This is a genomic window from Collinsella sp. LCP19S3_B6 (genome assembly GCF_052121815.1).
Taxonomy (GTDB): Bacteria; Actinomycetota; Coriobacteriia; order Coriobacteriales; family Coriobacteriaceae; genus Collinsella.
Window position 1 is genome coordinate 1 of record NZ_JBQKDN010000002.1, and the last position, 54,951, is coordinate 54,951.

The following is a 54,951-nucleotide window of genomic DNA, read 5'->3' on the forward strand; positions in this document are numbered from 1 at the left end:
GGGCTTTTTCGTACCCATTGCAGAGGCTCGAACCCGAGAGGGAGCGAGCGTTAAGCAAACGCGGAGCGTTTGTAGCGAGCTGGCGAGGTCGCCGGCAGGCGGCCGAAGCCGGTGCGGATCCGCGAAGCGGATACGCGGATGCCCCGTTGTCCGCTCCAAGCACAACAGCCCGACTACCACGGTAGCCGGGCTTTTTCGTACCCATTGCAGAGGCTCGAACCCGAGAGGGAGCGAGCGTTAAGCAAACGCGGAGCGTTTGTAGCGAGCTGGCGAGGTCGCCGGCAGGCGGCCGAAGCCGATGCGGATCCGCGAAGCGGATACGCGGATGCCCCGTTGTCCGCTCCAGCTATCTTACGCGGTTCTAACGAACCGCGTTTTTTTGTTGACGCTGCGCGAGCCCCGGGCACCCCATCTTGCCCCTCAATCGTCGGTCGCGTACATAAAGTACGCTTCCCTCCTCTTTCGCGGCAACCTGGGGCACCCGGAGCCCGCTCGCTGTCGTGACCGGGGGAGTGGGTTTTCCGTTCTTTTCACTAATCGGTCGATTCGTCCCGGGAGGCCCGAAGCCGAGAGGGAGCGAGCGTCTTGGGGCGTGGCTGTGGCGTTGTTTGCCGCGAATAACAGCTTTGGGCGTATCATCGCGGGCATTACCCAGCAGATGGACTATCTTGAGCGGCTGGGCATCGAGGCCATCTGGTTGAGCCCGTTTTACCCATCGCCTCTTGTCGATGGTGGCTATGATGTGGCGGATAACTGCGATGTCGACCCACGTCTCGGCTCGCTTGACGACTTCGATGACATGGTCGCTGCGGCTCACGCGCGCGGCATCAAGGTCATCGTCGACATCGTGCCCAATCATTCATCCAACCAGCACCCCTGGTTCAAAGCCGCTCTTGCCGCCCGCCCCGGATCGCCCGAGCGCGCCCGTTATATCTTCCGCGATGGTCGCGGCGAACATGGCGAGCTGCCTCCCACCAATTGGAATGCCAACTTTGGAGGCCCCGCCTGGACGCGTGTTGCGGACGGTCAGTGGTATCTGCATATGTTTACGCCCGAGCAGCCGGACTTTGACTGGTCATGCCCCGAGGTTCATGCGTTCTTTTGCGACGTCCTGACGTTTTGGAGCGATCAGGGCAACGGTCTCGCCAAGGACCTCGACCGCGATGACCTCGACCGGTGGCATCTCGCCGAGGGCGATGACATGGTTGACGACGGCACCCATCCGCTATGGGACCGCAACGAGGTCCACGAGATCTATCGCGAGTGGCGACGCGCTATGCCCTGCCGCAAATCAAGGCGACGCGCTACCACCAGATTTCGCTCGACTGGCTCTTACGCGACGGGTCGTCTTATGACGAGGACCGTGAACTCGGCGAGCGCCGCGCGCGGGCGGCCCTTTTGCTTGAGCTGGCGCTTCCGGGCTCGGCATACGTGTATCAGGGTGAGGAGCTCGGCCTTTTTGAGGTGGCTGATGTCTTCGTGAGGTTCGCGAGAGCGTCGCAAAACTTTTCAAAAAAAGTTCTTGCATAGGATGCGGGTATCACGTAAGATTAATCCCCGTAAGCGGACATGGCTCAGTTGGTAGAGCACAACCTTGCCAAGGTTGGGGTCGCGGGTTCGAGCCCCGTTGTCCGCTCCATTTGGGCGTTTAGCTCAGGGGGAGAGCGCTTCCCTGACACGGAAGAGGTCACAAGTTCAAATCTTGTAACGCCCACCAAATGTTCGCAGTCCAGAGGCTTTGCTTCTGGACTGTTTTGTTATAAACACACATAATATGCCGACAAATTATCGACCTCGGTCGCTTTTTCACGTTGCATTTGCTGCCCAGCATAATTTGTCGTTATTGGCCTCTTGGTCTCGTGGGAGATGATTATTTTGATCATAACCGTGCACGTCGCCCGCGTTTCCATGGTTGACCCCCGCGCAATCTTTTATGGTGATCGGTTTTGGCGAGATTGCCTTCCAGGGAGGATTCGGAACGATTGAAGGCCGTACGTTCTTCGCGCGCTGGGCGGGCCTTGTCACAAAGGGGTGGGCTTTTGTGGTTATCGCCGGCGTGCTGCTCGATCCCTTTACAGCGGCTCTCGGCCGCATGATAGCTCGCGAAGAGAACTAATAGCCCCTCGCCTATCGAATGCCGGCGGACGGGGTGCCGGGGCTGTAGTCTTCCGAGCGTTTGCAGCCCCGTCGCTCCGTCCGCCGGCATTCGACCGCAACATGTTGGTCAAGCATAATCTTTTGGATTCTTTTCGCGTGAGCGGCTTGGTTTTGATAGGATTTGTCGGCGGCTTGACGAGGGGGTTTTATAACTGCCTTGCAGGTAGCCGCGTTGGTAACGTTTTACCGACTTGCCAAGAAACCCTCATAATTAATGTGTCTGTAAAATGACCAATTGCTTTGACCTGCTGAAACACTATATGTTGTGTTTGACCTAAAAAAAGAATACAGGATATAGAGGCGTCTTTGTCGTATGATAGATGGCGGACAGAGAACGAAGACCTTGTTCGTCCCATTTGGACACGCCTTTGAGCCGCTTGATCGGCCGCGAGGATTGTCCGCATGAGGACCTATGGTTTATCGAGAACACAGATTGCGCGACGGCGCCGCAAGACAGGGACAAGCCCTGCCAGGCATCGTTTGGCTCTGAAGCGCAATGGGATTACGACGCGAAAGAGGCAAGAGGATGAAGATCATCAAGCGCAGCGGTACCGAGGTTGCCTTTGACATCGATAAGATCGTCAATGCGATTCGCGCCGCCAACTTGGAGGTCGAGGAGGGCTCTCGTCTTACCGACCGCCAGGTGATCTATGCGGCGCAAAACGTCGCCGAGGCATGTGAGAAGGCCGGCCATACCGTATCGGTCGAGGAGATCCAGGATCTGGTCGAGGACGAGATCATGCGTCTCGACTGCTACGAGGTCGCTCGCCGCTACATCATCTATCGTTATGTTCAGAGCCTGAAGCGCCAAAAGAACACGACCGACGACAAGATCCTGTCGCTGATCGAGTGCAATAACGAAGAGGTTAAGCAGGAGAACTCCAATAAGAATCCGACCGTCAATTCCGTTCAGCGCGACTATATGGCCGGCGAGATTTCCAAGGACCTGACCCAACGCGTGCTGCTGCCCCAGGAGATCGTGGATGCCCATAATGAGGGTCTGATCCATTTCCACGATTCGGATTACTTTGCCCAGCACATGCACAACTGCGATCTGGTGAACCTGGAGGACATGCTCCAGAACGGCACCGTTATCTCGGGCACGCTGATCGAGAAGCCGCACAGCTTTTCGACCGCCTGCAACATCGCGACGCAGATTATCGCCCAGGTTGCTTCCTCCCAGTACGGCGGTCAGTCTATTTCGCTGACCCATCTCGCCCCGTTCGTTGAGGTGAGCCGTCAAAAGATTCGCGGCGAGGTTGCTCGCGAGCTTGAGGAGCTCGGTGTTTCGGCATCTGCCGAGAAGGTTCGCGAGGTCGTTGAGGAACGCCTGCGCGATGAGATTCGTCGCGGCGTCCAGACGATTCAGTATCAGGTCGTGACCCTTATGACCACGAATGGCCAGGCGCCGTTCGTGACGGTCTTTATGTATCTCAATGAGGCCCGTACGCCCCAGGAGAAGCACGACCTTGCCATGATTGTGGAGGAGACGCTTCGTCAACGCTATGAGGGCGTTAAGAACGAAGCCGGCGTGTGGATCACCCCGGCGTTCCCCAAGCTCATCTACGTGCTCGAGGACGATAACATCCGCGAGGATTCGCCGTACTTCTATCTGACCAAGCTCGCCGCCAAGTGCACCGCCAAGCGCATGGTGCCCGACTACATCTCCGAGAAGAAGATGCGCGAGCTCAAGCTGTCTAAGGGCGAGACCGCCGGCAACGGTGATTGCTATACCTGCATGGGTTGCCGCAGTTTCCTGACGCCCGACCGTTCGGGCAACGGCTTTAACAATGTCGCCAACGCTCTGAACTATGATCCGACCAAGCCTAAGTACTATGGTCGCTTTAACCAGGGTGTTGTGACCATCAACCTGCCCGATGTTGCGCTGAGCTCGCATCAGGACATGGACAAGTTCTGGAAGATCTTCGATGAGCGCCTTGAGCTGTGCCACCGCGCCCTGCTGTGCCGTCATGAGCGCCTGATGGGCACGCTTTCGGATGCTGCGCCGATTCTTTGGCAGTACGGTGCCTTGGCGCGCCTTAAGAAGGGCGAGACGATCGACAAGCTGCTCGTGGGCGGCTATTCCACCATTAGCCTGGGTTACGCCGGTCTGTATGAGTGCGTCAAGTACATGACGGGCCACAGCCATACCGAGAAGGAGGGCACGCCGTTTGCCATGGCCGTCATGCAGCACATGAACGACAAGTGCGCCGAGTGGAAGGCCGAAAGCGATATCGACTTCTCGCTGTACGGCACCCCGCTTGAGTCGACGACCTACAAGTTCGCCAAGTGCCTGCAGCGCCGTTTCGGCATTATCCCGGGCGTGACGGATAAGGGCTACATTACTAACAGCTATCACGTCCACGTGTCCGAGGAGATCGATGCCTTCGACAAGCTTAAGTTTGAGGGCATGTTCCAGCAGCTTTCGCCGGGCGGTGCCATCTCCTACGTTGAGGTTCCCAACATGCAGGACAACCTCAAGGCGGTCATTCGCGTAATGCAGTACATCTACGACAACATCATGTACGCCGAGCTCAACACCAAGAGCGATTACTGCCAGGTGTGCGGCTATGACGGCGAGATTCGCATTGTCGAGGACGATGGCAAACTGGTGTGGGAGTGCCCCAATTGCGGCAATCGTGACCAGGAGAAGATGAATGTCGCCCGTCGCACGTGCGGCTACATCGGTACCCAGTTCTGGAACCAGGGTCGAACCGAGGAGATCCGCGACCGCGTGCTGCATCTCTAATAACCATCCCAGGCTGCCCCGTAGCGAGGCCCCGGACCTTTACTCGCTATTTCGGACAGTCCTGGCTCACGACGGAGGCGCCACTGGCGCCTCCTGTTCGTGCGGAACTCATATCGAGCAAAGGTCCGGGGCCTCGCTACGGGGCAGCCAAGTTGATGTAGCTGAGATGCAGTATGCGGTCTGCTCACTCCTCGAAGTTCTTAGCGGAAATAATTCGAGCTGCAGCTGCGATTTACTTGCGATGCCGGTTGAGCCGCAACCCAGTTTTTATTGGGCCTCGAACCCCATACTCGATGTTCGCTTCGTTCATCGAGTGTCGCTCGCGAGGGATCTGGAGCATATCGTCCCGCCCGTAGTTTCGCAGGCCGAAGGCCGAGAATGTTTGAGGACGGGATGATATGCTCCAGACCCCCAGGAAGGTTACCTATGAACTACGCGAACATTAAGTATTTCGACATTGCTGATGGAGAAGGCGTTCGTACCTCTCTGTTTGTGAGTGGGTGCCGTCGTGGGTGCAAGAATTGTTTTAACTCCGTCGCGTGGGACTTTGCCGCGGGTGAACCGTTCGATCGTGCCGTCGAGGACAAAATCATCGAGAGTCTTGATCATCCCTTTATTGATGGCCTGACGATTCTGGGCGGGGAGCCTATGGAACCCGAGAACCAGGCGGGGCTCGTTGATTTTATCGAACGCGTGCGTGCGACCTATCCTGTGGAGTCTGGGAAGACCATTTGGTGCTTTACCGGTGATGTGCTCGAGGAACTAATGCCGGGCGGCCGCCACCATACCGACGTGACGGACCGTATCCTTGCTTGCCTCGACATGCTGGTAGACGGTCCGTTCGTTCAAGATCTGTACGATATCTCGTTGCGCTTTAGGGGCTCGAGTAATCAGCGCGTGATCGACATGAACGCCTCGCGCGCTCGTGCTGCGCGCGAGGGCGTTGCGCTTTGCGACGCTGTGGAGCTTTGGCGGGACGATCCGGTCTATTCGACCCATACTATGTAGCTGGAAGAGGTTGCGTGCCAGCGTGGTACCATAGCGCGAACGCGAAATCGAAAAAAGTGAGGCCCAGATGGTCGATCAGGAAAAAGTCGAGACTGCTATTAAGCTGCTGCTTGAAGGTATAGGCGAGGACCCAACTCGTGAGGGCCTGCTGGAGACCCCGGCACGCGTCGCCCGTATGTATGGCGAGATTGCCGGCGGTATGGGCCGGAGTGCCGAGGAGCACCTGTCCAAAACCTTTGCCGTCGCTTCGAACGATTTGGTTATCGAGCGCGATATTACGTTTTACTCGCTGTGCGAGCACCATCTGCTGCCTTTTTATGGCAAGGCTGCGATCGGCTATATCCCTAACGGTCGCGTGGCGGGTCTGTCTAAGCTTGCTCGCACGGTTGAGGTCTATGCCCGTCGTCTGCAGCTGCAGGAGCAGCTGTGCGCGCAGGTTGCCGATGCCCTCATGGAATATCTTGCTCCCCAAGGGGCGATCGTGCTGATGGAAGCCGAGCATATGTGCATGACCATGCGCGGCGTGCAAAAGCCCGGTACCAAGACCGTAACGCTTGCTCGTCGCGGTGTCTTTGAGACCGATCCCGCGCTCGAGGAGCGATTCTTTAGGATGCTGGACCGCTAACCATGAGAGTCGTCAACGACTTTACATCGAAGACCGATGAGGGGACGCCGCGTCGCGGTTTTATGGCTTCGGGCCTGACTCCCTTTGGCGCCATGCCTCGCATTGATTACATTTGTGCCAACGGGCTGTTCCGGCGGCACCTGGGCAACATTGCACAGTTGGAATCGGGGCGCATCTTTTGCCGCCACGGTATTGACCATCTGCTGGATGTCGCGCGCATTATGTGGATTAAGAATCTTGAGGAACAGCTCGAATTTGACCGCGAGGTCATCTACGCCACGGCACTTCTTCACGATATCGGCAAAGATGAACAGTATGAATCGGGTATATCCCATGATGTTGCAAGCGAGCGCGTCGCTGATGCGATTCTTGGCGGCATGCCCGATGACGTGGCATTTGATCCGGCCGATGCCGCGGCCATTAAGACGGCCATTTTAGGCCATAGAAAGCTGCGCGTGAACAGCCAACCGCTTGAGCGTCTGCTCTATGCAGCCGACAAAGCGTCGCGCGCCTGCTTTGCATGCCCCGCGCGCAATGCCTGCAACTGGAGCGATGATAAAAAGAACCTGTCGATTCGCGTGTAGTTGGTTTGCGCGGTCGGGGTTCTAAACGAAGGAGACGATCGCGATGAGTAACAAGAAACTGCCCGAGAATGCAACCAAGACTGAAGGCGCCGAGCTCGCCCGCCGTGGAAGGGGCGAAATATCCACCGCAACGGCGGTGCCCCACGTGAGCTATGACGATCTGCGCCATGCCGATCGCATCACCGTTGAAGGTCTTGAGGTCTTTGCCAACCACGGCGTGTATCCCGAGGAGAACGCCCTGGGCCAGAAGTTCATCGTGTCCTTGGTGCTCTATGCCGACCTGCGTGCAGCAGGGGAGCACGATAACCTGGATGCCTCGATTGATTACGGCTCGGTGTGCCACGATGTCGATGGCTATCTGCGCGAGCATACGTTTAAGCTCATCGAGGCCGCAGCCGAGGGCGTGGCCCAGATGCTGCTACGTCGTTACCCCCTGTTGCTTGGCGTTCGTGTTAAGCTCGATAAGCCTTGGGCGCCCGTCGGTCTTCCCCTGGCAAGCTGCGGTGTCGAGATCGAGCGCGTGCGCTAACCGGTTCTAATACGTCTCTATGGGTGGCTGCTTGAGCCGCTGCGACAGAGCTCTATTGTTGGGGCAGTACGTGTCGAGCAGGGCGTGAAACCGCTGATTGTGGCTTGGCTCGAGCAAGTGGACGAGCTCGTGGGCGACAACCATGTCAAGGCACTCGACGGGGTAGGCGGCAAGCTCGCGTGCGATGCGAATGGCACCGGTTTTGGGCGTACACGAGCCCCAGCGCGTTTTCATGCTGCGCACGGAAACGCGGGAAGCGGCGACACCCATTGCGATTTCGTATGTGCGCACCATATCGCGCAGCGCCGTGGTGACCTCGGATGTATAGAGCTGGTCGATGCGGGCTTGGAGCTCATCGGGCGTTAGGCCGTCGAGGATTGCGTGCCGCTTGGCCTGTGGGTGTTCGTCTGGCTCGTCGGTACCCATAAAACTTGCGAAGGTGGCCTGTTTGGGTCGCGGTGCGGGTGATGCAAAGTTGTGATCGAGCGCATCTTGTACCGTGATGGGCTTGCCCCAAAGCGCAATGATGGACGAGGGGCTGAGCGGCTCTCGCTCCGTCGCCTGACGTTGCTCGCGCTGGGCAAGTCGGCTGATAATCCAGGCGCTGTTGCGCTTCACAAATGCTTCGATACGCTCGCGGGTGGCACCGAGCGGTGCGCTTGCGTGGACCTCACCGCTCGATGTGACGCGTAGGTTGAAGTTCTTGACGCGCTTTTTGGTAACGACGACGGGGATGGGCATCCCATCCGGTCGGGATACGGAAATCGTAAACTGCTGCGTCAAAAGCGGTCCTTCAGATTGGGGACGGGCCGGCATGTCGACCGTTCGGCATGCCGGCCCGCTCAAGGGATGTGAAATTAATAACGCTCAAAGAAGGCAAGCGCGTTGTCGCTGCAGAGCTTTTGCATCACGGTCTTGCCAAAATGCTTGGAGAGCATGTTCTGGAACTCGGGCATCTTGCTGGCATCGGAGAGGAAGGCGGGCACCGTGGCGCCGTCCCAGTCGCCGCCGAGCGCGATGACGTCCTCGCCGCCCAGGTCGAGCCAGTGCTCGATATGTGCCGCTAGCTGATCGAAGGTGACGTCTGCGGCGGTCTTGTCGGTTGCGTCGTTGGAAAGGAACTCGCTGCAGTAGTTGAGGCCGACGATGCCACCCATGTCGCGAATGGTGCGGAACTGGTCGTCGGTAAGGTTGCGTTTGGCGCCGCAAACCGCACGGGAGTTGGAGTGGCTGGCGACGAAGGGACGCGTGGCGCGGGCGGCGACCTCGTCAAAGCACTCATCGTTGAGATGGGAGACGTCAAGCACCATGCCGGCGTGCTCCATCTGCGTAAGTGCCTCGATGCCGGCGGCGGTGAGGCCGGCGTGGGTATCGTGTCCGCTCGCGAGCGGCCCCTGCGCATTCCAGCTGAGTGACGACATGAGTACGCCCAAGCTCTTGAGCACCTCGATCAGTGCGGGGTCCTCGGCAAAGAACGTGGCGTTTTCGATGGTGTGGATGCAAGCGACCTTGCCGTCCTTGAGCGCGGGACGAATGTCTGCGGCGCTGCGCACGTTGACCATGCGATCGTGGTTGAGCATGGCCTGGCCGCTCATATGCGCCATGATCTGCGCCTGGAAGCGCGCGGCGTGGGCGGAGGGAATCTCGTCGGGGACAAACGTGGCGAAGCACTGTGCCCACGGTGTGTTGCCGATCTTTGCGAGCGAGATGGCGCAGGCGTTGCCCTCGATGAGGTCGAAATCTTGCGGATGCGTCTCGTCGCCGGGGAAATAACCGTCGGTGCCGGCGGTAAAGCGCAGGTCGAGATCGAGCGTGGCCCAGCCGATGCGGTCGGCGGTGTCGCAGTGCAAGTCAAATACGGGATATGCCATGGTTCCTCCGGTTGCAGCGTTTCTTTGCAAACTGTCTTCGAATTGTATGACTAGGGTATAGTTAGCGCCATACGTTCATGGCGGCCCGCGTTGTGTGCCGCCCTTATCACGGAGGTTTCCATGTCCAACCAGGGCAAGAAGGTCAAGACTCATTATCGCGGCACGCTCGACGACGGCACGCAGTTTGATAGCTCCTACGATCGCGGCGAGCCGCTGGAGTTCACCTGCGGTGCCGGTCAGATGATCAAGGGCTTCGATGCCGCCGTTGTCGACATGCAGGTGGGCGAGAAGAAGACCGTGCACATTCCTGCTGCCGATGCCTACGGCGAGCACAATCCCGAGATGGTTATCACCTTCCCGGCCGAGCAGGTTCCCAACATCGAGCAGATCGAGAAGGGCATGAAGCTCTTCCTGTCCACGCCGAGCGGCATGCCTGTCCCTGCCGTTGTCATCGATGTGACGCCCGAGGCCGTGACGCTCGATGCTAACCACGAGCTGGCCGGCAAGGATCTCAACTTTGATATCGAGCTCGTCGAGGTCGAGGATTAGAGTATGCCTGAACGCTTGGTTTCGACGACATGCTTGGGAAATCTCAACGATCCGTCCTATGAACTCCTGCTTCGTCGGGAGCTGGGTGGCATCTTTGAAGTTGACGAGCTGCTGCTCGATTGGGACCAGGCTGATGTATGCGCGTTTGCGGGCGTGACGGAGCTGGGGCGCACGGTCGATGTTCGGCTAGATGCTGCCGACGGCAGTCGTCTTGCCGACGGCGACGTGCTCGCCATCGACCGTTCGGGCATGGTGCCCGTGGCGGTTGTCGTGCGCCTGCGCAGCGCCGAGGTCTATTTGGTCGAAGTCGACCGCATGGATCCGATTGCGCTCGCGCATGCGTGCTGGGAGATCGGCAACATGCATGCGCCGCTTTTCCGAGGCGATTCGGACGAGCATACCGTACGCATGTATACGCCGGTGCAGCCTGTTTTGGGCCGCATGCTCCGGGGCGTCGAGGGCGTTATGCTCTCGGTGGTTAGCCGTGAACTCGATACGGACCGGCGTTTTGCGTCGAGCGCGGCGTATGCCGTTGTGAGCATGGCTCCCGACTTTACGATCGTAAAAAAGGCGCGCGGTTAACGTGCGTATGAGCAAGACGGACTTTGAGAGGCAGCTATTCAAAGTCCGTCTTGCTGTTGATGAGGTGCTGTGGGGGAAAGCATATGGGTCTTGAGGGAATCAAGCTGATTGCATGCGATTTGGACGGCACGTTGCTGCATCCGGGGGAGTGCGAGCCGCGTTCCGAGGCCTTTGAGCTCATCGATGAGCTGCATCGTCGTGGCATCGTGTTTATGCCGGCGAGCGGCCGTCAATATGCGAGCTTGCGCTATCTGTTTGCCCCGGTGGCCGATGAGCTCGCCTATGTATGCGAAAACGGAGCCCTCGTGATGAGCGAGGGGCGTGCCGTTGTCAAGCGTTCCATGGAGCGTAACCTTGCTATGGATATCGCGAATGCCGTGGTTGCGTATCCCCATGCCGACGTGACCCTTTCCTGCGAGGGGCACCTCTACACCATGAGCGGCAACGATGCATTCGTCGACCATTTGCGCTACGAGGTCCATTGCGATGTGGCGGTGGTCGACCGTCCCGAGGACATCGACGAGGACGTCATTAAGATCGCGTTTCAAACGCCCGAGACAGAGCAGCCGGCGGCGCTGGAGTATTTCGTCCGTCGCTTTGGCGACCGGGTCGATGTGATGACGTCGGGAACCGAATGGACCGACTTTATCGGCTTTGATTCGGGCAAGGGGTCCGCGCTTGCCGATTATGGTCGTGCGCTGGGGATCTCACCTAACGAAATGATGGCGTTTGGCGATAATGAAAACGACCGCGACATGCTCAACGTGGTGGGCCATCCCTATCTGATGGAGAGCTGCAATCCCAGTATGCGCGGTATCAACGACCGCGTCCGTTACGTGCGCACGGTCGAAGAAGAGCTGCGTCGCCTACTTGCTGAGTAGACATTTTGGACATGCCTGGAAATCTTCCTTTTGCCGCAATCGGTGAAAAGTTGATTTTAAGGCATGCCCCAAAATCTACCTACAGTTGGGGCAGAGGCCCTCGAAGATGGTGTAGTGCGAGCTGACGCTCCATCCGATTTGTTCGGATGCCCTGGCGTCGAGCTGGGTATTGAAGGGGAGCGGCACATCGATGACGCGGCCACACGAGGTGCAGATGATATGCGCATGCGGTTCGATGGCACGATCGAAGCGGCTGCCGCCCGGCGTTTTAATCGAGAGAATCTCCCCGGCATCGGCCAAGAGATTGAGGTTGCGGTAGACCGTACCGCGGCTGATTTTGTCATCCTGCGCGCGCACAGCGTTGTAGATCTCATCGGCGGTGGGATGGTTGTAGCTTTGGCGCACGGCATCAAGAACTAGCTTTCGCTGCCTAGTATTCCTTCTTTGCACCGCCATGCGCCTCGCCTCTTTTCTATTAACGGACGTAGGTAAATGATACCGTATTTAGCACACAATACTAATAATGAGGAGTGAAACCGTCTTCATTGGCAAGTGGGGCTCGGACCTGGGCGTCTACGAGGCGAAAACGCGTTCCCATGCGCTCGTAGGAGGCATGAAGCGCCTCGAGATGAGATAGGATGTTTGCTGGAGCTCCCTGTATCTCCATCTCGACTGAGCCGTCTTCCATGTTACGCACCCAGCCGGTGAGTGCGCGTGCCTGCGCGAGGTTGGTGTTGGTAAAGCGAAAACCAACGCCTTGGACCTGTCCCTCCCAGCGCAGGAAATAGCGCAGGGGAGTGTCTTGAGTGGCCTCGTCGCTTGCGAGCACAGTAAGCCTGCGGCGCAGCTCGAGCTCGACACCAGAGGGCTTTTGGGGCTCGCGGCTGCCGCCGGCGACGCCCGAGAAAAGCTTGTCGAAAATACCCATCGCTAGGCCTGCTTGACAGAATCGGCGGGGAAGGTAATGCCGGCCTGTTGGCGCACGGCATCCATGATGCGCAGCGAGACAAGCGTGACATCGCGATAGTGGCCAAGCTCGTGACGTCCCGCCGGGGTCTCCCAAATCTCTTCCTTGACGTTATCGATGCCGCCGATGGCGGTGATAAAGTCTGCGAGTTCGTATTCCATGGTGTTGCTCGATTTGGGCAGGTCGAGCACGCGGCCGTTGTCGCTCTGTTCGCGCGGCGCCTCGGTCGCCGAGCCGCGTACGACATCGCCGCGATAGTCGATGCGGACGTTGCGGGGCGTGGACAGATGGTCAATCTGGATAGTGCCACGCTCGCCTTCGATCTGCGAGGGCAGTAGGTCATTCGTAATTTTGGAGTGCGCGAGCTCGACGGAGATACGGCCACCGCCGTAGCTGGCGAGGATGGAACCGCAGCCATCGATGGGGCCATGGGTGAGCTCTTGCGTGGTGGGGTCGAGCAGAGTAGCCATGCTCGTAAGGCCGGAGGGCATGCCGAAGATCTCGACCATGGGCTCGACGGTGTAGACGCCAATATCCATGAGGGAGCCCGAGGCCATGTGGCAGTCGAAGATGTTGGTGGCGCGTCCCGCGAGAACCTCGTTGTAGCGTGAAGAATACTTGCCAAAGCGCAGTGAGGCGCGACGAATGGGCGCAATCTCGCCCAGGGCGTCCTCGATGGCGTGGAAAGCGGGGTCATGGAGCGGGCGCATGGCCTCGAGGGCCACGACACCTGCTGTCTCGGCGGCGCGGAAGACTTCCAGTGCCTGCGCCTCGGTGGCGCAGAAGGGCTTCTCGACGATGACGTGCTTGCCGCTGGCGATGCAGGCAAGGGCCTGCTCGTAGTGAAGTGCGTTTGGGCTGCCGATATAGACGGCGTCGACGTCGGCGGCTGCTGCAAGCTCATCAAGTGAAGTAAAGTTTCGCTCGCCGCCGTGCTCGGCAGTAAAGGCGGCGCCGCGCTCGGCGTTGCGCGAGAGCGTGCCTACGAATACAGCCTGGTCGTTGGCATTGACGACCTGGATAAAGTCGTCGGTGATCATGGATGTGCCGATGGTCGCGATGCGCAGCATACGTCCCCCTTGCGTTGTTTTGGTCTACAGGATGAGTGTAGCGCGTGGGGATATAAAGCTGCGCGAAAACGCTATTACAGGTCGCTCTCGTTAAAGCCGGTGTCGATATCGAGGTTGACTCCATCGGCCGCGGTGGTGGCGAGCTCGTCGCAGCGCTCGTTGAGCTCGTGGCCGGCATGCCCCTTAACCCAGATGAACTCCACCTTATGCTTGCTCTTTGCGGCAAGCAGGCGCTCCCACAGGTCGCGGTTCTTAACGGGCTGCTTGTTGGCAGTTTTCCACCCGCGCTTTTTCCAACCGTCGATCCAGTGCCTGTTAAAGGCGTTGACGACGTACTGCGAGTCGGAGTGGACCTCGACCTCGCAGGGACGGTTGAGTGCCTCGAGCGCCACGATGACCGCCATGAGCTCCATGCGGTTGTTGGTGGTCTTGGCGTAGCCACGCGAAAGCTCGGAGGTGAAGGTCTTGCCGGCGGGGTTGGTGTATTTGAGCACGGCGCCGTAGCCACCGCGTCCCGGATTGGATCGAGCCGAGCCGTCGGTATAGATGATGACCTTCACAGACTTCCTTTCGTCGAGTTCCTCTCTTGCGGCTGTCTATTGTAGCGCCCGGTCCATCCTGTTTTATGCGAGGCGCGCCGCTCCACAAGGATGGTGGAGACGTTGTCGCCAAGAAAGATGGGCGACCTGAATTGTCAAGAGCTAGAGGGCTTTTAAATCTGCCATTTCTATCCCGTCCCCAAATGGTTGGTTTTCGTGGATGATGCGATCGAGTTCGTCGAGGTATTGCCGCAGCAGGGGAGAGGGCTTGCGCTCATCGTGCATGATGTAGCCCACGCGCATCGTTGGAGCGTCTGCCAACGGGATCGATGCCATGCCCCATTGCATTTCATTGGAGAGGACACCGGTCGACAACGTGTAACCGTTCGACGTGATGAGCAGATTGGTGAGCGTGCCACGGTCGGAAACGCGGATGTTGCGGTCGCAGGGGATATAGCTAAACGGCTCCTCGGCGTAATAGAAGGAGTTCGAGGTCCCCTGCTCAAAGCTGTAGCGCGTATAGGGCGTAAGGTCGGCAAGCGATAGCTGGGGGCGGCGTGCGAGCGGATGGCGCTCGCTAACGAAGACGTGGACCGTTGCATCGAAGAGGGGATGGAAGCTTGCGCGGGCGTCGGCGAAGGCCTTCTGCAGGACGCGGGCGTTAAAGTCATCCAGATACAGAATGCCGATATCGCTGCGAAATGCGCGGACGTCGTCGATGATCTGTGACGTGGTGGTCTCGCGCATGATGAACTCAAACTTACTGTCGCGGCAGCGCTCGACGACGTTGACAAAGGCCTCGACCGAAAAAGCGTAGTGCTGAGCCGAGACGGCAAGGCGTGCCTGGGGTGTGCCGCCGTCCTCGTAGCGGGCCTCGAGCATATCGGCCTGCTCTACGACCTGGCGCGCATAGCCTAAAAGCTCGGTGCCGTCGTTGGTGAGTGTGACGCCGCGGCTGGAGCGCGTAAAGATTTCCAGACGGAGCTCCTGCTCTAGGCTTTTGACGGCGTTGGAGATATTGGATTGCGCGGTATAGAGGCGCTGAGCTGCGGCGTTAATTGAGCCGGATTCTGCCACGGCGATAAGAAAACGAAGCTGCTGGAGGGTCATCGGCACCCGTCCTTTCGATAGCTATCTAAAAAACCGATAACAGGTTAGCGCTTTTAAGTGATTGACCGCGCGAAACAATGCTCGTACTATTCAAAACACACAAAGGCGGTAGGTAATTAAGCCGACCACGAGAACGGGATGTCAAAAGGAGGACCGCATATGAACTGCTTACTAAGACGAATGCCGGGCTCCTGCTTGCGCCCGTCGGCGTGATCAGGAGACGGCGACTTACTTCTCTTACTCTTATTACTTTTGTTCGATCAAGGAGATCATCATGAGCCAGTTTATCAACAACCCCGAGCACACCTTTGGTTTCGACACCCTGCAGCTGCACGTTGGCCAGGAGAGCGCCGACCCCGCATCCGATTCCCGCGCCGTGCCTATCTACCAGACCACGAGCTATGTGTTCCGCAACTCCCAGCACGCCGCTGACCGCTTTGGCCTTGCCGACGCCGGTAATATCTACGGTCGTCTGACCAACTCCACCCAGGGCGTCTTTGAGGACCGCATTGCCGCGCTCGAGGGCGGCGTTGCCGGTCTTGCCGTCGCCTCTGGCGCCGCCGCCATCACCTATACCCTGCAGGCCCTCGCTCAGGCCGGCGACCATGTGGTGGCCCAAAAGACCATCTACGGTGGTTCCTACAACCTGCTGGAGCACACGCTCTCCCAGTTTGGTGTCGAGACCACCTTCGTCGATGCCCACAACCTGGACGAGGTCGAGGGCGCCATCAGGGACAACACCACGGTCATTTACCTCGAGACGCTCGGTAACCCCAACTCCGATATCCCCAACATCGACGCTATCTCCGAGGTCGCTAAGAAGCATGGTCTTCCGGTTGTTGTCGATAACACCTTCGGCACCCCGTATCTGTTCCGTCCGCTGGAGCACGGCGCCAACATCGTCGTTCACTCTGCAACTAAGTTTATTGGCGGCCACGGCACCTCGTTGGGCGGCGTGATTATCGATGGCGGCAACTTTGACTGGAAGGCGAGCGGCAAGTATGCGCAGATCGCCGAGCCCAATCCCTCCTACCATGGCGTCTCGTTTACCGAGGCCGCCGGCCCCGCTGCCTTCGCGACCTATGTCCGTGCTATCTTGCTGCGTGACGAGGGCGCCTGCATTAGCCCGTTTAACGCCTGGGTCCTGCTCCAGGGCACCGAGACCCTGTCGCTGCGCGTTGACCGCCATGTCGAGAACACCAAGAAGGTCGTTGAGTTCCTGATCGGTGACGGCCATGTTGCCAAGGTGAACCACCCGAGCCTGCCCGAGCACCCCGACCATGAGCTGTACCAGAAGTATTTCCCCCGTGGCGGCGCCTCGATCTTCACCTTCGAGATCAAGGGCGGCCAGGAGGCTGCTTGGAAGTTCATCGACCACCTGCAGGTGTTCTCGCTGCTCGCCAACGTAGCCGACGTCAAGTCGCTCGTCGTGCACCCGGCTACCACCACGCACTCCCAGCTCTCTGCCGAGGAGCTTGCCGAGCAGAACATTACGCCCTCTACAATCCGTCTTTCCATTGGTACCGAGAACGCCGAGGACATCATTTGGGATCTGAAGCAGGCCTTTGCCGCGCTGGACGAGTAGGGCGACTTGTGCAAGGGCCCCTTGCGACTCGATAGGTATAACTGCATAAAATGCCTGTTCAAGGCGCCTGCGCGAACAATGGTTGCGCAGGCGCCTTTTTTGCATAGGAAGGGCGCTATTACAGGGTTTTTGGCATGCTTTATGCATGCGAATTGTGGAAAACTCCTGTTGAGAGGATGTGAGTTTTACGCAAATGACGTGCACCTTTTGAGAAAAACCGCAGGTCGCGATTTACTCGGGGTACTATGCAGCGCGATCGAATCACACGCAGCTTAAACGCAGCAAAAACTCACTACGGAGGTTTCCAGCTACATGAGGATCGATTCACGAAAACCGAAGGCCGCCGCCCTTTCTGCCACGCTTGCCGTGGCGCTTTTAGTGGGTGCCGGCGTAACCGATGCCCACGCGGCAACACTGTCCGACGCGGTCGGATCAACGCCGTCCGAGGCGACCCTGATGCAGCCCGTCGACTATCGTAGCGACGGCTTTGGCTCCATGCAGGAGTGGAACGCCTCGATGGGGGCCAAGCGCGATTCCCTAGAGGTCCGCGCGCAGATCATCATGAACATGTACGGTGACTATGCCACCGATGACGAGCGCGCTGTACTGCAGGGTTGTATCGACGGTGCGGGCAGTCTTTTGACGATGGAGGAGGTCGACGCGAAGTCGGCCGAGCTCGACGAGCTTCGCTCCACGCTCGAGGATGCTAAGCGCGAGGCGCTCGAGGCTGCGGCCGTCGAGGCAGAAGCTGCCGAGGCCGTTCAGGCTTCGTATTACAACGCCGGCTCCGGCTCGTCTTACGCGTCTGCTGCGTATTACGCGAACGGCTCGGGCCTGACGCGCTCGAGCGGCGTCAATAACTACAACGGTCGTCGCGAGACCTATTACAGCAGCAACGTGTTGTATCACCACCGCACGGGTGAGTGGACGCTGGATTCCGAGGGCTTTTGGCGTGATTCCGACGGCTACTACGTGGTGGCTGCGAGCGATAAGTCCCAGGGCTCGACCTTTACGGGCTCTAAGGGCGAGTGCAAGGTCTACGATTCAGGTTGCGCAGCCGGAACTACCGATTACTACACCGGTTGGTAATCTGTCGGCATCGATTGCACATGATGGACGGGCGTCTTTACTGAGCTTTCGGGCAATGTAAAGTCGCCCGTTTTTATATGCATTTGGGTTAACAGAGCCCTTACCGTGGCACTACGTTGGGCATATGGGCGCGGGGCACACTAAGTCATGAGAAACAAGGTCTTTCTCGTGGAGGAAGTGATCCCATGAACGCTCGAGATGTCGCTATTGCCGTCGTTGCCCTTTTGATCGGATGTCTTGGTCCGACGGCGGCGTTAGTTGCCGGCTTGCAGTCCACTACGGGTGCTGCTCCTGTGGTTGTGAGCGCCTTGATTGCAGCGGCGCTGTTGGGAAGCGCCGGCGTGGTGCTTTGCCGCGATGACGAGGACGAGGTCCCGGAGTCGCAAAACGAGCCTCAGTTTTAGCCTCGGCCTAAATGCGACAGGCCTTCGCGAGCGATGGGATCCTCGCGAAGGCCTGTCTGCTTACATTGCGCGCGTCGCCGTGCGGGCGAGGCTACCAGCTGCTTTCTATTTCGCGAATCCTCTGGTAGAGCCAATCGTTTTGCGGCACTTGGATATCGTGTTTGGCGGCCAGGCGGCAGATGGTGCCCGCGAACTCCTCGACTTCGGTTTTACGTTGTGCGATGCGGTCCTGCGCCATCGAGGGCATGCCGGCGGGGTCGATTCCCTCGATGAGGTGCACCATCTGCGTCAGGTCTGCCTCGGTAAGCTCAACGCCCTCGGCGTTGGCGACCGCAAGTGTCTCGCGCATGGCGGAAACAAAGCAGCGACGCTGCTCGGAGTCCTGTTCCGTGGCGCTCCCGTACGTGCCGCCGTAGGCCATGCAGGTCTGGTTGATGCCATCGTTGAGCATGAGTTTGGCCCACATGCGGTGCGCAATGTCGCTCTCGACGGTATGGGCGATGCCGCAGCGCGTGTAGAGCTCATCGATGGCGGTGACGGTTGCGGGCTCGGTGCCTGCTGCCGCGCCAAAGCGAATCTCGCCCGCATTGGTAAAGGTGAGCGCGCCGTTAAGGAATACGGCGTCCATGCCCTGGCAGATGCCCAGGACGGTGTGCTTCCAGCCAAAGCGCTCGGCTATTTTTTGCTCGCTCGTAATGCCGTTGCACAGCGAGGCGATGAGCGTGTTGGGTCCCACGACGCGCTCCATAGTCTTGAGTGCTTGGTTGAGCCCCGTCGTCTTGACCGTGAGAATGACCAGATCGGCGGGCGTTGCCTCGCTGGCGCGGACGGACTTGAGCGTGCAGGGTTTTCCGTTGACGGTGAGCGCATCGCCCACGTGGCGCTCGAAACGCGCGTCATCCATGACGTATTCGACGGCGTCATTGCCGAGGGCCTTGGCAATCATACTGCCGTAGAGCAGGCCGACGCCGCCCTTGCCGATAAAGGCGACCTTGTTGATCTGCATGTGAATCATCTCCTCACAAAAAGGCGCCCGCGTGCGGGGCGCCTGATGGATTGTATGCCGCTGGGGCATGTGGCGTACACCGGAGGCTGAATTTAGAAGAACAAATGCATGGGAACTTATGCCGCGGGGCAGATGGCAAAAACGCGCGCGGGATAACCAACGCCATCGCGCACCTTGGGGAAGGTGCAGAAGATGACGACGCCTGTGGCGGGAAGCTCGTCCAGATGGTCCATGACCTCGATCTGGTAACGGTCGACCGAGAGGATGTATTGTTCGCCGGGATAGGGGTAGGCATCCTCGCGTGTGGTCACGCTCGCCTCCTTTCATCGGGCTTTTTGCTGATGTTAAAGCGGTGCCGTGACAGCTCGATTTCTGCTGCGTTACGATACGTTCTCGATTGCGATTCCACGATGTTTCGGCCGCGTGACCATTGTGTTTCGCCTTGCCGGGGCGCTGATGGCGAAGGGAGGGGCCGTGCAATACCGCGTTGACCCCAAAAGTGGTAACCGAATATCCGCTCTCGGTCTGGGCTGCATGAGATTTCCCGGTGCGCCGGGACGCCCCGATGCGAAGACAGCCGATGCTATCATTTCCCGCGCCGTGGAGCAGGGGATAAATTACCTGGATACGGCTTATCTTTATCCCGGCAACGAGGCTTGCGTAGGCGCTTCGCTTGAGCGCTTGGGCCTGCGCGACCAGGTTTTGCTCGCGACCAAGCTGCCGCACGCCTCGTGCAAGTGCGCGGAGGATTTCGACCGTTTCTTTGATGAGCAGCTGCGCCGCCTGCGGACTGACCATATCGACTACTACCTCATGCACAACATCACCTCGCCCGCCCAGTGGGAACGTGTGGTGGCGTTGGGCATCGAGGACTGGATCGCGCGTCAAAAGGCGGCGGGGCGCATTCGCCAGATTGGTTTTTCGTATCACGGCAGCGCGGCGGATTTCCTGACGATGCTTGACGCATATGACTGGGATTTTTGCCAGATACAGTACAACTATGCCGGTGAGCGTTACCAAGCGGGAACGGCGGGGCTCATGGCCGCCGCCGAGCGAGGCCTCGCGGTGTTTGTGATGGAGCCGCTACTGGGCGGGCGTCTAGCAGGCAAGCTGCCCCCGCGGGCCCGCGCTGTGCTCGATGACGCCTGTGACCCGCATTTGCGCACCCCTGCCGCCTGGGGGCTTTCGTGGGTGTGGAATCATCCTCAGGTGACGATGCTGCTTTCGGGTATGACCGATACCGCGCAGGTGGATGAGAACGCGGCGTTGGCCGATCGGGCCCTGCCGGATTCGATGACAGCTACTCAGCTCGATGCCATCGCACGCGTGCTGGAGGAGTTTGAAAAATCGAATCGCGTGCCCTGCACGGGATGCGGCTATTGCATGCCGTGTCCTAAAGGCATCAATATTCCTGGGTGTTTTGCCGCCTACAACGCAAGCTATGCGCACAGCTGGTTTACGGGTCTATCGCAGTACTTTACGGCGAGTGCGGTGCGCACAAGCGAGCCCAAGTTGGTGAGCAATTGCGTCAAGTGCGGCAAATGCGCACGCCACTGCCCGCAGCACATCGATATTCCCGAGCGTCTCGACGATGTGCGCCGACGTTTCCAGCCTGGCCCCGTGACGGCGGTGCTTAAGGCCTTCGGCAAAACGCGCTCCTCATGACCCTTTTATAACTTGCGGTGGAATAGTTCCTGTTTGCGGCAGAATAAGGCATCAACAGGAACTATTTCACCGTAACTGATGAGGGGGAGCTGGGGATGCTGACGATTGGGTGTCACCTATCCACGACGAAGGGCTATCGGGCGATGGGGGAGACGGCACTATCCATTGGCGCCAATACCTTTGCATTCTTTACGCGCAACCCGCGCGGCGGCAAGGCGAAAGACCTTGACATGCATGACGTGGCGGCCCTACGCGAGCTTATGGAACAAAACGATTTTGGTCCCCTCGTGGCCCATGCTCCGTATACCTATAACCCCTGCTCGGCCAAAGAGCGGGCGCGCGAGTTTGCCCTGGAGGCCATGGCTGAGGATCTGCAGCGTCTGGAAGCGCTGCCCGGCAACTTCTACAATTTCCATCCCGGTGCGCATGTGGGACAGGGCTCCGACGCCGGCATTCAGATGATCGTCGACACCCTGTGCCAGGTGATGTTTGAGGGCCAGCAGACGACGGTGCTGCTCGAGACCATGGCCGGCAAGGGCACCGAGGTGGGCCGCAGCTTTGAGGAACTGGCGATCATCATCGAGGGCGTTGCTGACAGGCGCCCCGAGCTGTCGGCCAAGCTGGGCGTTTGCCTGGACACCTGCCATGTAAATGACGCCGGCTATGATATCGTCCAAGATCTTGACGGTGTGCTCGACGAGTTCGATCGTGTGGTGGGTATCGAGCGCCTGCGCGCTGTGCATATCAATGATTCCAAGAATCCCCGCGGTGCCCATAAGGACCGGCATGAATGCATCGGCAAGGGTTACCTCGGCAGCGAGGAACTTGGCGGTGGAATGCAGGTTATGCAGAATATTGTATCGAATAGCTGCCTGCGATCACTGCCATTCATTTTGGAAACGCCGAACGAACTTGCAGGTTATGCGGCTGAAATTAAACTATTAAGGTCATTGCAGCAGTAATGACTGTCATAAAGTGGAGTGTTCCATTCACGTTATGGGTTTGTTTCAATCAGTTTTCTAATTGCAGATTCTCTCACGCGGGTGCATAATAGCCCTCAGTTTTTGCAGGCCCCTGAATCACATGGGGCCATTGGAAGGAGACTGATTATGAAGCTGAAGAAGCTTGGCGCATTTGCCGCCACGGGCGCCATGGCGCTCGCCCTCGCACTGACGGGCTGCGGCTCGTCCAACGCCACCTCTGGTTCTGATGCCGGTTCCAGCAGCTCTGACGACGCTAAGGTCGAGAAGGTCGACGGCTCCAAGGAGTACGCGCTCGTCAAGGACGGTACGCTGACCGTCGGCACCTCTGCCGAGTACGCTCCGTTTGAGTACAAGGATGACAACGGCGATTATCAGGGCTTTGACCTTGAGCTCATCAAGGCTATCGGCGACAAGCTGGGCCTGGATGTCGAGTACGTCAACAACGACTTCGACACGCTCGTCCCCGGCGTCGCTTCGGGCACCAAGTATGACGTCTCCATTGCGGCTATCACCGACACGCCCGAGCGTGAGAAGGAAGTCGCTTTCTCCGATTCCTACTACATGGACGATCAGGCTATCGTGACCAAGGTCGATAACACCGACATCACGGCCGACAATTACAGCGAGAAGCTCAACAACGCCGACGCTACCATTATCGTCCAGTCTGGCTCGACCGCCGAGGCCTTTGCTCAGGAGAACTTCCCCAAGGCCAAGATCATCCCCTACAAGGACGCTACCGAGTGCTTCAGCGCCCTGCAGTCCGACAAGGGCGATGCCGTAGTCACCAACCGCTCCGTTGCCAGCCAGCTGACCGCCGAGCAGTTCAACACCTGCCACACGGTTAAACAGATCAGCACCGGCGAGGAGTACGCCATTGCCATCAACCAGGGCAATACCAAGCTCAAGGACGACATCAACCAGGCCATCAAGGACCTGACCGACGACGGTACCGTTGACGCCCTCATGGCTAAGTACAACATCAAGTAAACAGATACTTGATTGCGTTTGGGCCCTTTCCGTTTAGCGGAGAGGGCCTTTGCGCTTCTCTCGACGGAGAGTGTTTCCGTCTCTATTTGCCGGCAACTTCTACGATAGGAGCCACCTTGTCTCGACTGAACAAAGGGGCCGCTGGGCAGCGTTCTTCACTACCCGCCTTGCTCCAAAAGCTAGCCTGCGTCATGGCCGTGGCGCTCGCGCTGGTGTGCGTGGGGGCATCTGCGCCCTCGACTGCCCAAGCGCTTGAGACCGCAAAGATTACCGCCCGACCCAACACCGGTTCGGGCAGCGATGTGGTCGGCGGCACCGAGACACGCATTACCTGGGAAGTTCAGGCCGACGCCGACGAGGAGCTGAGCGGTCTTTCGCTGACGTTTGTCGACGGCACGACGTTTGGTACCGATGACACGCGATTGACGATGCTCTCGGGCGAGGACCTCATGGATCGCACACCCATGAAGCCCACGTGCACGGCTGATGGCCAGACGCTCAAGATCGACTTTGGCGAGACGGCGCCTGCCGGCGGCTTTTTCCGTGTCGAGGTGTACGGCGTGACCTTCCCCGTCGAAGGCGGCGACGAGGCCTTTAGCGGCACCTATACGCTCGCCGACGGTTCGACCAAGAAGATTTCCAAGATTCCTTCCGTCGAGATTAAGGGCGTGACGGCCTTCGATAACTTCCAGGCCGATCTTAAGGAACAGCCGTGGGTCGAGGCTTGGAATTCCAATATGTTCCTGCGTCTGTTCTTGAACCCGGTCATTTTGGTCCAGAGCCTGCCGGTCGTATTTAAGGGCTTCCTTATGTCGCTCTCGATCGTGCTTGTGGCGTTTCCGCTGGCAATCCCCTTTGGCTTTGCCTTGTCGCTCATGCGCATCTCCAAGTCGCGCATTCTGCGCTGTCTTGCCGGCATCTACGTGAATATCATCCGCGGTACGCCGGCGTTCCTGCAGATCTATATCGCGTTCTTTGGCTTGCCACTTGCCGGCGTCAAGGTGGACGACTACGTCTTGGGCGTTATCGTCATGGCCATGAACTCGTCTGCGTACCTGTGCGAGATCTTCCGTGCCGGTATTCAGTCGATTCCCAAGGGCCAAAACGAGGCTGCCCGCTCGCTGGGCATGAATGCCTTTCAGACGTTGCTCTACGTTATGATTCCGCAGACGTTCCGCAATGTCCTGCCTACGCTGACCAGCGAGTTTATCCTGCTTTACAAGGATACGTCGCTGCTCGCCGCCGTGGGCGTGGTCGAGATCGTCATGAATGCCCGCACCATCGTGGCGACGACGGGCTCCATCACGCCGTATGTGGTTGCCGCCCTGTTCTATCTGGTCATTACCCTGCCGCTTGCGCGCTTGGTGAGCGGTCTTGAGGCGAGACTTCTGGGGACGGCCGAAACCAAAAAGAAGCGTCCCACCAAGAGCGCCGGACAGGTTGTCGCGACACCCGCCGATCATATTGCAGGTCTGTAAGGAGGTTCTATTATGAGCGAAACCAATAACTCGAACGAGGTCGTCGTCAGCATCAAGAATCTCCAGAAGGCCTTTGGCGATAACGTGGTCCTGCGCGACATTGATCTGGATGTGCACAAGGGTGAGGTCGTCGTGGTCCTGGGCCCCTCGGGCTCGGGTAAGTCGACGATGCTTCGCTGCATTAACCGTCTTGAGGAGCCCACGAGCGGCTCGATTGTCGTTGAGGGCGTGGATGTGTGCGCCAAGGGCGTCGACCTCAATAAGGTGCGTACGCACTTGGGCATGGTGTTTCAGCAGTTCAATTTGTTCCCGCACCTGTCGGTCAAAAAGAACGTCATGCTTGCGCAACAAAAGGTGCTCAAGCGCAGCAAGGAAGAGGCCGAGAAGATTGCCGTCGAGGAGCTGAGCAAGGTCGGTCTGGCCGAGCGCATCGATTTTATGCCGAGCCAGCTTTCGGGCGGTCAACAGCAGCGCGTGGCCATCGCCCGCGCCCTGTCGATGAATCCGCACGTGATGCTCTTTGACGAGGCTACGTCGGCGCTTGATCCCGAGCTCGTCCGCGACGTCCTTGGCGTCATGCGCGATCTTGCGCGTGACGGCATGACGATGATCGTGGTGACGCACGAGATGGGCTTTGCCCGCGACGTCGCCGACCGCGTCGTCTTTATGGACGGCGGCGTTATCGTGGAGGAGGGCACGCCGAGCGAGGTCTTCGACCATCCCAAGAGCGAGCGCACCAAGGCGTTTTTGGGCAACATCTCGTAGCTGCTTTATGTGGCTGACATAGCAGAAAACGGGGCTGGATTTGGATCCAGCCCCGTTTTTGTTGGGATGCGAATGTGTTTTGGTGCAGAGCCGCGTATGGGCGGAGCTTATCGCCGTTAGGCGAGCTCGGCTCCAAGGGCGCGGCAGGCGGCCTCTGCCTCGGTGCCGGCTGACGCCGCGCCCTCGGCAACGAGGTCTGCCATGGCTTCGGTGTTGCCTGTGCCGCTCCAGTAGACGACTGCGATCTTGCTCATATGTTTTCCTTTCGGTTGTGTGGCGTGCGGCCGCGGTTTGTATGTTCTATCGGATTGCCTGGGCAAGTTTTGCGAGGCTGTGGCCCTGCTGGTAGATATGGGTGAGGTGCTGCGTGCAAGCGCGGTAGGATTCGAACGTCGCAAGCGCTTGCTCGACATTTGTGTAGACCTTCCAAGCTCCAAAGACCGCGTAGTTCTCGCCGCGCTGGACGATAAACTCGTGCACGTCGTCGTAGGGATATCCCAGGAAATAACCAATATGGACGATTTGCTCAACCCTGCAAACATCATTGTGCTTGCTGTAATTGCCGCCGGCTTATTTTTTGGATTCCGGCGTATTGTCGCATCGACGCATGGCACATGCTGTTGCGGCGATGGGGCGGGCAGAAAGAAGATCAAGAGGGTCGCGGTCGCGGACACCGATGTGTCTCACTATCCCTATAGCGATGAACTGCTTATTGGCGGTATGAGCTGCGGCGGCTGCGCGCAAAATGTGACGAACGCCCTCAACGCTCTCGATGGCATTTGGGCCACGGTGACGTATACAGACCACACGGCGTGCATCCGTTCTAAAAACCCGATCGATCGTGAGGTGCTTGAGGCTGCCGTGAGGGATGCGGGCTATTACGACATGAAGCCGTAGGGCCGGGCGTACGCTTGCGCTTAGGCTCGGCCGCGCAGCTCGATGTCTTGGATATCGTCGAAGCCGATGGCGATGTCTCGGAGTTTGAGCAGCTTGAACGCGGGGAGCACTTCGTCGAGAATGCCAGTGCGGCTGCGATAGCCGTATGTATCGTAATAAGTAACGCGCACCAAATCGCCGCGTTTGAGGCCCTTGAGCTTTTTTGAAAGCTCGAGGGCTTTTTCTTCCGTGAGTTCGCATTTGGGCTCAACAGAGATTTCTTGTTTGCGCACGAGCTCGTAGTATCCCGTGAGGGCGGCAAAGGGCATAAACTGCGCGGCGCGGTTGGCGCGAACGGCACCGTTAGCGGTGAGCCTGGGGTCGGCGGCGCGACGTCTTCCCTCGGGGTCCGCCAGGCGTTCAAAAGGTGTCGGCGGCCGCATCGGCTGTTGTTGGGCCTTAGGCACGGTGTCCTCCTACCTGATCGTTGCGTTCGCGTGCAGTGGCGCCGGCGGTAAAGCTTAATCCCTTGACTAGGGCGTTCTTGCCGTACTTGCCCTTCACGGCCAGAACGGCGCGGGCCAGGTCGCGCTCGCGTTCATCGGCCTTAACATCGCTAAACAGATCGATGGTGGCAAATTCCTCGGGCATGAGGTTGCCAAAGCCCAAATTGATGCGCTTGACCGGCCGTTTGGGATCGACGGTCTGCGCCCAGAGCTCATCGAAATAGCCCATGATCTTCTTAAACGAATTGGTGCGCTCGGGCAGCTTGCGCGAAGCGTTAGAGTGCGCAAAGAGCGCGGCATAGCCGCCACGCGGTTTGCCGCCATGCTCTCCCACAAAGATGCCGTCGATTGCCTGTGCCTCGCGCACCAGACGGCGTCGTTCGTCATCGCGCTGGACGGGCTTGGGTGCACGGGGTGCGAGCTCGGGGCCGGCGGTTGCGGCGGGTTCGATGCTCGACGTGCTCGAACGCAAATGTCCGCATCCGTCTACATATTGCGCTGTGCCGCTGGCGTCGAGGCGGCGTATGTCGGCGCGCTCGCTCGCGTAGCCCACAAAGAGCGAGATGCTGTCGCAGACCACGTGCTTATCGACCAAGTCCAGTACGGCGGCATCGACCATCTCGCGCAAGATGGTGTAGGCCTGCTCGTAGGCATAACCCTTCGAGAGCACTTGTCCTGTGGTGGTTGAAGTTGCCTGCGGGCGATAGGCCTGAATATCGGCGATAGTTGTCGGCTCGCGCCCAAAGGCGTGGTCGATGAGATACTCGGCATTGACGCCGAGTTCGTCGTAAAGCAGGTTTTCGTCGAGCGCGGCGACGCCCATCAGATCGTATACCCCGTACTTTTCGAGGCGGGCTGCCACGCCGGGGCCGATGCCCCAGATATCGGTGATGGGGCGATGGGGCCAGATCTCCTTGCGAAAGGTCTCGTCGTCGAGTATGCCGATGCGGCTGGGTACGTGCTTAGCGGTAATGTCGAGCGCCACCTTGGCCTGGAATAGGTTGGGGCCGATGCCGACTGTCGCCGTGATGCCGGTGCGCGCGAGGACCTCATCGCGCAGCATGCAGGCAAAGCTTTTGGCATTGGTATGGTAGAGCTCTAGATAGGGTGTCACGTCGATAAAGCACTCGTCAATTGAGTAGACGTGAACGTCTTGCGGACTGACGTATTCCAGGTAGATACCGTAGATCTGCGCCGACACCTCCATGTAGTGCTGCATGCGCGGTACGGCCTTGATGTAGTCGATGCCGTCGGGAATCTCAAACAGACGGCAGCGGTTGTGTATCCCGAGGTCTTTCATGGCCTGGGTAATGGCGAGGCAGATGGTCGTACGCCCGCGTGATTCGTCGACAACGACCAGGTGGGTGGTGAGCGGATCGAGCCCGCGGTCGACGCACTCGACGCTGGCGTAAAACGTCTTGAGGTCGATGCAGATATAGGTGTGACGCCCGTCCCCCACGCGTCCTCCCATCAAACACATGTTCTTATCGAATACATGTTCGATAATACCCGCTCGTCCGGACATCGTCAAAACCTGCCAAAAAGGGACAGGTTTATTTTGGTAGGTAAAACGCTTGACCGACCAAAACAAACCTGTCCCTTTTTGGCAGGTATGGTCGGGCGGTTGCATCGGGTTTTAACGCAGCTCTAAAGAGCGCGAAACAGCTCGGAAAACCTCGCTTCGTAGCATGAGCCTAACGATCGATACCACCATAAAGCACGGAAGGGTTGTGGGGATAATGGTCAACTATGGGTTTGGTATGCCGACGCGCCTTGTTGCGGATGGAGACGTGGCTCGCTGGTGTGGACGATTGGTCGCTCACTACGGCGGCACCAAGGCGCTGGTGGTGCTGGGTGGCGACAAACATACGCGCGATGAGCTTGTCTCGGCGGCGCTCGGCTCGCTTGACCGAGCTCTGCTCGAGCGCGTGCTTTTTCGTTGCGGCTCGGTTGAGGGCGACGGGGGAGACGAGCTGATCGACGAAGCTGTGGCCCTGGCGACCGACGAAGGCGTGGACTTTGTCCTGGCGATCGGCGATGCCGATACTGCTGGCTTTGCGCGCGAACTCGCGCGTCGCATGGCGGCGCTCGATGCCGGCGAAGACGGTTTTGTCCCTTATGGATGTATTGTCTCGGAGGGCAAAGTGCCTGCCGTCGTGGGGGCCGGTGAGGTTCCCGTTTTTGCCATCATCGCGCCCGAACTGCTTGAGGGCATTGGGTCTCCTCTGCGTGAGCTGCTCGGCAGCGTGTGCGCCGCGGCCTAATGTCTGCCATAAAGAGATGGGCTATTTTTGGTAGGTAAAGCGTTTGACCTGCCAAAATAAACCTGTCCCTTTTTGGTCGGTCGCCGTTTGGGGGCGGATTGGCAACGCTGGCTGATTACGGTCTTGACCTGCGCTAGAATAGGGGCATCTGATTATCCGGGCGCATGGAGGTTTGCGCCCGTATGTTGAGGAGGACTTTATGGCAACTGTTGCCGCACCTATCGACGCTACGTCGACCGCCGCTTGGAAGGCGCTCGAGGCTCATCAGGAGAAGCTCGAGGCCGAAGGTATCGACCTCAAGGCCTGGTTCGCTGCCGATGCAGAGCGCGTGAACAAGCTGAGCTTTGACGCCGGTGACCTGCACTTCGACCTGTCCAAGAACCTGGTGACCGATGAGACCGTCAAGCTGCTGTGCGATCTTGCCCGCGAGGTGAAGCTCGAGGAGCGCCGCGACGCCATGTTCTCCGGCGAGCACATCAACACCACCGAGGACCGTGCCGTCCTGCACACCGCGCTGCGCCGTCCGGCAAGCGAGAAGGGCCAGCTCATCGTCGACGGCCAGGACGTCGTCGCCGACGTGCACGAGGTCCTCGACCGCATGTACGCCTTTGCCGAGCGCGTGCGCTCCGGTGAGTGGAAGGGCGTTACCGGCAAGAAGATCGAGCATCTGGTGTCCATCGGCATCGGCGGCTCCGACCTGGGCCCGGTCATGGCTTACGAGGCTCTGCGCCCCTATGCCGACGCCGGTATCGACTGCCGCTATATCTCCAACATCGACCCCAACGATCAGGCCGAGAAGCTCAAGGGCCTGGATCCCGAGACCACGCTCGTGATTATCGTCTCCAAGACCTTCACCACGCTCGAGACCCTCACCAACGCTCGCGAGGTCAAGACCTGGATGCTCGAGCAGCTCAAGGCTCAGGGTGCCATCGACGGCTCCGATGAGCAGAACGCCGAGGCCGTGGCCAAGCACTTCGTTGCCGTTTCCACCGCACTCGACAAGGTCGAGGCCTTCGGCATCGACCCCGCTAACGCCTTCGGCTTCTGGAACTGGGTCGGCGGCCGCTATTCCGTCGACTCCGCCGTGGGTCTGTCGCTGATCGTCGTGCTCGGCCCCGAGCGCTTCCAGCAGTTCCTCGAGGGCTTCCACGCCATCGACGAGTACTTCTGCAACACCCCGCTCGAGAACAACGCCGTCGCGCTGATGGGCCTGCTCAATGTCTGGTACGTCAACTTCTTCGGTTCCAAGAGCCACGCCGTACTGCCGTACTGCCAGTACCTGCACCGTTTCCCGGCCTACCTGCAGCAGCTCACCATGGAGTCCAACGGCAAGCACGTCCGCTGGGACGGCAGCGCTGTGACCTCCGATACCGGCGAGATCTTCTGGGGCGAGCCCGGCACCAACGGTCAGCATGCCTTCTACCAGCTGCTGCACCAGGGCACTGTGGTGGTTCCGGCCGATTTCATCGCCTTTGCCAATACCGCCAACCCTGCGACCGATAGCGGTCAGGACGTGCATGAGCTGTTCCTGGGCAACTTCCTGGCCCAGACCAAGGCGCTCGCCTTTGGTAAGACGGCCGACGAGGTTCGTGCCGAGGGCACGCCCGAGCAGATCGTCCCGGCCCGTTGCTTTGAGGGCAACCGCCCGACGACCTCGATCTTCGGCGACACGCTGACCCCGTTCGCACTCGGCGAGCTCATCGCCCTGTACGAGCACATCACGTTTGTCGAGGGCACGGTCTGGGGCATCGACTCCTACGACCAGTGGGGCGTCGAGCTGGGCAAGCAGCTTGCCAAGCAGATTACCCCGGCCTTCCACGATGACGCCGCCAAGGCCGAGCAGGACGCTTCGACCCAGGCGCTCATCGAGTTCTATCGCGCGCATCGTAAGTAGTCGCTGCTGTTAACGCATCGCGCCTTATAGTCAGGGGCCCGTATCCTATCGGATGCGGGCCCCTTTGCTTTGCCGTAGTCCCGGGGCGCACGGCCTTTGTGGAACATCGCCGGGGCGCCGCGCGCCGCGAGAACCCTGCGCCTAGATCTCGGCCTCCGCATGGTCTCGCTGCGCCTCGGGCAGCTCCCCGTAGAGCGGATGGTCTTCGAGCCTAAAGCGCTCGACCTGTTCGGGAGTGTGGCCGCGCACAAAGAGCCACGAGCGATCGATCGGCGTCGCCATGAGCGTGCTGGGCAGCGCGTCGGCGCGTTCGGAAAACACCCGGGCACTCTCGGGATCCTGGAACGCCAGCACCAGATGCGTGTCGCAGTTGCCCATGATGGAGCGTGCGCGTGCCTCGCCATAGAGCGCATCGAGCTGGTTGGTCGACTGCAGCAGCAGCGTTGCCCAGATGTTGCGGCTTCGGATAATCGAGAGCACGTTGTCGATCTGGGGGATCTGCAGATTTGCGAAGTCATCGAGCATAAAGCGCACGGGCACGGGCAGGCTGCCGTCGGGCTGCCTATCGGCCTCACGAATGAGGCCCATAAACGCCTGCGAAATAAAGAGGCCGGTCAGCGGATCGAGATTGCGGTCAATATCGCTCACGGTTACAAATAGGGCGCAGGGGGTGTGTCCCATGGAAGCGAAGTCCACCTGATGGCACTCACGATAGAGCTGTGCCGCACCGTCGAATCCCAGACACATGACCTTTTCGGCAAGGATGCCGACGATGCTCGCGTGCATGCGCTCGGCATTTTGCGTAATGGCGTAGCGCCGCCATAGCGAGAGGGCATAGCTTTGGGGGTCGATTGTGATCAGGTCGTCAAACAATCGACCCGTGGCACCGTCCTGCAGGTGCTCGATCAGCTTGATGACCGAGCTGATCGTCTGCTCGTCGGCGGGTAGCTGTTCGGTGACGTAGGCGATAAGACACGACAGCAGGTTTGCCGCCGCATGATCCCAAAAAGGCTGGTTGTTGTCCTCGATGGGGCAGATGGCCTTTGCCACCGAGAGGATGTCCTGCTGGTTGGGCCTGCCGTCCGCCTTGCGGCGAATGTGCCTCAGGGGGTTGTAGCCGCAGCGCTCGATGCCGGGCGCAAGGGCCGGGACGGTGTTGAGGTCGGCGAAGTTGAGACATTGCACGCGGTAGCCGTGGGCTGCCAGCACGGGTCCCACTTCGCGACAGAGCGTGCCTTTGGTGTCGAGCACGATGTAGCTTGCGTTCATTTGCAGCAGGTTGGGCTTGAGGACGTTTCGGGTCTTGCCGGCTCCCGAGGGGCCGATCACAAGTGCGTTGTTGTTGAGTCCCGTTTGGCGGGTGTCGCAGGAAAGCATTCGATCCTTGGCGAGGATGGTGGACGATGCGGACTCAGATGCGGCGAGGCGGCTGGTGAGGTTAGACATGGGCGACCTCCTTGGTGGTCGAGAGGATTTCGTGGGCAAAGCCGAGCTCGACGGCGCGCTCGGCCGAAAGGTAGGTGTCTTTTGCGGTGAGGGACTGGATGCGCTTGGGCGTGAGGCCGCTGCGGTCCGAGAGGATTTGCGTGAGGGTCTTGCGGGTCTGCATGAGACGCCGGCTGGTTTCCTGCAGCGCAAGTGCCGAGCCGCCTGCCCCCTGGGGGATCAGCGGGTCGTGAATCATGAGCTCTGCATGGGGCGCCATACGGCGATCGTCGCCGCCCATAAAGATCACGGCGCCCATGGACGCGGCGAATTCCAGGCAGACGGTGCGGATGGGGCACGATGCGAGGCGCATGGCGTCATAGATCGCAAGACCCGATCGCACGCTTCCGCCGGCGCTGGCGACAAATATGGTGATGGGGCGGCTGGGGTCGGCGGCATCGAGCAGGCGGATCTGCTGGCATAGGTCGTGGGCCATCGGGGTTTCGATGTTTCCCATGACGGAGAGCTCGCGACGGGCGAGCATCTCATCGTAAATGCTGGTGAGCGTGATACCTCGGGCGGATTCACGCATGGTGAGGGGGCTGATGATGGGGGAATGATTGGTGTCCATGAGGACTCCTTTCTGTTGGTTGTGTTGTGGAATAGGATTGTTGCCCGCGGAGGGGCTGGCGGGCTACAGGGTTCGTCCGAGCCTGAGATCGAGCTCGGTTGTGGGGCAGGCTGCCTGTTCGTACGGCTCGCAAGCGCCAAGGGCTCCAAAGCGATGGAGCGTTGCGACGGGCGTGGTGTAGGCGAGCCGCAGCTGATGCTCGACAGGGGCACATCCGTCATTTTTGTAATGAGCCGCGTAGTACTGCGCGATGCTGGCGTTCATCTCGCTGCCATTGCGATGGCGCTCAAACTGGCGTCTGCAGGTCTCGATGATCTTTGCTACCGACTTGGGTGCCGTCGCGGGAACAAGGGCGAGATAGCCCTCAAATAGCTCGTTGATGCTCAGGAGGCACAGCAGGTCGATCAGCGTCCTTATGGCTGCTCCCTCGGCGGAAAAGTGCGCGGTCATGCGGTTATATCGGTTGCGGTCGACGATGGCCGCATGGGGTCTTGGAGTTTTCTGCCCCGTGGTCCCGGGCTTTTGCCGCGCCTGTGTATTGAGCTCGACGTTGCAGCGCTTGAGGCCGTCCAACGGAAGGAACAGTGCGGTGCGCAGGGTGTTCCGCTTGCTTTCGAGTTCATGACGCTCGTCGGGTTCCCATTCGAGCTTGAGTTTCGTGTCGAGCGCCGTAAGCATATGGGCTAGGCAGCCTACGGCAAGAACGTACGAATCGTTGCCGCGTTTTGGGGCATAGGGGTCTGTCAGCTTGCGAATGTCGGGGTCGCCCATGATCTTTGTGCAGCGCTTCAGCAGTTGAGGGTGGTCGGCCAAGATCGTCGCGAGCGGTAGCGACGCGTAGTTCTTGATGGTCGCGGCGGCAAAGGCGGCGTCATATTCGTTTGCATATGCTCGCTCAATGCGGGCATCCAGAATGCTTTTCTTATCGCCGTCTTCAGCGTGGTGGTTTGTCATAGCTTCTCCAATCGGTTGATGTTCGTGCTGTTTGTTGATGTGTTGGTTGTCGTGAGTGATGTGCTTGCCGTGGGTGATGTGCTGACGTTGGGGTGCTATGCGGTTTTCAATGAGCCCGTGAGACAGTTGCTGCAGGGGCGGGATGGAACGGCCCATGCAAGGCGGAAGGCATCGTGCTCAAAATCGAGACAGCAATGCCCTAGGTGCCTCACATGTGGCAGTTACCTCATTAAGTTGTCATTACGTTTGGGGTTGTACTTTGCCGATCTTCCTTCTCTTACACGCTAAAACTCAAACTTCATATGCTCGATCTACTTAAAACCGCAACGGCGGTCTTTTATCAACTTATATGTCGGAACGCGTCTTTGCAAGTACTTTTTTGCCTTTGTTTCAAATGGGGTGGTTTTGCAACCGTCATACGTGCGCTGTGCGAACGTGCCCCGGCTCGGATAAGATAGTGCGCGATAAAAACGATGCAAGGAGGCGCATATGGCAATCAAAGCCATCGCAATGGATATCGACGGTACGCTCACCAACGACCAAAAGGTCATCAGCCCGCGTACGCGCGAGAAGCTGCTCGCGGCGCAGGAGTCGGGCATTAAGCTCATTTTGGCTTCGGGCCGTCCCGCATGGGGGCTGCACGCCTTGGCGCAGGAGCTCGACCTTCATAACCATGACGGTCTGCTGGTGGCCTTTAATGGCGCTCACGTCGTCGATGCCCAGACCGACGAGGTACTGTTCGATCAGGCTATGCCTGCCGATGAATTGCATCGCCTGATTGATCATCTGCGCAATTTCGACGTGATCCCTATGATTTCGCTCGGTCGCGATCTGCATGTCGAGGATTCGTACCGCTGCATGATTACGCTGCCGGATGGCTCGCAGAAAAACATCGTCAAATACGAGCGCGACGCGTGCGATCTTAAGATTCGCGAGGTGGAGAGCCTGCATGAGGTCGTGGACACTTATCCCGTGGACAAGCTGCTCACTGCGGGCGACCCGGCCTATCTGCAAGCGCATCACGAGGAGATGTATGCGCCCTTTACTCAGACGCTTTCGGGTATGTTTACGGCCGACTGGTACTTTGAGTTTACGGCGTCCGGTATCGACAAGGCCCGCGCGCTCGAGGGTGCCCTGCCCAAGCTCGGCATCGATGCCAGCGAGGTCGTCTCTTTTGGCGACGGCCAGAACGACAAGTCCATGATTGAGTGGGCCGGCACCGGTGTTGCCATGGGCAACGCGGTTGACGAGGTTAAGGCCGTGGCCCAGATGGTGACTGCCAATAACAACGAAGACGGCATTGCGGTGGCGCTGGATAAGCTGCTGGGTTAGAATCGCCGATTAATGCATGGTTCGGGCGCCTGCTTACAGGCGCCCTTTTGTTAGGGAGGGTGCCGTGTCCGCATTTCCGTTCGACGCCGTTATCTTTGACATGGACGGAGTCATTGTCGATACCGAGTATTACTACCTGGGCGAGACTGCCGCGTTTGCCAAGGAGCTTGGGCTTAACCTGACTCAAGAGGAGTTGAACGGGCAGGTCGGTACCTCACATCAGTTCTTCCTGCATATGCTGGTCGATTGGTTTGAGCGCGCCGGTAAGGGGCATTTCACTGGCGAGGAAGCGTTGGCCCGTTGGGACGAGTGGGCGCATAAGCGTCCGCGCGACTATCAGGCTTTGATTAACCCAGGCGCCGTGGATACGATTCGAGAGCTGCCGCGCCGCGGCGTTCGCGTGGCGCTTGCCAGCTCGTCTCCCATGGATAGCATCGAGGAAGTGCTCAATGCGTGCGGGCTGTCGGATGCCTTTGAGTATGTGGTGAGCGGCGAGCAGTTTAAGGAGAGCAAGCCCGAGCCCGACATCTACCTGCATGCGCTGGACCTGCTGGGACTGCCCGCGAATCGCTGCTGCTGCGTTGAGGATTCGGTGCCTGGTATCACTGCCGGCAAGCGAGCCGGCCTGACGGTCATTGCCAAGCGCGAGGAACGCTTCGGCTTTAGCCAAGATGCCGCGGACAAGATTATCGACCAGCTGCCGGAGCTGCTGGAGCTTGCGTAGGACTTGGACGGCACGTCTACCGTCATAATGGTATCGTTGTCGTCTTTTTGCCCACAGGGGTTAGCGAAGGCCAAAAATAGAGTGTGCATTTGTTAAAACTGCCGATTCGATACGCTTTGCGTCACAATTTTTGAGCGAGGCGATGCGCATCGAGGTCCTTGTGAGCGATTTGATGAGCGACTGCGCGCTTGTTTCTGTGTTTGCCTCCGCTGGTGCATCGGTTTCAAGCAGTAAGCGGTCGAGCGGAATCTGTCGTACGTATTCGCGTCCTCGTTTAGACGCGAGCATGCGTTCGTTGACAGAAAAATAGCAGCCCACATTACGCGCGCGGACGAGTTCGTCCGAAGTGCCGCTAAACCAGTGGAAGATGATAGCGGGGGAGTCGGGGTTTGGGATGAGTAGACCATGCGATTCGAGGACGTCCAGTACGGTTCCTGCCGAACGAACGGCGTGAATCGATATTACGCGCCCGGCAAGAGGACACTGCACGAGCGCATCGCAGAGCCGGTCAAGTGCCTGCATTTGAAGCGGTTCGCTTCCGGCAAAGCGCGCGGAAAAGTCGAGTCCGACTTCGCCGATATAGCGCTCTTGGGCAGCAACTTTGCAAAGCAGATTGATTTCGGCAGGACCGCAGCGGCCGTCGGCGAGCCACCAGGGATGGAGGCCAACGCCCGCGATAATGTTTGGGTAACGGCTGGCCCGCTTTTTTGCTGCCGCGAAGTCGCGCGGGTCGACCCCGCAATCAAAGACCCCCAGTCCTATAGCCGCAGTTTCGTCGGCAACAGCATTCGGGTAAGCCATCAAATCAAGATGGCAGTGTGCATCAAATAACCGGGGCTCCATCTCGGCGCACTCCGCTAGTCCAGGCGCTGGCCATCGGCGCGCACGCGCTCGGTGCCGCGGCCACTGATCTGGCGGATAACCTCGCCGGCAATCATCTGACCCATGATGGGCGGCATAAAGCTGGCGGTTCCGAGCTCGGTACGCTCGTGGATGTTGGAAGGGTCGCGGGGCTGTGTCTTAACCGATTCCTCGCAGCTAAACAATACATGTAGGCTCTTGATTCCGCGCTTCTTACATTCTTTGCGCATAATGCGGCTCATGGGGTCACGTACCGTATCGAAGATGTCGGCAAAGCGGAGGCACTCGGGATGGAGCTTGTTGGCCCCGCCCATGGAGCTAACCAAACGAATGTCGTGGTCCTGAGCATATTTGGCAATGGTGAGCTTGGCCGAGATGGTGTCGATGGCGTCGACGACGTAGTCGAGCTTGCCGTCCGTCTGCTCAAAAACGCTCGCAAAGAACTCGTCGATGTTGTCGCTCAACAGGTATTCGGTGCGCTTGATAACGGTGGCGGCGGGATTGATATCGCGAATCATGGCTTCCATCACGTCTACCTTGCGCTTGCCGACGGTGCTGTGGAAGGCGATGGCCTGGCGATTGATATTACTGGGCGCGATGATGTCCTTGTCCAGAATGACGAAATGACCGATGCCGCCGCGGGCGAGTGCCTCGCAGCAATTGGAGCCCACACCTCCGCAGCCGAGCACCAGCACCGTAGCATCGGCGAGCTTATCGAGTGCCTCGCGGCCCATGATGATCTCGAGCTTGGTGTCGCGTGTCTCGATTGCGGCTGCGGCAACGGTTTCGGTCATAAATATCCTCCGATGGGGAAGCGAATCGTGTTTTAGCTATCGCCATTATAGGTATTATCACGATTCCATTTGAACCCTTGGGGTTTGTTGAAATGGGATCGGGATTCGCATAAGATTGAAGCAGATGGCGCCCGTTGCCGCGGGTTAGCCAACTCCGAAACACGTTTATGGCGTGAGAAGTGGCCGTCTTCGCATTACGCGGGGGCGGCTATTTTTTTGAGTATAAGATTAGATAATTAGACAAACATTTAAATATCGAGTATAGTGTGCGCGTCGAACGAAATACTGAGAGGAGGTCCTATGCCGGGAGAGGGTTTTAAAGCGCTGGCCGATCCTACGCGGCGGCGCATTTTGGAACTACTACGCGAGGGCGACCGCACGGCTGGGGAGCTTGCCGAGCATTTTGACATCAGCAAGCCATCATTGAGCCATCATTTGGCGACGCTCAAAAACGCCGGGTTGGTGACCGATGAACGTCATGGCCAAAACATCGTTTACAGCTTAAACACCACCGTCATGCAGGACTTGATCGGTTGGTTTATGGGCTTTACAAACACTGAAGGTGATAAGGATGAATAACGAAAACAAGGGCATTCACGCCACGGGGGTATCGCCACGCGTGTGGATCGCGCTGGTCGCTCTGTGCGTCGCCAATATCGTAGCGCACCTTATGGTGATGCCGAGCTTGCCTGCGCAGATTCCCACGCACTGGGGCGCGAACGGCGTTGACGGTTGGGGTCCCAGCTGGATGGCCTCCGCGCACGGCGTGCTGCCCCTGGTGCTTCTCGCAATGTTCTGCGTGGTGCCGCGCATCGATCCCAAAGGTGAGGCATATCGAGCCTCGGGCAAGTTCTATCAGGGCTTCGTAATCGCCTTCACCCTGTTCATGTGCGCCATAAGCTGGCTGGGAGAGCTTACGGTCTGGGGCGTGGTGCCGGCGGTCGGTTCGGTCAACGTGCTGATTTCCGGTGCTGTCGGTTTGCTGTTCATTGGCGTAGGCAACTACTTGCCGCGTGTGAAGCAGAACTATACGCTCGGTATCAAGACGCCCTGGGCGCTTGCCGATCCCGAGAACTGGCGCCGTACGCAGCGTTTTGGCGGTGCCTGCTTTATGGTGCTGGGTGTTGGTCTGATTGTGATGGGCGTTGCGGGTAGCGTGCTTTCAAGTGAAGTTGTCGCCGCGGTGATTGCGGTTCTGGCGTTTGGTTCGGTCGGAGTCGTCTACGTCTACTCGTATCTGCTGTGGCGCAAATCGCAGCGAGCCGCTCGTTAAGGTTGCGGAAAACTAGCGTACGCAGTTCATAGTATGTTCCGGGGGACTTTTCCCAGGTAGTATTAGGGGGTGTGGGTAACCGTGCCCCTTTTTCGTTACGTTTTAGAGCTGGTTTTCTCATCTCGTTTCCACTAAAGCGAAACAAGAATAGGGAAACAGCAGGTAGAAAGGATAAAACAGGCAAATGGCAGAGTTTATCTACCAGATGTATCAGGCTCGCAAGGCTCATGGCGACAAGGTGATCCTTGACGACGTGACCCTGAGCTTCTATCCCGGTGCCAAGATCGGCGTCGTGGGCCCTAACGGCATGGGCAAGTCGACCCTGCTCAAGATCATGGCCGGCATCGAGGAAGTCTCCAACGGCGATGCCAGACTTACCCCCGGCTACACCGTGGGTATCCTGCAGCAGGAGCCGCCGCTCGACGACGACAAGACCGTCATCGAGAACGTGCGCATGGCATTTGGCGACATGATCGCCAAGGTCGATCGCTTCAATAAGATCGGCGAGGAGATGTGCGACCCGGACTGCGACATGGATGCCCTCATGGCCGAAATGGGCAAGCTCCAGGACGAAATCGATGCCGCCGATGGCTGGGATATCGATTCCAAGCTCGGCCAGGCTATGGATGCCCTGCAGCTGCCCGATTCCGACATGCCGGTCAATGTGCTTTCCGGCGGCGAGCGTCGTCGCGTGGCCCTGTGCAAGCTGCTGCTCGAGGCTCCCGACCTGCTGCTGCTCGATGAGCCCACCAACCACCTGGACGCCGAGTCGATCCTGTGGCTCGAGCACTTCCTGCACAACTACCAGGGCGCGGTGCTTGCCGTCACGCACGACCGCTACTTCCTGGATAACGTTGCCGAGTGGATCTGCGAGGTCGACCGTGGTCACCTCTATCCCTACAAGGGCAACTACTCCACGTATCTGGAGACTAAAGCCGCCCGTATCGAGGCTCAGGGTAACCGCGACGCCAAACTCGCTAAGCGCATGGAGGCCGAGCTCGAGTGGGTACGCTCCAGCCCCAAGGCCCGTCAGGCCAAGAACAAGGCCCGTCTGGCTCGCTATGAGGAGATGGAGGCCGAGGCCCGCGCAAGCCAGAAGCTCGACTGGACCGACATCCGCATCCCTGTGGGCCCGCGTTTGGGCAACAAGGTGCTCGAGGCCCATCACCTGCACAAGGAGTTCGACGGTCGCGTGCTCATCGACGACCTATCGTTCACCCTGCCGCGCAACGGCATCGTGGGCGTCATCGGCCCCAACGGTGTGGGCAAGACCACGCTGTTCAAGACCATCGTGGGCCTGGAGCCGCTGACTTCGGGCGAGCTCGAGGTGGGCGAGACCGTCAAGATCTCCTATGTCGATCAGAACCGCTCCGGCATCGACCCCGATAAGAACCTGTGGGAGGTCGTCTCGGACGGCCTGGACCACATGATGGTCGGCGAGACCGAGGTCCCCAGCCGCGCGTACGTGGCGAGCTTTGGCTTTAAGGGCCAGGACCAGCAGAAACGCGCTGGCGTACTTTCCGGTGGCGAGCGCAACCGTCTGAACCTGGCGCTCACGCTCAAGCAGGGCGGCAACCTGCTGCTCCTCGACGAGCCCACGAACGACCTCGACGTCGAGACGCTGTCCTCGCTCGAGGCGGCACTGCTCGAGTTCCCGGGCTGCTCGGTGGTCATTAGCCACGACCGTATGTTCCTGGACCGCGTCGCCACGCACATTCTGGCGTGGGAGGGCACCGACGAGAATCCGGGCAACTGGTATTGGTTTGAGGGCAACTTTGAGGCCTATCAGGCCAACCGCATCGAGCGCCTGGGTGAGGACGCAGCCCAGCCGCATCGTATTCACCGCAAGCTGACGCGCGATTAGTCGAGCTCAGGTGACCTAACGAGAAAGGGACGATAACCTTGAGGGTTATCGTCCCTTTTTTACTTGGTAGAAGGCTCGACTTTGTCGATGGTCCAGGTGGCTCCGAGACCGCCGGTGGTGTTGCGGCGGATGCGCACGGTGACTTCGTGGCGCTCGCCGGCCTGCGTGTAGCGCAGGGGGAAGCTTGCGCGGTTTCGCGCGGCCTCGATGGTACCGCGCTCGCGGGCGATCCAGTAGTACTCGCCGACGATGCCGAGCGTGTCGGCGCCGTAGGGGAGATAGGTCGACAGCTGGTGTAGCAATGGGCCGGGACAGAAGACCTCGGTTGTGAAATCGACGGGGAAGTCCTCGGGGATGGTCGGTGCTGCGGGTGTGGTGACAGGTACCGCAACGGGGACCGGAGCCGGTGCAGGTGCGGGAATCTGGTCACAGGCAGATGCGGATGCGGACTCGATGGCAGGCTCAGGCGCTGTTTCCGGCTTAACTGCGAAATCCGTCGGTTCCACGGAGACGGACGTGTCTGCGGTCTCGGTTTTGGTATCGGCTCGCGGGGCATCCTCTGCCTCGACAGATGGCTTTGCCTCGGCTGGCGTGGAGGCCATGGTGGTGATGCCGGCGTTTGCGTTCTCGGGGTCATAGACGACCGTGAGCGAGATGGCGGGCTGCGGTGTCTCGGGCTCTGGCGTCGACTCGGTAGCGTCTTGATCGTCGGGCTCGTCGGGCTGATCGTCCTCGGGCTCGTCGCCAAAGACATCGCTGTTTTGGAACGCAGGCGTCTCGGGTTGGTTGGCGGCTTCTTCGGTTGTCGACTTGGGAGCCTCGTTGAGCTCCGCAGTGGCTTCCTGCTCTGATATGACCTCGGGATCGGTCGTGGCGGCGATTTCGGTTTCGGCTCCTGCCGTTACCTCAATAGCGACTTCGATCCCTGTCTCGGGCTCGGACTCTGGCTCCGGAGCGACTTCGGCCACGGGCTCGGGCTCGGGATGCTTAACGTGCTTGGGACGCACGGCCTTGAGGTCCTTCTCGCCGCGCTTTTTCTTTTTGTAGGACTGCTTGGCTCCCTTGGCAGCCTTGGGCTTGTTCTCGCCCTTGGCAAGGGCGGCATCCCAGGCTTCGTTGGCGATGACGGTGGCATACAGACGGCCGCCCTTAAAGACGGTCAGCTTAATGCAGTCGTCGAGCTCCTCGAGCAGCTCGCGCGTGGACTCGAAGCCCAGGTCATAAGCGGCCATGTCACCAGTGGCGAGCGCCTCCTCGACCTGCGTCATAAACGTTTGCTTGCCGCACCCAATCGCGTCGCGCAGCAGGCGATACAGATAGATGTGGTTGCCCAGCGATAGTGTGGGCTTAACTATTGTCTTGCTCATGGCAAATCTCCTCTATACACACCAAAGCATCTTACCATCGCATGGGGCTTGCCATCTCGTCGCCCAAGGCAAACGGGCACGACCGTTGCCGGTTCGCGCCCGTTATGCAGGTCGGTTATCTATGAGAGGCAAACGTGCCTAGCTGCCCGATGCCGTGCCTTGGCTCGAGCTGTCAGATGGCGTGCCGGACGCGGATCCGCTCGAACTGTTCGAGCTATTGGTGTTGCTGTTGTCGGTGGAGCTTGTGCCCGATGTATTGCCGCTCGTCTGGTCGCTCGTGCTCGGTTGAGAGCCGTCGGTCGTTTGGCTTGAGTCAGTCGTGCCGGATTGCGTGCCGCTGTTGTTCACAGAGGAATCGGCGTTCTGCGATTGATCGGGGGTGTTCGAGGACGAGTCGGTGGATGCGGAGGTGTCCTGTGAGTCGTCCTGCTGGCTTTGCGATTGACCAGTGCTATCCGCGTCGTGCTCGGTCGTGCGCGACGAAAGGATTGACTCGGGGCGCTCGCCCAGACCTTCACCGGCGGTGGTGATAAGGATGGCGCCGGCGCAGGCGATGACCGCGACGATGGCGATGGCGATCGAGAAGACGATGACCTTCTTTTGCGTCTGGCTTCGCTCTGCCGCCGCCTTGGCACGCAGACTGTTGGGGGCGACGCGCGCCGTGGTCGTGCGCCCCGCAACCTGGCGCATCTCCTGCGTAGTCGCGGCGCCGCCCAGGTGCTCCTCGGCATTAAGGTCAACGGGCTCATAGGCGCCGGCAGGGTAGTCGACGGCGGCGTGCGTACCTTTGAGGGCTTCGGCGCTGGCAGAGATAAAGTGGCGGTAGACCTGCGAGGACACAACGGTGATGACCGAGCTCACGGCGGCACCGATCACCGATCCGGCGATGCCGATCTTGGAAGCAAGTGCGACGCTCGTGGCGGCAGCTGCGGCGCCGGCGATGATTTGGGGAATGGAAATGTCGTCGAATAGGCCCTTTTTGGGCGCGATGGCCATGGTCTGTCCGATGGAATGGTTTTCGTGAACGCCGTTGTTGAGTGCGGCCGGTGTCATGACGCGCGTGCGCGGCGCGTCGGTGTACTTGGTTGTCATACGGGGCCCTCCCGGTGTAAATCTGCTTCGTTTCGTGTAGCCATCAGGGTACCCACCAGATGTGAATCGTACGTGACATTTAACAGATACCATCAACTCATCAATAGCTCACCAAATTGGTGGGATGCGGTTACACCCGGCGGTTGAACTACAATAGGGCTTGCTAATTGTTGTGAATGGCGTCTACGCACGGGAGCATTCTTATGAATCTTCACCTTTCTCAGTCTGATGGCTTTTTGCGTGTGGCGGCGGCCTCGCCGCGGATTCGCGTGGCCGATGTCGAGGGCAATGCCGAGGTTGCGCTGGCGGCTGTTCGCGAGGCGGTCGAGCGCGGTGTTCGTGCTCTGGTGCTGCCCGAGCTTAATCTGACTGGCTATACCGCGGCTGATCTGTTCCATAACCGCACATTACTGCATACCTGCGAGACCGCACTGGCACATATTCTCGATGAAACCCGCGAGCTGCCGATTGTCTTTACCATCGGTCTTCCCGTTGCGGTGGCCGAGAATATCTACAACTGTGCCGCCGTGTGCTGCGCGGGCGAGATTTTGGGCCTCACGGCCAAGAAGTATCTGCCCAACTATGGCGAGTTCTATGAGCGCCGTTGGTTTGCTCCGGCGCCCGCCGATCCCGTGTGGGTTGAGTTTGCCGGTCAGGGTCCGGTTCCGCTGGGTTCGGGGCTTGTCTACCGCTGCTGTGATGAGGGCGCCGAGGATTTGGTACTCGGTATTGAGGTCTGCGAGGACCTGTGGGTGCCGGCGCCCCCTTCGACCGAGATGGCGCTTGCCGGTGCGACGGTGATCCTCAATCCGTCGGCCTCGGACGAGATTATCGGTAAGGCAGATTACCGCCGCAGCCTTATCTCTAACCAAAGCGCGCGCCTGTACTGCGCCTATGCCTACGCGGACGCGAGCGAGGGCGAGTCCACGACCGACATGGTCTTTGCAGGCGAGAACCTCGTCTACGAAAACGGTTCGAAGCTCGCCGCCACGAAGCTCCTCACCTGCGATATGGCGGTGGCCGACGTTGACCTCGACCGTCTGGTTGCCGAGCGCCGTCGTTCGACCACGTGGACGCGCGCGGATGATGCGCCGGAGGCCACGATTGTTGAGTTTTCGTTTGAGGGCGTGCTGGCCGAAGAACCTGTCCTGCGTGATGCGCTCGACATCGACCGTGTCTTCCCCCGCGCGCCCTTTGTGCCGGCCGACCATGGTGACCTGGCCGGGCGCTGCGAGACGATCCTCAATCTGCAGACTGCCGGCCTCAAGACTCGCCTTGCCCATACGGGTACCAAGGCTGCAGTCATCGGTCTTTCGGGCGGCCTGGATTCCACGCTGGCACTGCTTGTGACCGTGCGTGCCTTCGATGCGCTGGGGCTGCCGCGCACCGGTATCACAGCCGTGTCCATGCCCGGCTTTGGCACGACACATCGCACCAAGTCGAATGCCGAGTCGCTCGCTCGCGACCTGGGTGTGAGCTTCCGCGAGGTTTCGATCCACACGGCCGTGGAGCAGCACTTCAAGGACATTGAGCACGACCCGGCCGTCCAAGACGTGACCTACGAGAACAGCCAGGCCCGCGAGCGTACGCAGATTCTGATGGATCTGGCTAACCAGGCTGGCGGTTTTGTCATCGGCACGGGCGACCTGTCGGAGCTGGCGCTTGGCTGGGCTACCTATAACGGCGACCACATGAGCATGTACGCCGTCAACGCGAGCGTGCCCAAGACGCTTGTGCGCCATCTGGTACGTTATGCCGCCGATGTCTTTGGCGGGCGTATTGCCGAGGTCTTGCTCGATATCCTCGATACGCCGGTGTCCCCCGAGCTTCTGCCGCCGACGGGCGACGGTGAGATTGCTCAGAAGACCGAGGATTTGGTGGGCCCGTACGAGCTGCACGATTACTTCCTCTATTACCTGCTGCGTTTTGGCTTTGAGCCGGGCAAGATCTACCGTATGGCGCTCAAGAGCTTTGAGGGTGTCTATGACGCCAAGACCGTCCACACGTGGTTGCGTACGTTCTATCGTCGCTTCTTTGCCCAGCAGTTTAAGCGCAGCTGTCTGCCCGATGGTCCCAAGGTGGGCTCGGTGACGCTCAGCCCGCGCGGCGATTGGCGTATGCCGAGTGACGCCAGCTCGCGTCTGTGGCTTGCGCGGATCGACGCGCTCAATCCAATTGACTAAGGTTGGCTAAATTGAACCAATACGGGGGTTGCAAGCGTTACACTTTTGCAATCTGATGGCCCGTATCGCGCGGCGCTCTTGTCGGAGCGCCGTATTTTTTATATCGAAAGGTGGCACCATGCAGGCATCGCAGCGTCTCGACCGCTTTGGCGCGGAGGTCTTCGCCTCGCTCAACAACAAACTTCTTGCGCTGAAGGCTCAGGGCAAGACCATTTACAACATGAGCGTGGGCACGCCCGACTTTAAGCCGTACGACCACGTGGTCGAGGCGCTCACGCAGGCCGCCCAAAATCCCGAGATGTGGAAGTATTCCCTGCGCGACCTGCCCGAGCTTAAGCAGGCCGTGTGCGATTACTATGAGCGTCGCTTTGGCGTTTCGGGCATTACGCCGTCCATGGTGCAGTCGTGCAACGGCACGCAGGAGGGCGTGGGTCATTTGGGCCTGGCCCTGCTCGATCCGGGTGACACCATTCTGGTTCCCGATCCGTGCTATCCGGTCTTTGAGGCGGGCGCCAAGATCGCCGATGCCAAGCTCGAGTACTATCCGCTGGTGGCGGAGCACAATTACCTGCCCTATGTGGCGGGCATCGATCCCGAGGTGGCCGATCGTGCCAAGTACATGATCGTGTCGTTGCCCGCCAACCCGGTGGGCTCGGTGGGCACGCCCGAGGTCTACGAGGAGATCATCGCCTTCGCCCGCGAGCACGACCTGCTGATTGTCCATGACAACGCGTACTCCGACATCGTGTTTGACGGCGAGCCCGGCGGCAGCTTCTTGCAGTATCCCGGCGCGCTCGAGGTGGGCGTGGAATTCTTCTCGCTTTCCAAGTCGTTTAACGTCACCGGTGCGCGCATCGGCTTTTTGGTCGGCCGTGAGGATGTGGTCTCTGCCTTTGCCAAGCTGCGCAGCCAGATCGACTTTGGCATGTTCTTCCCGATTCAGAAGGCCGCCATCGCCTGCCTCAATGGTCCGCGCGATGAGGTCGAGGCGCAACGTCTGAAGTACCAGGAGCGCCGCGATGCCCTGTGCGACGGTCTTGAGGACCTGGGCTGGGAGCGTCCCAACGCGCATGGCTCCATGTTTGTGTGGGCCAAGCTTCCCGGTGGCCGCACCGATTCCATGGCGTTTTGCGAGGAGCTTATGGAGAAGGCCGGCGTTGTGGTGACGCCGGGCGCGAGCTTTGGCCCTTCGGGCGAGGGGCACGTGCGCATGGCGCTGGTCCTGCCGCCCGATCAGATCGCTTTGGCTGTCGAGGCCATCCGCGAGGCGGGCCTGTATTAGAAGACTATTTGGGCTCGTCAATAGCCCGAAACCGATTTCGTGCAGTTATTTTACGAATCCTGCAAACAATTTCGGTAAACGGTCGATTTTTGGCTGCGTATAGGAGCATAATCAAAGTCCCGATTGGATGCATTGGGATTACGTCAAGCCGCTCGGGTCGTTCCCGGGCGGCTTGTTTGTGGAGAGAGATGGGAGTTTCTAATGGTTAACGAGAAGAAGGTCGCTATTGTCGGCTGCGGTTTCGTCGGTTCGTCTTCGGCGTTCGCGCTGATGCAGAGTGGTCTGTTCTCCGAGATGGTTCTCATCGACGTGGACAAGAACCGCGCCGAGGGCGAGGCCCTGGATATTGCGCACGGCATGACGTTTGCCGAGCCGATGAAGATCTACGCCGGCGATTATTCTGATGTCGCCGACGCCGCCATGATCGTCGTCACCGCTGGCGCTGCTCAGAAGCCCGGTGAGACCCGCCTGGACCTGGTCAACAAGAACGTCAGCATCTTTAAGTCCATTATTCCCGAGATTAAGAAGTCTGGCTTCGACGGCATTCTGCTCATCGTCTCCAACCCGGTCGACGTTCTGACCTACGCCGCCATCAGGATGTCCGGTCTGCCCGAGGGCCATGTCATCGGCTCCGGCACCGTGCTCGACACCGGCCGTCTACAGCAAATGCTCGGCGCCCACGTCGAGGTTGACCCGCGCGACGTTCAGGCCTATGTCATGGGCGAGCACGGCGACTCCGAGTTTGTCGCCTGGTCCAGCGCTCAGGTTGCCGGCGTGCCGCTGAACACCTTCTGCGAGCTTCACGGCCACCTGGAGCATGAGGCTGCCGAGAAGCGCATTGCTGAGGACGTCAAGAACTCCGCCTACACCATCATCGAGAAGAAGCACGCCACCTACTACGGTGTCGCTATGGCGGTAAAGCGCATCTGCACTGCCGTCATGCGTGACGAGCAGACCGTTCTGCCCGTCTCCTCGCTCATGGTGGGCGAGTATGGTCTGTCCGATCTTGCCATCTCCATGCCGACCGTCGTTGGCCGCGACGGCGTTGTCTGCCGCGTCCCCGTGCCGCTGAACGATGACGAGCAGCATGAGCTCACCGCCTCCGCAAAGGCCCTCAAGGACATTATCGACAGCGTCGACTTTTCCTGCTAAATCAAGCTCGCTAGAGCGAAAAGCTACAACGAAGGCGTCCGGGCCCATGTGACCCGGGCGCTTTTTTATGCAAAGGGGACAGGCTTGTTTGCACCAATCTTCGATGCGCCTGGGGTGGACTCGACCGCTATACTGGTTCGTGCCAAAAGTGATCTAGAACGGAATGCCGTATATGAAAATCAATCACGCGATTCTGCATATCCTGGACTTTGACTCTGCCGTCAACGTCATGAGCCAGCGCGAGCTGGATATCGAAAGCCGTACCGTGCGCAGCTTTGTGACCACGCATCTGCGCCGCGCACGTACCTCGGCCGACAATAAGCGCGCCACGTTTGCGGAGAACTCTGCGTTTGGCGGCGAGCTCAAGGGCTATTTCTTTGGTGAGCGTGAGTTCGTGGACTTGTCACAGCAGATTGCGGAGTTCATCTCTTCCGAACTCACCAAGGCCGAGAAAGCCGAGTCCACTGACGTGCTTGTGGCGGACTTTGACGATGATGAAGATGCCCGCTGGTTTGCCGTGATGCTGCTGGGCTCCAAGCAGGCATTCATGCACGAGGTGGGTCGCGAAGAGGGCGAGGTTCGTAACGACATCGCGCGCCACTACGCCATTTTGCCAAACCCCTCGCAAAAGGTGCCGAGCTATGCCATCGTGCGCGCGAGCACCATGGAGATCGGCTACGTGGACAAGAAGCGCAAGATTGCCGGCGAGGATCGCATGCTCATTCCCGACGGCCTGCTGCAGTGCGATACGGGGGTTTCGGGTAAGGAGGTCATCGACACGGTGACGCGCGTGGTCGAGGAGGTCGCCGAAGAGCACGGCGCCAACACGGCCGTAGCGCTCGCCAAGGTCAAAGCCGCCGTTGCCGAGAAGGTTGAAGACGACGAGGAGCTGCCGCCTTGGGATATCGTCGATGAGGTCTTTGAGGACGAGCCGGTTATCAAGGAGAGCGTGCGTGCGGCGCTGACCGAGGAGAAGGTGCCCGAGCGCGTGCCCGTGGAGCGCAAGCAAGTCGAGCGCGCGGCCGTACGCAATCATAAGATTCGTACCGATACGGGCATCGAGATCAGCTTCCCGGCCGAGATGGGTTCAAACTCCGAGTACATCGAGTTCGTCAACGAGCCCAACGGCCTCATCTCCATCGAGCTCAAAAACATCGGTAGCATCGAGAATCGATAAGGCTTTTAACTTTTGAATAAAAGTCTGGATTATATTTTGAAGTATACTTTGAAATATAATCCAGACTATTTTTTGGAGGTCAAAATGTCCCCACTTGTTCTGGAAAAACCGGTGTTTACAAAAGACCAGGTTGTTTCTGCTACCGAAGCAAGCAAGTCCTTATCCACCATTCGTAAACGCGCAAAACGCGCGCCTCAGTTCATTGCTGATCATAATGATATCGATACCGTGATTATCGACTATGCTGCCTATGAGGAAATGTACGGCGCGCTGCAGTATCTGCGTGAACTTGAGATAAATCGCATCGCTGCGGATCGAGCCAAGCATGGTCCGCATGAGTTTGTTCCGTTTGAGGACGCCTTAACTGCCGAGGAGCTCGCGGAGCTTGAGTCGATGGATCCGGACGCGATTCCCGACGAGGACCTTTTCGAATGAGCGGGCATTTTGTTGTCGGCTTTTTGAATCGAGACGTCGAGAAGGAATATCAAAAACTAGATGGATCCCAGCGCAGGCTCGTCCGTATTGCCGTCGCAAAATTAAAGACGCGCGCTGATGAAATCGGAACGCCGCTTCACGGCGAGCTCGCCGGCTGCAAAAAGATTAAATGGCGGAATGCGGGACTCAAAATGGTTTTCCGAATCCGAGAGGACGGAATGGTTGAGATTGCCGAGATCGTGGCAGTAGCACGGCGCGATTGTTTCGAGGTCTATAAGACGGCCGTAGGGCGCCTGTCAAAGCAACCCGCCATGGTTGAATACGACGGAACCCTGAGATGATGAAGGCCGAAGCCTCGGACGAGGGATTCGGCCTTTTTACTTGGGGCTTAATCACGTTGCAGGTTGAGCATAAGTCAGCGAAAACGACCCAGAGCGAGCAAGGTGACGTGAAAGAGGAGGGCATTGACCTTCTGGTCATGCCCGACGATTGAACGTCAGATTGCCGCTCTGGGCCGTTTGGAGCGTCGACAAGTTACGCGGTTTGGTAAAACCGCGTAACCCTACAGCTGGCGCAGGCCCTCTTCGAGGCCGGTCTTGCTGTCGGTCTTCTCGTCGCGCATCTTGATGACGCGGGCGGGGACACCGGCCACGACGGCACCAGCGGGGACGTCCTCGACGCACACGGCGCCGGCGGCAACGACAGCACCCTTGCCCACGCGCACGCCTTCCAGGACCACAGCATTGGCGCCGATCATAACGTCGTCCTCGATGATGACGGGCGTGGCGCTGGCGGGCTCCACGACGCCTGCCAGCACGGTGCCGGCGCCGATGTGGCAGTTCTTGCCCACGGTGGCGCGACCGCCCAGCACGGCGCCCATATCGATCATGGAGCCATCGCCAATGACGGCGCCGATGTTGATGATGGCGCCCATCATGATGACGGCACGGTCGCCGATCTCGACGCGGTCGCGGATGATCGCACCCGGCTCGATGCGGGCGTTGATGCCCTTGAGGTCGAGCATGGGCACGGCGGAGTTGCGGCAGTCGTTCTCCACATCGTAGTAGTCGATGGAATCGACGTTGGCGTCGAGGATTGCCTTGAGCTCATCCCAGTCGCCAAATACAGTCTTGCCACGGCGGCCGCCATAGACATGCGCACTGCCCCACTGGACCTTCATGCCCGGCTTTTCGCGCACGTACAGCTTGACGGGCGTCTTCTTAGGCGCGGTGGCGATATAGTTGATAATCTCCTGTGCATCCATTTCGGCTGCGTTGCTCATTTGCGGTCTCTCCTTTGGGTGGATCCGGTTGATACCTGGTTAGGCAAACATGACCTGGTCGAACGTATAGAAGCCGGGTTCGCGGGTGACGAGCTTCTGCGCGGCTGCCAAGGCGCCGTTGACAAAGATCTGACGACTCGTGGCGCGATGCGCGAGCGTGACCTCCTCGTCCTGGCCAAAGAAACTCACTTCGTGCACGCCGGCGACAGTGCCGCCGCGCAGCGAGTGCACGCCGATCTCCTTGGGGTCGCGCGCTCCGCACATGCCCTCGCGGCCATAGACGGGGTGGTAGCCTGCCTCGGGCTCGGCTTCGACGACGGCGTCGAGCAGCAACTTGGCAGTGCCGCTGGGGGCGTCGACCTTTTGGTTGTGGTGCGTCTCGACGATTTCGCAGTCAAAGCCGGGCAGCTCTCGCGTGGCCTGTGCCACCAGATGACGCAGGGCTGCGATACCGATGGAGTAATTGCCGGAGTGCATGACGCGGGCGCTCTGACCCAGCTCGCGCAGGCGATCCATCTGCTCGGGCGTATAGCCTGTGGTGCCCGAGACCAACGCCGCACCCGTGCGCTCGACATAGACGACGACGGTGTCGAAGGTCGCAACGTTCGAGAAGTCGATGATGACGTCAGCCGCCGGGGTGCTTTCGAGCTCGGACAAGTCGAAGCCGATCTGGGCGACGATGTCAAAAACGGGCTCTCCGGCAGCGTCGACAATACCCTCGGCGGTAGTGCGGATGAGCGAGCCCATGCGGCCCGTTCCCATAATGACGGTCTTAATCAAGCAGACCAGCTCCCTTCAGAGCATCGGTAAGTGCGGATCGCGTGTCGTCTGCCATGGGACACAGCGGCATGCGGTAGTTTGCCTCGATCATACCCATCTGGGCGAGCGCTTCCTTGACGGGGATGGGGTTGACCTCGCTAAAGAGGGCATTGATGAGCGGCTGGCCGGCAATCTGGATATCGCGGGCACGTGCCACGTCACCGTCCAGATAGGCGCGGCACATGTCATGTACGAGCTGCGGCTGCACGTCGGCCCACACGCTGATGGTGCCCGAAGCACCCAGACTCATGAGCGGCACGGTGAGCGCGTCCTCGCCCGAGTACATGCGGAAGTCGTCGGACAGCAGGTGGGCGATCTTGGCAGCGTAGGCGACGTTGCCCGAGGCTTCCTTAATGCCCATGATGTTGGGGTGCGCGGCCAAGCGCTCCACGTTGCGCTCGCTGATGCCGCAGCCACAGCGGCCGGGGATGTTGTACAGGATGCAGGGGATGTCTACGGCATCGGCGACGGTCTTAAAGTGCTGGTAGATACCCTCTTCGTTGGATTTGTTGTAGTAGGGGGTAATGAGCAGCAGGCCGTCGGCTCCCAAGCCCTGGTAAGTGAGCGACTTGGTGAGCATGGTCTGCGTGGAGTTGGAGCCCGAGCCGGCGATGACGGGGACGCGTCCTGCAACTTGCTTGACCACCGCGGCGACAACGGAGTTGTCCTCGTCGTCGGTCATCGTGGCGCTCTCGCCGGTGGTGCCCAGGGCGAGGATGGCGTCGGTGCCATTTTGCAGGTGAAAATCGATAAGGCGCTCAAGCGCATCAAAGTCGACACTGCCGTCCTTTTTAAACGGCGTAACCAGGGCGACGATTGAGCCCTCGAGATTGCGGATGTCCATGTTCTTCTCCTTCGCTTCGGCGATCTGGATGCGCTTGTTCCATTGGGCGGCGACTGCCAGGCGCTCGTCTTGGGCGCGGCGGCGGGCACTTTCGGCGCGCGACTTGGCCAACAGTTCTCGGCCGCACGGCAGCACGTCGAGCGTGGCAAAGTAATCGCCCGGGCGCTCGGCGCGGCGGATGAGGTCGGCCGCGCCATCGGGGCGCAGCAGGACCTCGGCGGAGCGCAGCCGTCCGTTGTAGTTGTAGCCCATGGAGTAGCCATGCGCACCGGTATCGTGGATTACAAGCAGGTCGCCCATGTCGATATGCGGTAGCTCGCGATCGATGGCGAACTTGTCGTTGTTCTCGCACAGATTGCCCGTGATGTCATAGGTGTTCGTGACGGGCGCTGTGCCCTTGTCGGCGCCGCCCGGCTGACCCATCACCGTAATGTGGTGGTAGGCACCATACATGGCGGGGCGGATCAAATCGACGGCGCTTGCATCGACACCGATATAGTCCTTGTAGATCTGTTTCTCGTGGATGGCCTTGGTGACCAGGCAGCCGTAGGGGCCCATCATAAAGCGGCCCATCTCGGTGCAGATTGCCACATCGCCCATGCCTGCGGGGACCAGGATCTCGTCGTATGCCGCGTGCACTCCCTCGCCGATGGCGTGAATGTCGTTGGCCTGCTGCTCGGGCAGGTAGGGGATGCCGACGCCGCCGGATAGATTGATGAAGGCGACGTGTGCGCCGGTCTCGCGCTCCAGGCGCACGGCAAGCTCAAAGAGGATGCGCGCGAGCTTGGGGTAATAGTCGTTGGTGACGGTGTTGCTGGCAAGGAAGGCGTGGATGCCAAAGTCCTCGGCACCCTTGGTCTTGAGCATACGGAAGGCCTCGAAGAGTTGCTCGGTGGTCATGCCGTATTTGGAGTCGCCGGGGTTGTCCATGATGCCGTTGGAGAGCTGGAACAGGCCGCCCGGATTAAAGCGGCAGCTGACCGTCCTGGGGATGGGCCCCGCAACACGCTCAAAGAACTCGATGTGGCTGATGTCGTCAAAGTTGACGATGGCACCCAGCTTGTCGGCGAGCTCAAAGTCCGCAGCCGGCGTGTCGTTGGACGAGAACATGATGTCGTGTCCCGTGATACCCAGCGAGCGGGCGATCATGAGCTCGGTATAGCTCGAGCAATCGCAGCCGCAGCCGTATTCGTTGAGAATGGAGATGAGTGCCGGGTTGGGGTTGGCCTTGACGGCAAAGTATTCCTTAAAGCCCGGGTTCCACGCAAAGGCGTCGCGCACCTCTTGCATGTTGCGGCGGATGCCCGCCTCGTCGTATAGATGAAACGGCGTGGGGAACTGCTCGACGATATGCTCGAGCGTCTCCTTGTCCACAAACGGCTGCTTGGCCGCATATGCCTCGTTGGGGGTCAATGCCATGTCCCGTAAACCTCGCTATCCAGACGGCGCCATCTGCGCATCGAATCCGCATAGCGTGGACCCAATGTCCGGATAGCGCTCCCGCATTGCTGCAGACAGTCCTGTGGGTGTTTCCCACAGGCCCACCAGGTTGTTCGTGCCCGAAAAACCCAGTTCGGCGGGTTTCGCCTCCCCGCGGGGTCAAAGCCTGCCGGCTCGCCCGCGGCTCTTCGTGCCCGCGCCTCTATCAAGTGGTAAAGACCCTATCACGTTGCACTTTACCAAACAAGAGTATTCGTATATAACGTTTAAAAAATGCAGGGATATGCTGGAAACATGTGCGCCACAATCCTGTATCACAATAAGTTGCAACAGATGTGCCTCACGAAGGGATCCTCTATGACCGAGCTCCAAGAACTCCGTCGCTATCGGCGCGATCTCCATCGCATTCCGGAGCTCGATTTCGATCTTCCGCAAACCATTGCCTATATCGAGGGCGTGCTGGCACCGCTCACCTGCGAAGTGACCCATCCGTGCCCCAGCTGCGTCTGCGCTTTCTTCGACGCCGGCGTTGATGCCGCGCATGCCACGGCGATTCGCGCCGATATGGATGCGCTGCCCATTGAGGAGGCGACAGGGGCGGCCTTTGCCTCGACCCATCCCGGCAAGATGCACGCTTGCGGACATGACGGTCACATGGCCATGGCACTTGCCGCCGCGACGTATGTCGACCGTACGATTCGCGAGCAGCCGGGCGCCATGAGGCGTAACGTGCTCTTTGTGTTCCAGCCGGCCGAGGAAACGACCGGTGGTGCCAAGACGGTATGCGAGAGCGGCGTGTTCGAGCGCTATGGGGCCGACCGCATTTTTGGCTTCCATGTGTGGCCCGATCTGCCTGCCGGCGCGTTGGCGAGCTGTTCCGGTCCGCTGCTGGCGCGTTCGAGCGAGACGCATATCTATATTCACGGTACGAGCATCCATATTGCTAAGACCTATGGCGTGCCGGTCGAGGAGTCGCACGATGCCGCGTTGGCGGCAGCGAAGTTTTTGGTTGCCGAGCGCGAGCTGATGGACGAGCTGGGCACCGACGAGCCCTGTATCGGCAAGTTTGGTCTGCTGCAGGCCGGTACGGTTTGCAACGCGGTGGCGGGGGAGGCCCATGTGGCCGGAAGCCTGCGTGTGTTTACGGACGACATGTTCGACCGGGCGCGCGAAGGCGTGCGCCGCGTGCTGGACGATGCCTGTGCCGCAACGGGCTGCACGTACGATCTCGACTTTGCCGAGGGCTATCCGCCGGTCGACAACGACCCCGAGTTGTTTGCCAGCGTCACGCCTGTCT

The 54,951-nt window shown here is 59.4% G+C and carries 55 protein-coding genes, 2 tRNA genes, 1 pseudogene and 1 riboswitch (1 of these 59 only partly in view); of the genes and pseudogenes, 35 read left to right on the top strand and 23 right to left on the bottom strand.

Annotated features, from left to right (window positions below; translation table 11 throughout):
- The first annotated feature begins 592 nt into the window (after positions 1–592).
- From ACTQWD_RS01010 to folB, 9 genes are all read left to right on the top strand, one after another.
- The gene (locus tag ACTQWD_RS01010; RefSeq protein ID WP_441559058.1) at positions 593–1,483 is read left to right on the top strand and encodes an alpha-amylase family glycosyl hydrolase; all 891 of its coding nucleotides are present in this window, start codon (positions 593–595) and stop codon (positions 1,481–1,483) included.
- Between the two features lie 80 nt (positions 1,484–1,563).
- Positions 1,564–1,639: transfer RNA gene (locus ACTQWD_RS01015), tRNA-Gly, on the top strand.
- A 3-nt stretch (positions 1,640–1,642) separates the two neighbouring features.
- Positions 1,643–1,717: transfer RNA gene (locus ACTQWD_RS01020), tRNA-Val, on the top strand.
- A 216-nt stretch (positions 1,718–1,933) separates the two neighbouring features.
- On the top strand, positions 1,934–2,116 hold the full coding sequence (locus ACTQWD_RS01025) for a hypothetical protein (RefSeq protein ID WP_154517425.1): 183 nt from the start codon (positions 1,934–1,936) through the stop codon (positions 2,114–2,116).
- A gap of 567 nt (positions 2,117–2,683) precedes the next feature.
- Positions 2,684–4,906, top strand: coding sequence for an anaerobic ribonucleoside-triphosphate reductase (gene nrdD, locus ACTQWD_RS01030; protein ID WP_427718616.1), 2,223 nt, complete (start codon positions 2,684–2,686; stop codon positions 4,904–4,906).
- Positions 4,907–5,332: 426 nt separating this feature from the next.
- Positions 5,333–5,914 (top strand): anaerobic ribonucleoside-triphosphate reductase activating protein, encoded by a 582-nt coding sequence (nrdG, locus tag ACTQWD_RS01035; RefSeq protein ID WP_441015851.1) that lies wholly within the window; start codon positions 5,333–5,335, stop codon positions 5,912–5,914.
- A 67-nt stretch (positions 5,915–5,981) separates the two neighbouring features.
- On the top strand, positions 5,982–6,539 hold the full coding sequence (folE, locus tag ACTQWD_RS01040; RefSeq protein ID WP_441540597.1) for a GTP cyclohydrolase I FolE: 558 nt from the start codon (positions 5,982–5,984) through the stop codon (positions 6,537–6,539).
- Between the two features lie 2 nt (positions 6,540–6,541).
- Positions 6,542–7,123: an HD domain-containing protein gene (locus ACTQWD_RS01045; RefSeq protein ID WP_195838586.1), complete on the top strand. Its 582-nt coding sequence runs from the start codon at positions 6,542–6,544 to the stop codon at positions 7,121–7,123.
- A 43-nt stretch (positions 7,124–7,166) separates the two neighbouring features.
- Positions 7,167–7,652: a dihydroneopterin aldolase gene (folB, locus tag ACTQWD_RS01050; protein WP_022094401.1), complete on the top strand. Its 486-nt coding sequence runs from the start codon at positions 7,167–7,169 to the stop codon at positions 7,650–7,652.
- A gap of 6 nt (positions 7,653–7,658) precedes the next feature.
- Here the strand turns inward: folB and ACTQWD_RS01055 are convergent, their stop codons facing one another.
- Together ACTQWD_RS01055 and ACTQWD_RS01060 are read right to left on the bottom strand one after the other, a co-directional pair.
- Positions 7,659–8,435: a M48 family metallopeptidase gene (locus tag ACTQWD_RS01055; RefSeq protein WP_441044770.1), complete on the bottom strand. Its 777-nt coding sequence runs from the start codon at positions 8,433–8,435 to the stop codon at positions 7,659–7,661.
- A gap of 74 nt (positions 8,436–8,509) precedes the next feature.
- Complete coding sequence (locus tag ACTQWD_RS01060; protein WP_441015845.1) at positions 8,510–9,523, bottom strand: dipeptidase; 1,014 nt, start codon at positions 9,521–9,523, stop codon at positions 8,510–8,512.
- A gap of 120 nt (positions 9,524–9,643) precedes the next feature.
- Here ACTQWD_RS01060 and ACTQWD_RS01065 point away from each other — a divergent pair, with 120 nt between their 5' ends.
- From ACTQWD_RS01065 to ACTQWD_RS01075, 3 genes are all read left to right on the top strand, one after another.
- A complete protein-coding gene (locus tag ACTQWD_RS01065) occupies positions 9,644–10,072 on the top strand; it encodes an FKBP-type peptidyl-prolyl cis-trans isomerase (RefSeq protein WP_117640821.1) in 429 nt (142 codons plus the stop codon).
- Between the two features lie 3 nt (positions 10,073–10,075).
- Positions 10,076–10,654, top strand: a complete 579-nt coding sequence (locus ACTQWD_RS01070) for an urease accessory protein UreE (RefSeq protein WP_441048578.1) — start codon at positions 10,076–10,078, stop codon at positions 10,652–10,654.
- An 83-nt stretch (positions 10,655–10,737) separates the two neighbouring features.
- Positions 10,738–11,535, top strand: a complete 798-nt coding sequence (locus ACTQWD_RS01075; protein WP_427747975.1) for an HAD-IIB family hydrolase — start codon at positions 10,738–10,740, stop codon at positions 11,533–11,535.
- Positions 11,536–11,610: 75 nt separating this feature from the next.
- On the opposite strand, the gene ACTQWD_RS01080 is transcribed toward ACTQWD_RS01075, so the two are convergent.
- The 5 genes from ACTQWD_RS01080 to ACTQWD_RS01100 all read right to left on the bottom strand — a co-directional run bounded on the left by ACTQWD_RS01080 (position 11,611) and on the right by ACTQWD_RS01100 (position 15,221).
- The gene (locus ACTQWD_RS01080) at positions 11,611–11,991 is read right to left on the bottom strand and encodes a Fur family transcriptional regulator (RefSeq protein WP_427793849.1); all 381 of its coding nucleotides are present in this window, start codon (positions 11,989–11,991) and stop codon (positions 11,611–11,613) included.
- Positions 11,992–12,052: 61 nt separating this feature from the next.
- Positions 12,053–12,463 carry an acylphosphatase gene (locus ACTQWD_RS01085; protein WP_427795950.1) on the bottom strand — a complete coding sequence of 137 codons (411 nt, stop codon included), beginning with the start codon at positions 12,461–12,463 and terminating at the stop codon, positions 12,053–12,055.
- Between the two features lie 2 nt (positions 12,464–12,465).
- Positions 12,466–13,572 (bottom strand): Gfo/Idh/MocA family protein, encoded by a 1,107-nt coding sequence (locus tag ACTQWD_RS01090; RefSeq protein ID WP_441015830.1) that lies wholly within the window; start codon positions 13,570–13,572, stop codon positions 12,466–12,468.
- 74 nt (positions 13,573–13,646) lie between these two features.
- Positions 13,647–14,132, bottom strand: a complete 486-nt coding sequence (gene rnhA, locus ACTQWD_RS01095; protein ID WP_370450639.1) for a ribonuclease HI — start codon at positions 14,130–14,132, stop codon at positions 13,647–13,649.
- 141 nt (positions 14,133–14,273) lie between these two features.
- The gene (locus ACTQWD_RS01100; protein ID WP_427747969.1) at positions 14,274–15,221 is read right to left on the bottom strand and encodes a LysR family transcriptional regulator; all 948 of its coding nucleotides are present in this window, start codon (positions 15,219–15,221) and stop codon (positions 14,274–14,276) included.
- Between the two features lie 274 nt (positions 15,222–15,495).
- On the opposite strand from ACTQWD_RS01100, the gene ACTQWD_RS01105 reads away from it, so the two are divergent.
- The 3 genes from ACTQWD_RS01105 (at position 15,496) to ACTQWD_RS01115 (ending at position 18,299) form a co-directional block, all read left to right on the top strand.
- Positions 15,496–16,806, top strand: coding sequence for an O-acetylhomoserine aminocarboxypropyltransferase/cysteine synthase family protein (locus ACTQWD_RS01105; RefSeq protein WP_441038734.1), 1,311 nt, complete (start codon positions 15,496–15,498; stop codon positions 16,804–16,806).
- Between the two features lie 312 nt (positions 16,807–17,118).
- Positions 17,119–17,895, top strand: a complete 777-nt coding sequence (locus ACTQWD_RS01110) for a hypothetical protein (protein WP_427793856.1) — start codon at positions 17,119–17,121, stop codon at positions 17,893–17,895.
- Between the two features lie 185 nt (positions 17,896–18,080).
- Positions 18,081–18,299 carry a hypothetical protein gene (locus ACTQWD_RS01115; RefSeq protein ID WP_154517389.1) on the top strand — a complete coding sequence of 73 codons (219 nt, stop codon included), beginning with the start codon at positions 18,081–18,083 and terminating at the stop codon, positions 18,297–18,299.
- A gap of 91 nt (positions 18,300–18,390) precedes the next feature.
- Here ACTQWD_RS01115 and ACTQWD_RS01120 read toward each other — a convergent pair whose 3' ends face one another.
- Positions 18,391–19,305 carry a ketopantoate reductase family protein gene (locus tag ACTQWD_RS01120; protein WP_441554838.1) on the bottom strand — a complete coding sequence of 305 codons (915 nt, stop codon included), beginning with the start codon at positions 19,303–19,305 and terminating at the stop codon, positions 18,391–18,393.
- A 116-nt stretch (positions 19,306–19,421) separates the two neighbouring features.
- Entirely contained in the window at positions 19,422–19,616 is a 195-nt protein-coding gene (locus tag ACTQWD_RS01125) for a hypothetical protein (protein ID WP_441559059.1), read from the bottom strand.
- A 46-nt stretch (positions 19,617–19,662) separates the two neighbouring features.
- Here ACTQWD_RS01125 and ACTQWD_RS01130 point away from each other — a divergent pair, with 46 nt between their 5' ends.
- The 5 genes from ACTQWD_RS01130 (at position 19,663) to ACTQWD_RS01150 (ending at position 25,183) form a co-directional block, all read left to right on the top strand.
- A complete protein-coding gene (locus ACTQWD_RS01130) occupies positions 19,663–20,970 on the top strand; it encodes an aldo/keto reductase (RefSeq protein WP_441559060.1) in 1,308 nt (435 codons plus the stop codon).
- 95 nt (positions 20,971–21,065) lie between these two features.
- A complete protein-coding gene (locus tag ACTQWD_RS01135; RefSeq protein WP_441545520.1) occupies positions 21,066–21,932 on the top strand; it encodes a deoxyribonuclease IV in 867 nt (288 codons plus the stop codon).
- A 147-nt stretch (positions 21,933–22,079) separates the two neighbouring features.
- The gene (locus tag ACTQWD_RS01140) at positions 22,080–22,940 is read left to right on the top strand and encodes an ABC transporter substrate-binding protein (RefSeq protein WP_441041007.1); all 861 of its coding nucleotides are present in this window, start codon (positions 22,080–22,082) and stop codon (positions 22,938–22,940) included.
- 191 nt (positions 22,941–23,131) lie between these two features.
- Positions 23,132–24,418 carry an ABC transporter permease subunit gene (locus ACTQWD_RS01145; RefSeq protein WP_427727793.1) on the top strand — a complete coding sequence of 429 codons (1,287 nt, stop codon included), beginning with the start codon at positions 23,132–23,134 and terminating at the stop codon, positions 24,416–24,418.
- A 12-nt stretch (positions 24,419–24,430) separates the two neighbouring features.
- The gene (locus tag ACTQWD_RS01150) at positions 24,431–25,183 is read left to right on the top strand and encodes an amino acid ABC transporter ATP-binding protein (RefSeq protein ID WP_441031648.1); all 753 of its coding nucleotides are present in this window, start codon (positions 24,431–24,433) and stop codon (positions 25,181–25,183) included.
- Between the two features lie 155 nt (positions 25,184–25,338).
- Here the strand turns inward: ACTQWD_RS01150 and ACTQWD_RS01155 are convergent.
- Positions 25,339–25,437, bottom strand: a pseudogene (locus ACTQWD_RS01155) (flavodoxin domain-containing protein); the annotation flags it as partial.
- 46 nt (positions 25,438–25,483) lie between these two features.
- On the bottom strand, positions 25,484–25,663 hold the full coding sequence (locus ACTQWD_RS01160; RefSeq protein WP_441559061.1) for a DUF3793 family protein: 180 nt from the start codon (positions 25,661–25,663) through the stop codon (positions 25,484–25,486).
- Positions 25,664–25,903: 240 nt separating this feature from the next.
- On the opposite strand from ACTQWD_RS01160, the gene ACTQWD_RS01165 reads away from it, so the two are divergent.
- Positions 25,904–26,080 (top strand): heavy-metal-associated domain-containing protein, encoded by a 177-nt coding sequence (locus ACTQWD_RS01165; RefSeq protein WP_441559103.1) that lies wholly within the window; start codon positions 25,904–25,906, stop codon positions 26,078–26,080.
- A 20-nt stretch (positions 26,081–26,100) separates the two neighbouring features.
- Here the strand turns inward: ACTQWD_RS01165 and ACTQWD_RS01170 are convergent, their stop codons facing one another.
- A complete protein-coding gene (locus ACTQWD_RS01170) occupies positions 26,101–26,526 on the bottom strand; it encodes a hypothetical protein (protein ID WP_441559062.1) in 426 nt (141 codons plus the stop codon).
- Positions 26,519–28,090, bottom strand: a complete 1,572-nt coding sequence (locus ACTQWD_RS01175) for a Y-family DNA polymerase (protein WP_441559063.1) — start codon at positions 28,088–28,090, stop codon at positions 26,519–26,521. The genes ACTQWD_RS01170 and ACTQWD_RS01175 overlap by 8 nt, the downstream gene beginning before the upstream one ends.
- Before the next feature lie 214 nt (positions 28,091–28,304).
- On the opposite strand from ACTQWD_RS01175, the gene ACTQWD_RS01180 reads away from it, so the two are divergent.
- Both ACTQWD_RS01180 and pgi read left to right on the top strand, forming a co-directional pair.
- A complete protein-coding gene (locus ACTQWD_RS01180) occupies positions 28,305–28,829 on the top strand; it encodes an iron-containing alcohol dehydrogenase (RefSeq protein ID WP_427727800.1) in 525 nt (174 codons plus the stop codon).
- Between the two features lie 199 nt (positions 28,830–29,028).
- Positions 29,029–30,723, top strand: coding sequence for a glucose-6-phosphate isomerase (pgi, locus tag ACTQWD_RS01185; RefSeq protein WP_117817172.1), 1,695 nt, complete (start codon positions 29,029–29,031; stop codon positions 30,721–30,723).
- Between the two features lie 141 nt (positions 30,724–30,864).
- On the opposite strand, the gene ACTQWD_RS01190 is transcribed toward pgi, so the two are convergent.
- From ACTQWD_RS01190 to ACTQWD_RS01200, 3 genes are all read right to left on the bottom strand, one after another.
- Complete coding sequence (locus ACTQWD_RS01190) at positions 30,865–32,169, bottom strand: VirD4-like conjugal transfer protein, CD1115 family (RefSeq protein ID WP_427718552.1); 1,305 nt, start codon at positions 32,167–32,169, stop codon at positions 30,865–30,867.
- On the bottom strand, positions 32,162–32,779 hold the full coding sequence (locus tag ACTQWD_RS01195) for an ATP-dependent Clp protease proteolytic subunit (RefSeq protein WP_427718549.1): 618 nt from the start codon (positions 32,777–32,779) through the stop codon (positions 32,162–32,164). The genes ACTQWD_RS01190 and ACTQWD_RS01195 overlap by 8 nt, the downstream gene beginning before the upstream one ends.
- 63 nt (positions 32,780–32,842) lie before the next feature.
- Entirely contained in the window at positions 32,843–33,733 is an 891-nt protein-coding gene (locus tag ACTQWD_RS01200; RefSeq protein WP_427718547.1) for a hypothetical protein, read from the bottom strand.
- Between the two features lie 489 nt (positions 33,734–34,222).
- Between ACTQWD_RS01200 and ACTQWD_RS01205 the strand changes: the two genes are divergently transcribed.
- Both ACTQWD_RS01205 and ACTQWD_RS01210 read left to right on the top strand, forming a co-directional pair.
- Positions 34,223–35,065 (top strand): Cof-type HAD-IIB family hydrolase, encoded by an 843-nt coding sequence (locus ACTQWD_RS01205; RefSeq protein ID WP_427747959.1) that lies wholly within the window; start codon positions 34,223–34,225, stop codon positions 35,063–35,065.
- Between the two features lie 64 nt (positions 35,066–35,129).
- Positions 35,130–35,789, top strand: a complete 660-nt coding sequence (locus ACTQWD_RS01210) for an HAD family hydrolase (RefSeq protein ID WP_338404326.1) — start codon at positions 35,130–35,132, stop codon at positions 35,787–35,789.
- A gap of 60 nt (positions 35,790–35,849) precedes the next feature.
- On the opposite strand, the gene ACTQWD_RS01215 is transcribed toward ACTQWD_RS01210, so the two are convergent.
- Both ACTQWD_RS01215 and ACTQWD_RS01220 read right to left on the bottom strand, forming a co-directional pair.
- On the bottom strand, positions 35,850–36,632 hold the full coding sequence (locus ACTQWD_RS01215; RefSeq protein WP_441559064.1) for a TatD family hydrolase: 783 nt from the start codon (positions 36,630–36,632) through the stop codon (positions 35,850–35,852).
- A gap of 14 nt (positions 36,633–36,646) precedes the next feature.
- On the bottom strand, positions 36,647–37,444 hold the full coding sequence (locus tag ACTQWD_RS01220; RefSeq protein WP_154517356.1) for a tRNA threonylcarbamoyladenosine dehydratase: 798 nt from the start codon (positions 37,442–37,444) through the stop codon (positions 36,647–36,649).
- Positions 37,445–37,744: 300 nt separating this feature from the next.
- On the opposite strand from ACTQWD_RS01220, the gene ACTQWD_RS01225 reads away from it, so the two are divergent.
- The 3 genes from ACTQWD_RS01225 (at position 37,745) to ettA (ending at position 40,581) form a co-directional block, all read left to right on the top strand.
- The gene (locus ACTQWD_RS01225; RefSeq protein ID WP_154517353.1) at positions 37,745–38,023 is read left to right on the top strand and encodes an autorepressor SdpR family transcription factor; all 279 of its coding nucleotides are present in this window, start codon (positions 37,745–37,747) and stop codon (positions 38,021–38,023) included.
- Entirely contained in the window at positions 38,016–38,717 is a 702-nt protein-coding gene (locus ACTQWD_RS01230) for an SdpI family protein (RefSeq protein WP_441540608.1), read from the top strand. Before ACTQWD_RS01225 ends, ACTQWD_RS01230 begins: the two co-directional genes overlap by 8 nt.
- 184 nt (positions 38,718–38,901) lie before the next feature.
- Positions 38,902–40,581, top strand: a complete 1,680-nt coding sequence (ettA, locus tag ACTQWD_RS01235; RefSeq protein ID WP_055251458.1) for an energy-dependent translational throttle protein EttA — start codon at positions 38,902–38,904, stop codon at positions 40,579–40,581.
- Positions 40,582–40,640: 59 nt separating this feature from the next.
- Here the strand turns inward: ettA and ACTQWD_RS01240 are convergent, their stop codons facing one another.
- Both ACTQWD_RS01240 and ACTQWD_RS01245 read right to left on the bottom strand, forming a co-directional pair.
- Positions 40,641–41,948, bottom strand: a complete 1,308-nt coding sequence (locus ACTQWD_RS01240; protein WP_441559065.1) for a hypothetical protein — start codon at positions 41,946–41,948, stop codon at positions 40,641–40,643.
- 138 nt (positions 41,949–42,086) lie between these two features.
- On the bottom strand, positions 42,087–43,040 hold the full coding sequence (locus tag ACTQWD_RS01245) for a hypothetical protein (protein ID WP_441559066.1): 954 nt from the start codon (positions 43,038–43,040) through the stop codon (positions 42,087–42,089).
- A 203-nt stretch (positions 43,041–43,243) separates the two neighbouring features.
- Between ACTQWD_RS01245 and ACTQWD_RS01250 the strand changes: the two genes are divergently transcribed.
- From ACTQWD_RS01250 to ACTQWD_RS01275, 6 genes are all read left to right on the top strand, one after another.
- The gene (locus ACTQWD_RS01250) at positions 43,244–45,223 is read left to right on the top strand and encodes an NAD(+) synthase (protein WP_441559067.1); all 1,980 of its coding nucleotides are present in this window, start codon (positions 43,244–43,246) and stop codon (positions 45,221–45,223) included.
- Between the two features lie 118 nt (positions 45,224–45,341).
- Positions 45,342–46,505 (top strand): pyridoxal phosphate-dependent aminotransferase, encoded by a 1,164-nt coding sequence (locus tag ACTQWD_RS01255; RefSeq protein WP_154517336.1) that lies wholly within the window; start codon positions 45,342–45,344, stop codon positions 46,503–46,505.
- Positions 46,506–46,706: 201 nt separating this feature from the next.
- On the top strand, positions 46,707–47,657 hold the full coding sequence (locus ACTQWD_RS01260) for an L-lactate dehydrogenase (RefSeq protein ID WP_427727834.1): 951 nt from the start codon (positions 46,707–46,709) through the stop codon (positions 47,655–47,657).
- A gap of 172 nt (positions 47,658–47,829) precedes the next feature.
- A complete protein-coding gene (locus ACTQWD_RS01265) occupies positions 47,830–48,834 on the top strand; it encodes a nucleoid-associated protein (RefSeq protein ID WP_118377194.1) in 1,005 nt (334 codons plus the stop codon).
- A gap of 84 nt (positions 48,835–48,918) precedes the next feature.
- Positions 48,919–49,269: a hypothetical protein gene (locus tag ACTQWD_RS01270; RefSeq protein ID WP_441547298.1), complete on the top strand. Its 351-nt coding sequence runs from the start codon at positions 48,919–48,921 to the stop codon at positions 49,267–49,269.
- Positions 49,266–49,610, top strand: a complete 345-nt coding sequence (locus ACTQWD_RS01275) for a type II toxin-antitoxin system RelE family toxin (RefSeq protein WP_441559068.1) — start codon at positions 49,266–49,268, stop codon at positions 49,608–49,610. Before ACTQWD_RS01270 ends, ACTQWD_RS01275 begins: the two co-directional genes overlap by 4 nt.
- A 221-nt stretch (positions 49,611–49,831) precedes the next feature.
- Here the strand turns inward: ACTQWD_RS01275 and dapD are convergent, their stop codons facing one another.
- Genes dapD through dapA form a run of 3 tightly spaced genes read right to left on the bottom strand, consistent with a single transcriptional unit; the run spans position 49,832 to position 53,633 of the window.
- Complete coding sequence (gene dapD, locus ACTQWD_RS01280) at positions 49,832–50,551, bottom strand: 2,3,4,5-tetrahydropyridine-2,6-dicarboxylate N-acetyltransferase (RefSeq protein WP_441559069.1); 720 nt, start codon at positions 50,549–50,551, stop codon at positions 49,832–49,834.
- Between the two features lie 39 nt (positions 50,552–50,590).
- Entirely contained in the window at positions 50,591–51,331 is a 741-nt protein-coding gene (gene dapB, locus ACTQWD_RS01285; RefSeq protein WP_441559070.1) for a 4-hydroxy-tetrahydrodipicolinate reductase, read from the bottom strand.
- A complete protein-coding gene (gene dapA / locus ACTQWD_RS01290) occupies positions 51,324–53,633 on the bottom strand; it encodes a 4-hydroxy-tetrahydrodipicolinate synthase (RefSeq protein WP_441559071.1) in 2,310 nt (769 codons plus the stop codon). The genes dapB and dapA overlap by 8 nt, the downstream gene beginning before the upstream one ends.
- A 65-nt stretch (positions 53,634–53,698) precedes the next feature.
- A riboswitch (Lysine riboswitch) is annotated at positions 53,699–53,867 on the bottom strand.
- 144 nt (positions 53,868–54,011) lie between these two features.
- On the opposite strand from dapA, the gene ACTQWD_RS01295 reads away from it, so the two are divergent.
- Positions 54,012–54,951, top strand: partial view of an N-acetyldiaminopimelate deacetylase gene (locus ACTQWD_RS01295; protein WP_441559072.1) — the 5' portion only. Its footprint extends 248 nt past the window's final position; only the first 940 of its 1,188 coding nucleotides appear in the window; the start codon lies at positions 54,012–54,014; the stop codon falls past the right edge of the window.

What these genes read in the sequence shown, in the direction of transcription:
- ACTQWD_RS01025 (WP_154517425.1), top strand. Translation starts at nt 1,934, where the DNA reads ATGGTGATCGGTTTTGGCGAGATTGCCTTCCAGGGAGGATTCGGAACG.
- nrdD (WP_427718616.1), top strand. Translation starts at nt 2,684, where the DNA reads ATGAAGATCATCAAGCGCAGCGGTACCGAGGTTGCCTTTGACATCGAT.
- nrdG (WP_441015851.1), top strand. Translation starts at nt 5,333, where the DNA reads ATGAACTACGCGAACATTAAGTATTTCGACATTGCTGATGGAGAAGGC.
- folE (WP_441540597.1), top strand. Translation starts at nt 5,982, where the DNA reads ATGGTCGATCAGGAAAAAGTCGAGACTGCTATTAAGCTGCTGCTTGAA.
- ACTQWD_RS01045 (WP_195838586.1), top strand. Translation starts at nt 6,542, where the DNA reads ATGAGAGTCGTCAACGACTTTACATCGAAGACCGATGAGGGGACGCCG.
- folB (WP_022094401.1), top strand. Translation starts at nt 7,167, where the DNA reads ATGAGTAACAAGAAACTGCCCGAGAATGCAACCAAGACTGAAGGCGCC.
- ACTQWD_RS01060 (WP_441015845.1), bottom strand. Translation starts at nt 9,523, where the DNA reads ATGGCATATCCCGTATTTGACTTGCACTGCGACACCGCCGACCGCATC.
- ACTQWD_RS01065 (WP_117640821.1), top strand. Translation starts at nt 9,644, where the DNA reads ATGTCCAACCAGGGCAAGAAGGTCAAGACTCATTATCGCGGCACGCTC.
- ACTQWD_RS01070 (WP_441048578.1), top strand. Translation starts at nt 10,076, where the DNA reads ATGCCTGAACGCTTGGTTTCGACGACATGCTTGGGAAATCTCAACGAT.
- ACTQWD_RS01075 (WP_427747975.1), top strand. Translation starts at nt 10,738, where the DNA reads ATGGGTCTTGAGGGAATCAAGCTGATTGCATGCGATTTGGACGGCACG.
- ACTQWD_RS01080 (WP_427793849.1), bottom strand. Translation starts at nt 11,991, where the DNA reads ATGGCGGTGCAAAGAAGGAATACTAGGCAGCGAAAGCTAGTTCTTGAT.
- ACTQWD_RS01085 (WP_427795950.1), bottom strand. Translation starts at nt 12,463, where the DNA reads ATGGGTATTTTCGACAAGCTTTTCTCGGGCGTCGCCGGCGGCAGCCGC.
- ACTQWD_RS01090 (WP_441015830.1), bottom strand. Translation starts at nt 13,572, where the DNA reads ATGCTGCGCATCGCGACCATCGGCACATCCATGATCACCGACGACTTT.
- ACTQWD_RS01100 (WP_427747969.1), bottom strand. Translation starts at nt 15,221, where the DNA reads ATGACCCTCCAGCAGCTTCGTTTTCTTATCGCCGTGGCAGAATCCGGC.
- ACTQWD_RS01105 (WP_441038734.1), top strand. Translation starts at nt 15,496, where the DNA reads ATGAGCCAGTTTATCAACAACCCCGAGCACACCTTTGGTTTCGACACC.
- ACTQWD_RS01110 (WP_427793856.1), top strand. Translation starts at nt 17,119, where the DNA reads ATGAGGATCGATTCACGAAAACCGAAGGCCGCCGCCCTTTCTGCCACG.
- ACTQWD_RS01115 (WP_154517389.1), top strand. Translation starts at nt 18,081, where the DNA reads ATGAACGCTCGAGATGTCGCTATTGCCGTCGTTGCCCTTTTGATCGGA.
- ACTQWD_RS01120 (WP_441554838.1), bottom strand. Translation starts at nt 19,305, where the DNA reads ATGCAGATCAACAAGGTCGCCTTTATCGGCAAGGGCGGCGTCGGCCTG.
- ACTQWD_RS01135 (WP_441545520.1), top strand. Translation starts at nt 21,066, where the DNA reads ATGCTGACGATTGGGTGTCACCTATCCACGACGAAGGGCTATCGGGCG.
- ACTQWD_RS01140 (WP_441041007.1), top strand. Translation starts at nt 22,080, where the DNA reads ATGAAGCTGAAGAAGCTTGGCGCATTTGCCGCCACGGGCGCCATGGCG.
- ACTQWD_RS01145 (WP_427727793.1), top strand. Translation starts at nt 23,132, where the DNA reads ATGGCCGTGGCGCTCGCGCTGGTGTGCGTGGGGGCATCTGCGCCCTCG.
- ACTQWD_RS01150 (WP_441031648.1), top strand. Translation starts at nt 24,431, where the DNA reads ATGAGCGAAACCAATAACTCGAACGAGGTCGTCGTCAGCATCAAGAAT.
- ACTQWD_RS01165 (WP_441559103.1), top strand. Translation starts at nt 25,904, where the DNA reads ATGAGCTGCGGCGGCTGCGCGCAAAATGTGACGAACGCCCTCAACGCT.
- ACTQWD_RS01175 (WP_441559063.1), bottom strand. Translation starts at nt 28,090, where the DNA reads ATGTCCGGACGAGCGGGTATTATCGAACATGTATTCGATAAGAACATG.
- ACTQWD_RS01180 (WP_427727800.1), top strand. Translation starts at nt 28,305, where the DNA reads ATGGTCAACTATGGGTTTGGTATGCCGACGCGCCTTGTTGCGGATGGA.
- pgi (WP_117817172.1), top strand. Translation starts at nt 29,029, where the DNA reads ATGGCAACTGTTGCCGCACCTATCGACGCTACGTCGACCGCCGCTTGG.
- ACTQWD_RS01190 (WP_427718552.1), bottom strand. Translation starts at nt 32,169, where the DNA reads ATGTCTAACCTCACCAGCCGCCTCGCCGCATCTGAGTCCGCATCGTCC.
- ACTQWD_RS01195 (WP_427718549.1), bottom strand. Translation starts at nt 32,779, where the DNA reads ATGGACACCAATCATTCCCCCATCATCAGCCCCCTCACCATGCGTGAA.
- ACTQWD_RS01200 (WP_427718547.1), bottom strand. Translation starts at nt 33,733, where the DNA reads ATGACAAACCACCACGCTGAAGACGGCGATAAGAAAAGCATTCTGGAT.
- ACTQWD_RS01205 (WP_427747959.1), top strand. Translation starts at nt 34,223, where the DNA reads ATGGCAATCAAAGCCATCGCAATGGATATCGACGGTACGCTCACCAAC.
- ACTQWD_RS01215 (WP_441559064.1), bottom strand. Translation starts at nt 36,632, where the DNA reads ATGGAGCCCCGGTTATTTGATGCACACTGCCATCTTGATTTGATGGCT.
- ACTQWD_RS01220 (WP_154517356.1), bottom strand. Translation starts at nt 37,444, where the DNA reads ATGACCGAAACCGTTGCCGCAGCCGCAATCGAGACACGCGACACCAAG.
- ACTQWD_RS01225 (WP_154517353.1), top strand. Translation starts at nt 37,745, where the DNA reads ATGCCGGGAGAGGGTTTTAAAGCGCTGGCCGATCCTACGCGGCGGCGC.
- ACTQWD_RS01230 (WP_441540608.1), top strand. Translation starts at nt 38,016, where the DNA reads ATGAATAACGAAAACAAGGGCATTCACGCCACGGGGGTATCGCCACGC.
- ettA (WP_055251458.1), top strand. Translation starts at nt 38,902, where the DNA reads ATGGCAGAGTTTATCTACCAGATGTATCAGGCTCGCAAGGCTCATGGC.
- ACTQWD_RS01240 (WP_441559065.1), bottom strand. Translation starts at nt 41,948, where the DNA reads ATGAGCAAGACAATAGTTAAGCCCACACTATCGCTGGGCAACCACATC.
- ACTQWD_RS01245 (WP_441559066.1), bottom strand. Translation starts at nt 43,040, where the DNA reads ATGACAACCAAGTACACCGACGCGCCGCGCACGCGCGTCATGACACCG.
- ACTQWD_RS01250 (WP_441559067.1), top strand. Translation starts at nt 43,244, where the DNA reads ATGAATCTTCACCTTTCTCAGTCTGATGGCTTTTTGCGTGTGGCGGCG.
- ACTQWD_RS01255 (WP_154517336.1), top strand. Translation starts at nt 45,342, where the DNA reads ATGCAGGCATCGCAGCGTCTCGACCGCTTTGGCGCGGAGGTCTTCGCC.
- ACTQWD_RS01260 (WP_427727834.1), top strand. Translation starts at nt 46,707, where the DNA reads ATGGTTAACGAGAAGAAGGTCGCTATTGTCGGCTGCGGTTTCGTCGGT.
- ACTQWD_RS01265 (WP_118377194.1), top strand. Translation starts at nt 47,830, where the DNA reads ATGAAAATCAATCACGCGATTCTGCATATCCTGGACTTTGACTCTGCC.
- ACTQWD_RS01270 (WP_441547298.1), top strand. Translation starts at nt 48,919, where the DNA reads ATGTCCCCACTTGTTCTGGAAAAACCGGTGTTTACAAAAGACCAGGTT.
- ACTQWD_RS01275 (WP_441559068.1), top strand. Translation starts at nt 49,266, where the DNA reads ATGAGCGGGCATTTTGTTGTCGGCTTTTTGAATCGAGACGTCGAGAAG.
- dapD (WP_441559069.1), bottom strand. Translation starts at nt 50,551, where the DNA reads ATGAGCAACGCAGCCGAAATGGATGCACAGGAGATTATCAACTATATC.
- dapA (WP_441559071.1), bottom strand. Translation starts at nt 53,633, where the DNA reads ATGGCATTGACCCCCAACGAGGCATATGCGGCCAAGCAGCCGTTTGTG.